At 61.9% G+C, this 47,277-nt stretch carries 45 protein-coding genes and 1 tRNA gene; 19 read left to right on the top strand and 27 right to left on the bottom strand.

Translation table 11 applies throughout. From position 1 onward, the window contains the following. Positions 1–171: 171 nt before the first annotated feature. The 3 genes from AKL02_RS20400 to leuB form a co-directional block, all read right to left on the bottom strand. Positions 172–248 (bottom strand) — tRNA-Pro (locus AKL02_RS20400). A gap of 52 nt (positions 249–300) precedes the next feature. Then, positions 301–1,278, bottom strand: a complete 978-nt coding sequence (locus tag AKL02_RS20395) for a DMT family transporter (RefSeq protein ID WP_078522643.1) — start codon at positions 1,276–1,278, stop codon at positions 301–303. Between the two features lie 116 nt (positions 1,279–1,394). Then, positions 1,395–2,498, bottom strand: a complete 1,104-nt coding sequence (gene leuB, locus AKL02_RS20390; RefSeq protein ID WP_078541515.1) for a 3-isopropylmalate dehydrogenase — start codon at positions 2,496–2,498, stop codon at positions 1,395–1,397. A gap of 216 nt (positions 2,499–2,714) precedes the next feature. On the opposite strand from leuB, the gene AKL02_RS20385 reads away from it, so the two are divergent. Beyond that, positions 2,715–3,635: a Rossmann-fold NAD(P)-binding domain-containing protein gene (locus tag AKL02_RS20385; RefSeq protein WP_078602405.1), complete on the top strand. Its 921-nt coding sequence runs from the start codon at positions 2,715–2,717 to the stop codon at positions 3,633–3,635. On the opposite strand, the gene AKL02_RS20380 is transcribed toward AKL02_RS20385, so the two are convergent. From AKL02_RS20380 to leuC, 5 genes are all read right to left on the bottom strand, one after another. Further along, positions 3,599–4,567, bottom strand: coding sequence for an endonuclease/exonuclease/phosphatase family protein (locus AKL02_RS20380; RefSeq protein ID WP_232621681.1), 969 nt, complete (start codon positions 4,565–4,567; stop codon positions 3,599–3,601). The genes AKL02_RS20385 and AKL02_RS20380 overlap by 37 nt on opposite strands. Before the next feature lie 65 nt (positions 4,568–4,632). Then, the gene (locus tag AKL02_RS20375; RefSeq protein WP_133052000.1) at positions 4,633–5,460 is read right to left on the bottom strand and encodes a hypothetical protein; all 828 of its coding nucleotides are present in this window, start codon (positions 5,458–5,460) and stop codon (positions 4,633–4,635) included. Between the two features lie 272 nt (positions 5,461–5,732). Continuing rightward, on the bottom strand, positions 5,733–6,245 hold the full coding sequence (locus AKL02_RS20370; protein WP_083079518.1) for an HdeD family acid-resistance protein: 513 nt from the start codon (positions 6,243–6,245) through the stop codon (positions 5,733–5,735). Between the two features lie 126 nt (positions 6,246–6,371). After that, positions 6,372–6,977: a 3-isopropylmalate dehydratase small subunit gene (leuD, locus tag AKL02_RS20365; RefSeq protein ID WP_083079516.1), complete on the bottom strand. Its 606-nt coding sequence runs from the start codon at positions 6,975–6,977 to the stop codon at positions 6,372–6,374. Between the two features lie 12 nt (positions 6,978–6,989). Further along, positions 6,990–8,411 (bottom strand): 3-isopropylmalate dehydratase large subunit, encoded by a 1,422-nt coding sequence (gene leuC, locus AKL02_RS20360; protein WP_078541511.1) that lies wholly within the window; start codon positions 8,409–8,411, stop codon positions 6,990–6,992. A gap of 266 nt (positions 8,412–8,677) precedes the next feature. Here leuC and AKL02_RS20355 point away from each other — a divergent pair, with 266 nt between their 5' ends. From AKL02_RS20355 to AKL02_RS20320, 8 genes are all read left to right on the top strand, one after another. Beyond that, positions 8,678–10,033 (top strand): mechanosensitive ion channel family protein, encoded by a 1,356-nt coding sequence (locus AKL02_RS20355; protein ID WP_083079514.1) that lies wholly within the window; start codon positions 8,678–8,680, stop codon positions 10,031–10,033. Positions 10,034–10,165: 132 nt separating this feature from the next. Further along, on the top strand, positions 10,166–10,528 hold the full coding sequence (gene rsfS, locus AKL02_RS20350) for a ribosome silencing factor (protein ID WP_075776745.1): 363 nt from the start codon (positions 10,166–10,168) through the stop codon (positions 10,526–10,528). A gap of 10 nt (positions 10,529–10,538) precedes the next feature. Beyond that, entirely contained in the window at positions 10,539–11,006 is a 468-nt protein-coding gene (gene rlmH, locus AKL02_RS20345) for a 23S rRNA (pseudouridine(1915)-N(3))-methyltransferase RlmH (protein WP_083079512.1), read from the top strand. Positions 11,007–11,117: 111 nt separating this feature from the next. After that, complete coding sequence (locus tag AKL02_RS20340) at positions 11,118–11,837, top strand: class I SAM-dependent methyltransferase (RefSeq protein ID WP_083079510.1); 720 nt, start codon at positions 11,118–11,120, stop codon at positions 11,835–11,837. 70 nt (positions 11,838–11,907) lie between these two features. Further along, positions 11,908–13,431 carry a 2,3-bisphosphoglycerate-independent phosphoglycerate mutase gene (gpmI, locus tag AKL02_RS20335; protein WP_083079508.1) on the top strand — a complete coding sequence of 508 codons (1,524 nt, stop codon included), beginning with the start codon at positions 11,908–11,910 and terminating at the stop codon, positions 13,429–13,431. Continuing rightward, on the top strand, positions 13,428–14,573 hold the full coding sequence (locus AKL02_RS20330; RefSeq protein WP_083079507.1) for a murein hydrolase activator EnvC family protein: 1,146 nt from the start codon (positions 13,428–13,430) through the stop codon (positions 14,571–14,573). Before gpmI ends, AKL02_RS20330 begins: the two co-directional genes overlap by 4 nt. Positions 14,574–14,575: 2 nt before the next feature. After that, positions 14,576–15,988, top strand: coding sequence for a S41 family peptidase (locus tag AKL02_RS20325; protein ID WP_083079505.1), 1,413 nt, complete (start codon positions 14,576–14,578; stop codon positions 15,986–15,988). Positions 15,989–16,017: 29 nt separating this feature from the next. Beyond that, positions 16,018–16,503 (top strand): RNA pyrophosphohydrolase, encoded by a 486-nt coding sequence (locus tag AKL02_RS20320; RefSeq protein ID WP_083079503.1) that lies wholly within the window; start codon positions 16,018–16,020, stop codon positions 16,501–16,503. A 4-nt stretch (positions 16,504–16,507) separates the two neighbouring features. Here the strand turns inward: AKL02_RS20320 and nadC are convergent, their stop codons facing one another. The 7 genes from nadC to AKL02_RS20285 all read right to left on the bottom strand — a co-directional run bounded on the left by nadC (position 16,508) and on the right by AKL02_RS20285 (position 22,812). Further along, positions 16,508–17,344, bottom strand: a complete 837-nt coding sequence (gene nadC, locus AKL02_RS20315; RefSeq protein WP_083079501.1) for a carboxylating nicotinate-nucleotide diphosphorylase — start codon at positions 17,342–17,344, stop codon at positions 16,508–16,510. A 1-nt stretch (position 17,345) separates the two neighbouring features. After that, positions 17,346–18,896, bottom strand: a complete 1,551-nt coding sequence (locus AKL02_RS20310; RefSeq protein WP_198453233.1) for an L-aspartate oxidase — start codon at positions 18,894–18,896, stop codon at positions 17,346–17,348. After that, positions 18,893–19,945: a quinolinate synthase NadA gene (gene nadA, locus AKL02_RS20305; protein ID WP_078570612.1), complete on the bottom strand. Its 1,053-nt coding sequence runs from the start codon at positions 19,943–19,945 to the stop codon at positions 18,893–18,895. Before nadA ends, AKL02_RS20310 begins: the two co-directional genes overlap by 4 nt. Before the next feature lie 102 nt (positions 19,946–20,047). Further along, positions 20,048–20,746, bottom strand: coding sequence for a DNA polymerase III subunit epsilon (dnaQ, locus tag AKL02_RS20300; RefSeq protein WP_078541749.1), 699 nt, complete (start codon positions 20,744–20,746; stop codon positions 20,048–20,050). After that, positions 20,739–21,338, bottom strand: a complete 600-nt coding sequence (gene coaE / locus AKL02_RS20295) for a dephospho-CoA kinase (protein ID WP_083079497.1) — start codon at positions 21,336–21,338, stop codon at positions 20,739–20,741. The genes dnaQ and coaE overlap by 8 nt, the downstream gene beginning before the upstream one ends. Next, positions 21,335–22,174 (bottom strand): shikimate dehydrogenase, encoded by an 840-nt coding sequence (locus AKL02_RS20290; RefSeq protein ID WP_083079496.1) that lies wholly within the window; start codon positions 22,172–22,174, stop codon positions 21,335–21,337. The genes coaE and AKL02_RS20290 overlap by 4 nt, the downstream gene beginning before the upstream one ends. Continuing rightward, positions 22,171–22,812 carry a Maf family protein gene (locus AKL02_RS20285; RefSeq protein ID WP_232621680.1) on the bottom strand — a complete coding sequence of 214 codons (642 nt, stop codon included), beginning with the start codon at positions 22,810–22,812 and terminating at the stop codon, positions 22,171–22,173. The genes AKL02_RS20290 and AKL02_RS20285 overlap by 4 nt, the downstream gene beginning before the upstream one ends. A 355-nt stretch (positions 22,813–23,167) precedes the next feature. Here AKL02_RS20285 and AKL02_RS20280 point away from each other — a divergent pair, with 355 nt between their 5' ends. The 7 genes from AKL02_RS20280 to AKL02_RS20250 all read left to right on the top strand — a co-directional run bounded on the left by AKL02_RS20280 (position 23,168) and on the right by AKL02_RS20250 (position 30,546). Beyond that, a complete protein-coding gene (locus tag AKL02_RS20280) occupies positions 23,168–23,632 on the top strand; it encodes a CopD family protein (protein WP_078541497.1) in 465 nt (154 codons plus the stop codon). Between the two features lie 134 nt (positions 23,633–23,766). Next, a complete protein-coding gene (gene rho, locus AKL02_RS20275; protein WP_078522665.1) occupies positions 23,767–25,038 on the top strand; it encodes a transcription termination factor Rho in 1,272 nt (423 codons plus the stop codon). Positions 25,039–25,072: 34 nt separating this feature from the next. Then, positions 25,073–26,356, top strand: a complete 1,284-nt coding sequence (gene mnmE / locus AKL02_RS20270; RefSeq protein WP_083079494.1) for a tRNA uridine-5-carboxymethylaminomethyl(34) synthesis GTPase MnmE — start codon at positions 25,073–25,075, stop codon at positions 26,354–26,356. A 12-nt stretch (positions 26,357–26,368) separates the two neighbouring features. Next, a complete protein-coding gene (mnmG, locus tag AKL02_RS20265; RefSeq protein WP_083079533.1) occupies positions 26,369–28,231 on the top strand; it encodes a tRNA uridine-5-carboxymethylaminomethyl(34) synthesis enzyme MnmG in 1,863 nt (620 codons plus the stop codon). Then, positions 28,228–28,857 carry a 16S rRNA (guanine(527)-N(7))-methyltransferase RsmG gene (gene rsmG, locus AKL02_RS20260; protein WP_083079492.1) on the top strand — a complete coding sequence of 210 codons (630 nt, stop codon included), beginning with the start codon at positions 28,228–28,230 and terminating at the stop codon, positions 28,855–28,857. Before mnmG ends, rsmG begins: the two co-directional genes overlap by 4 nt. Beyond that, positions 28,850–29,662 carry a ParA family protein gene (locus AKL02_RS20255; protein WP_078522668.1) on the top strand — a complete coding sequence of 271 codons (813 nt, stop codon included), beginning with the start codon at positions 28,850–28,852 and terminating at the stop codon, positions 29,660–29,662. The genes rsmG and AKL02_RS20255 overlap by 8 nt, the downstream gene beginning before the upstream one ends. Before the next feature lie 2 nt (positions 29,663–29,664). Next, positions 29,665–30,546 (top strand): ParB/RepB/Spo0J family partition protein, encoded by an 882-nt coding sequence (locus AKL02_RS20250; protein ID WP_083079490.1) that lies wholly within the window; start codon positions 29,665–29,667, stop codon positions 30,544–30,546. Here AKL02_RS20250 and AKL02_RS20245 read toward each other — a convergent pair whose 3' ends face one another. From AKL02_RS20245 to rph, 4 genes are read right to left on the bottom strand one after another with little or no spacing between them, the layout of a single operon-like run. Beyond that, positions 30,547–30,900, bottom strand: a complete 354-nt coding sequence (locus tag AKL02_RS20245; RefSeq protein ID WP_083079488.1) for a YbaN family protein — start codon at positions 30,898–30,900, stop codon at positions 30,547–30,549. Further along, on the bottom strand, positions 30,900–32,057 hold the full coding sequence (gene hemW / locus AKL02_RS20240) for a radical SAM family heme chaperone HemW (protein ID WP_083079486.1): 1,158 nt from the start codon (positions 32,055–32,057) through the stop codon (positions 30,900–30,902). Before hemW ends, AKL02_RS20245 begins: the two co-directional genes overlap by 1 nt. Continuing rightward, positions 32,054–32,665 carry an RdgB/HAM1 family non-canonical purine NTP pyrophosphatase gene (gene rdgB, locus AKL02_RS20235; protein ID WP_083079484.1) on the bottom strand — a complete coding sequence of 204 codons (612 nt, stop codon included), beginning with the start codon at positions 32,663–32,665 and terminating at the stop codon, positions 32,054–32,056. Before rdgB ends, hemW begins: the two co-directional genes overlap by 4 nt. Beyond that, positions 32,662–33,375 carry a ribonuclease PH gene (gene rph / locus AKL02_RS20230; RefSeq protein WP_083079482.1) on the bottom strand — a complete coding sequence of 238 codons (714 nt, stop codon included), beginning with the start codon at positions 33,373–33,375 and terminating at the stop codon, positions 32,662–32,664. The genes rdgB and rph overlap by 4 nt, the downstream gene beginning before the upstream one ends. Before the next feature lie 118 nt (positions 33,376–33,493). On the opposite strand from rph, the gene hrcA reads away from it, so the two are divergent. Then, on the top strand, positions 33,494–34,555 hold the full coding sequence (gene hrcA / locus AKL02_RS20225) for a heat-inducible transcriptional repressor HrcA (RefSeq protein ID WP_083079480.1): 1,062 nt from the start codon (positions 33,494–33,496) through the stop codon (positions 34,553–34,555). A gap of 5 nt (positions 34,556–34,560) precedes the next feature. Beyond that, on the top strand, positions 34,561–35,109 hold the full coding sequence (locus AKL02_RS20220; protein WP_083079478.1) for a nucleotide exchange factor GrpE: 549 nt from the start codon (positions 34,561–34,563) through the stop codon (positions 35,107–35,109). A 58-nt stretch (positions 35,110–35,167) separates the two neighbouring features. Here AKL02_RS20220 and mutS read toward each other — a convergent pair whose 3' ends face one another. Next, the gene (gene mutS, locus AKL02_RS20215; RefSeq protein ID WP_083079476.1) at positions 35,168–37,813 is read right to left on the bottom strand and encodes a DNA mismatch repair protein MutS; all 2,646 of its coding nucleotides are present in this window, start codon (positions 37,811–37,813) and stop codon (positions 35,168–35,170) included. A 117-nt stretch (positions 37,814–37,930) separates the two neighbouring features. On the opposite strand from mutS, the gene AKL02_RS20210 reads away from it, so the two are divergent. After that, the gene (locus AKL02_RS20210) at positions 37,931–40,198 is read left to right on the top strand and encodes an NADP-dependent malic enzyme (RefSeq protein ID WP_083079474.1); all 2,268 of its coding nucleotides are present in this window, start codon (positions 37,931–37,933) and stop codon (positions 40,196–40,198) included. A gap of 39 nt (positions 40,199–40,237) precedes the next feature. Here the strand turns inward: AKL02_RS20210 and phoB are convergent, their stop codons facing one another. The 7 genes from phoB to AKL02_RS20175 form a co-directional block, all read right to left on the bottom strand. Then, entirely contained in the window at positions 40,238–40,930 is a 693-nt protein-coding gene (phoB, locus tag AKL02_RS20205) for a phosphate regulon transcriptional regulator PhoB (protein WP_078522678.1), read from the bottom strand. 14 nt (positions 40,931–40,944) lie between these two features. Beyond that, positions 40,945–41,634 (bottom strand): phosphate signaling complex protein PhoU, encoded by a 690-nt coding sequence (phoU, locus tag AKL02_RS20200; RefSeq protein ID WP_152844554.1) that lies wholly within the window; start codon positions 41,632–41,634, stop codon positions 40,945–40,947. 14 nt (positions 41,635–41,648) lie between these two features. Then, entirely contained in the window at positions 41,649–42,446 is a 798-nt protein-coding gene (gene pstB / locus AKL02_RS20195) for a phosphate ABC transporter ATP-binding protein PstB (protein WP_078522679.1), read from the bottom strand. A 15-nt stretch (positions 42,447–42,461) separates the two neighbouring features. Then, a complete protein-coding gene (gene pstA / locus AKL02_RS20190) occupies positions 42,462–43,814 on the bottom strand; it encodes a phosphate ABC transporter permease PstA (RefSeq protein WP_083079472.1) in 1,353 nt (450 codons plus the stop codon). Continuing rightward, positions 43,811–45,292: a phosphate ABC transporter permease subunit PstC gene (pstC, locus tag AKL02_RS20185; protein ID WP_083079469.1), complete on the bottom strand. Its 1,482-nt coding sequence runs from the start codon at positions 45,290–45,292 to the stop codon at positions 43,811–43,813. The genes pstA and pstC overlap by 4 nt, the downstream gene beginning before the upstream one ends. Positions 45,293–45,373: 81 nt before the next feature. Next, a complete protein-coding gene (locus AKL02_RS20180; protein WP_083079467.1) occupies positions 45,374–46,414 on the bottom strand; it encodes a PstS family phosphate ABC transporter substrate-binding protein in 1,041 nt (346 codons plus the stop codon). A gap of 131 nt (positions 46,415–46,545) precedes the next feature. Beyond that, a complete protein-coding gene (locus AKL02_RS20175; RefSeq protein WP_083079466.1) occupies positions 46,546–47,229 on the bottom strand; it encodes a sirohydrochlorin chelatase in 684 nt (227 codons plus the stop codon). Between the last annotated feature and the right edge of the window lie 48 nt (positions 47,230–47,277).

Here is a 47,277-nt window from a genome sequence, read left to right as displayed (position 1 = left end):
TCCGCGGTGATCGCCGAATCGCTTCGGGGTGATCACGAGAACGCCGCTGAGTGGAGTTGGTTCGACCTGCATTCGCCCTGCCTTCATTGCTTCGGGAAAGTTGTGCCAAAGCACGGCCCGAAAGGCCAGCGACATCGCTGTAAGCCAAGAAATCAGGGGAAATCGGGAAAATGGTCGGAGCGAGAGGATTCGAACCTCCGACCCCCTGCTCCCGAAGCAGGTGCGCTACCAGGCTGCGCTACGCTCCGACCGTGGGCGGGGAATTAGCCGCTTGTGCAGGGTTTTGCAAGGGGGTCTGAGTCAGCTTCTTGAATTGCGTGCACGAAGGCCCAAAACGCGACCCAGAAGCGACGATCGCGGGGCGGTGACGGTTTCCGACCGGCCCCTTGTGCGCAGCACCGGCTGGTTCTCGGAGACACGCGTCTCGCGGATGACGATGTAGATGCCGGACAGGATCACCACGCCCGCGCCGACAAGCGTCGGGATGTCCACGCTCTCGTGGAAGATGATCCAGCCGTAGAAGACCGCCCAGAGGATCTGCGAATATTGCATCGGCGCGACGATGGCGGCCTCGCCCGCGCGATAGGCGAGGATTTGCAGGAAGGAGGCGGTCAGGCCGAAGATCGCGATCACCGCCATGAGGCCGAGATCGCCGATCTGCAGCGGCTGCCAGACGAAGGGCAGAAGGATCGCCATGACGATCACGTTGCCCAGAAGCGGCGAGAGCAGCAGCACAACGGAGCGCTCCTCCGAGCCGATCTTGCGCACGATCACCGAGGCCAGAGAACCGGTGACCGCCGCCGTCATCGCCGCGAAATGGCCGGGTGCGAGATCCGCCTGACCGGGGCGCACCACGATCACCACGCCGATCAGGCCTAGGATGACAGCGGCCCAGCGGTGAATACCGACCTTCTCGCCCAAGATCGGGATCGAGAAGACGGTAACCAAGAGCGGCATCGCGAAGAGGAGCGGATAGACCTGCGCGAGCGGCAGGGTCGAGAAGGCGTAGAATGCGCAGAGCCCGGTGACGACGGTAGTAAAGACCCGACCGACGACCCAGCCGGGATGAACCGGGCGCAAGCTTCCCCCGCGCTTGTCGTTCAGCAGGATCACCGAGAGCAGGGGGAAAGACAGGAGCGCCGCGAAGAACACGATCTGAACCGGCGAATAGGTCTGGCCCAGATGTTTGATGATGACGTCATGCGTGGCGAAAATCGCCATCGAGGTCAGGCCGAGGGACGCACCGCGTGCGTTTGATTTTCCGCCGAAATCGGGCATGGGAGGCTCCCGGTGTTATCGCTCACATCTTGAGCGGATGTTCGGGAGTTGCAAGGCCGCGGCATGAAAAAGGCGCGAGCTTGCGCCCGCGCTTTTCACAAAACTTGTCTCGTGGATCAGAGCGAGGCGTCGAGCGCTTCGATGATCTTGTCGCCCATCTCCGAGGTCGAGACCGGGGTGCCGCCTTCGGGGCCCATCAGGTCCGCGGTGCGCACGCCATCGGCCAGCACTTTCTCGATCGCGGTTTCCAGACGGGTCGCCTCGTCGCCCTGATCGAAGCTGTAGCGCAACGCCATTGCGAAGCTGAGGATACAGGCGATCGGGTTGGCCTTGCCCTGCCCCGCAATGTCGGGGGCCGAACCGTGGACGGGCTCGTACATCGCTTTCGGGCGACCGTTCGCCATCGGCGCGCCGAGGCTTGCCGAGGGCAGCATCCCGAGCGAACCGGTTAGCATCGCCGCGCAATCGGACAGGATGTCGCCGAACAGGTTGTCGGTGACGATCACGTCGAACTGCTTGGGCGCGCGCACGAGCTGCATCGCGCCGTTATCGGCATACATGTGGCTCAGTTCGACTTCGGGGTATTCCTCGCCGACGCGGGTCACGACCTCGCGCCAGAGGATGCCCGACTCCATCACGTTGGCTTTCTCCATCGAGCAGAGCTTCTTGTTGCGCTTCATCGCCAGCTCGAACGCAGCGCGGGCGGCGCGCTCGATTTCGGACTCTGTGTAGCGCTGGGTGTTGATGCCCACACGCTCGTTACCTTCCTCGAAGATGCCGCGCGGCTCGCCGAAATAGACGCCCGAGGTCAGTTCGCGCACGATCATGATGTCGAGGCCTGCAACCACGTCCTTCTTCAGCGAGGAGAAATCTGCCAGCGCATCGAAGCATTGCGCGGGGCGCAGGTTCGCAAACAGGTCCATCTCCTTGCGCAGGCGCAGCAGACCGCGCTCGGGCTTCACAGAGAAGTCGAGCACGTCGTATTTCGGACCGCCCACTGCGCCGAGCAGAACCGCGTCCACTTCCTGCGCCTTCGCCATCGTCTCATCGGCCAGCGGAACGCCGTGCTTGTCATAGGCCGCACCGCCGACGAGGTCTTCGCTGACATCGAAGGCGAGATCGCGCTTGGCACCGTACCAGTCGATGACTTTGCGAACCTCGGCCATGACTTCGGGGCCGATCCCGTCGCCGGGCAGGATGAGGATGGAGGGGTTGGACATGAGGATAATCTCCCAAGAAAACAGGGTCTCGAAGGGCGTATCCCCTGCCCGTCCCTTGGTCAAGCGGCACAGGTCGCGAAACCGTGTCTGGACGATCGGCAAGCGGTTGCCGAGGCTTCGGCGGGCTTTTGCGGATCGAGTGGTTGGCGAGTGGCCCCCGCACGCGTATGAGCGCATGCTAGAGTTTAGAGCAGGCAGACGACACATGAGGGCGAAATGAATCGCAGGGTACTGATCCTGGGAATGGGCGGTTTGTTCGGATCTGCTGCGGCACGGTCCTTCAGGGCCGCTGGCTGGGACGTCGATCGCTATCGCCGGGGCACCGACATGGCTATCGCAGCGCGCGGCGCGCGGTGGATCGTGAATGCGATGAACCCGCCGAATTACCACGACTGGGCGAACCAGATCCCCCAGATCACCAAGCAGGTTCTGGCCGCCTCGCGCGACAGCGGGGCATCGGTGATGGTGCCGGGCAATGTCTATGTCTACGGGCGCGAGCCGTCTCCGTGGAGCGCATCGACCCCGCATCACGCCTGCACCCGCAAGGGCAAGATCCGCGCCGAGATGGAGGCGCGCTACCGCGCCCATGCCGAAGAGGGCCGTTCGGTCGTGATCCTGCGCGGCGGAGATTTCCTGAATGCCGAGTCACCCGACACGCTGATGAACCGGGTGATGCTGAAGGATTTGCGCAAGGGTAAGATCACCGCGCTCGGCAAGCCCGATGCACAGCGCGTCTATGCCGATCTCGAGGATATGACCCGGATCGCCGTGCAACTGGCCGAGACCGAAGATCACACGCCCGGGCTGCTCGATCTCGGGTTCCCCGGCACCCGGTTCTCCGCACGTGAACTGGCCGAGGAATTCTCGAGTCAGATGGGGCGCGACATCTCGATCAAGAAATTCCCGTGGACGGCGCTGCTGCTTGCCTCGCCCGCATGGGAGCTGGCACGCGAGCTGCGCGAAATGCGCTACCTGTTCGACATGAGCCACGAGATCGACGGCACCGATTTCCACGCGCGCTTCCCGGAATTCACGCCGAAGACGCTGCAGCGGGTGGTGTTCGAACATCTCTATATCCGAGGCCTCAAGGTCGTACCCGATCAGGGCAATGCGATGTCGAGCCACACCATCTTGTGACGCGAGGCGGCTGCGGCCGCCTCCGCCAGGGGCGCGCCCGGCTTCGGCCAGACGACGCCCGCCGCCTCTACTTGCAAATCGGTCGACGGCAGAACGTAATCGAGCCGCAGATTGCCCGGTCCGTCGTAATCGGCGGTATCGAGGCCCGGATCGCCTTCATGCATGGGATCGGCGGCCAACCTCGCGCCATCGCTGCGCGGCTGCGGGTCTTGCAGATTCGGGCCGTTCAGCAGCAGATCGAGCGCATCACGCCGCCCCTCCCCGTCCTTCGGATCGAGATTGGCGTCGCCTAGCAGGATCACCGGCGCTTCGGGCGGCAGCGCGTCGAGTTCCCCATCCAGATACCGGAGCCAGAAGGCGATCTCGTCACGATTGCGGCGCCCGTTGCGATCCTCGGGTCCGTCGAAAACCGGTGGCGTCGCGGCGAAGGCCAAAAGATGCAGCGGCTCGCCCGAAGGCAGTTGGAGCGGCACATCCCAATGCGCGGTCGAGCTGAGACGCTGCACTGCCAGCGCTTCGGGTGAAAAATCCGCCCCTGCGCTTTGCCCGTCGGGTAGGTCCTTCCACAGCATCGCGGAGAATTCGCGCGCGCGGTCGACCTCAATCGGGTAGCGCGACAGTAGCGCCAGACCGCCCTGCCCCGGAAACCGTCCGTAACCTTGGGCATCGCGCGCTTCACCAAGCTTGCCGTTGCCATCGAGATCGGCCCCGCTCGGCCAGCCGCTATTGGGACGCGGCGCGAAGAGATGCGGATAGGGCTGCGCAAAAGTCTCATTCAGCGCGGCCAGCGCCTGCCCGTCATAGTCCCAGTCGATCCCGGTCAGCAAAAGCACATCCGGCGCGATCGCATCGACGATGCTGGACACAGCCGCGACCTGCGCTGTGTCGTTGCGGATATCTTTCAGCAAAAGCCCCGGACCCCGGCGAGACAACCCGGCATCCCATGTCGCCACGCGCAGGCTCTCTGCCGCGGCAGGCAGCGCCAGAAACGCCGCGATCAGGCCGGCAAGTAGTCGCTCGCCCCGGAAGCGAGACGCTTGTTTTCGATCATTTGCGCCACCCGCGCCAGCGCGATGCCGCGCATGAACAGGCTTGCGGGAAGGAAGGCCCATGCCGTCACCATCCAGATCATCGTATGGGGCACTTCGAGCGTCACGATCACGAAACTGACCGAGACGAGTTTGAGCACCGCCGGAATAAGGAAGGGCAAAAGGAAGCCCAGCGCAATGTTGAACCAGGAATCGCGGCGCAGACGCTCGACTACGTCGCCGCCTGCGGTCGGGTCGAAGGTGGGCAGATTGACCCAGACGTTGAATTTCGTATGCGCCTGCGGCCAGCCCATGATCCGCATGACGATGACGAAATAGCCAAGGGTCAGCAGCGAGATCAGGTAGGCCATCCCCGCAGCGGTGCGCACCAGCGCGACCTGATGCAGTGAGGCATCCGCCGGCAGCGCGAGTTGCAGCAGGCGAACGGGGCTGTAAGGCACGTCGATGGAGCTGGCGACGGTCGTGCCCAGAACCTCGATCAGCCGGGTCAGCGTCGAGGCATGATACTGCGACTGCACCGCCAGCGAGAGCAGCAGAACCGTCAGGAACAGCGACATGAAGCGGATGCGGTTGAAGGGCGGCGCATCGCGAAACTCGATCAAGCCGGGATAAACGGAAGCATATTCGAAAAGGGTCAGCGCGAAACCGAACAGCGCCATAAGCGCCACGATCTGTGCGGTGTCACTACTTGTATCAGGCAGAATGAGCGCGGGGGTGCAGATCACCACCGCGACGAGGATCGCGCGAACAAGCGCCCCTGAGAGACGTGAGAACACAGTTACCCTACCCTTCCCTGCGGTCGGATGCGGTACATTGCCGATCCTTTTACCCGCAAGACGCGCGCCGACTGTGACGCGCTGCCTCAAACTTGCCATGATTTTGCCCAAGTTCCCGATCCAAGCAAATAGTGTTTTCAGACTCTGTGCCGCATTAAGGCATTTTCTTGGAAGACCTGGTGCGACATTGCATCAACAAAGGTGCAAAAATGTGGCAACCTAGGAGGCGAAACCATATTTTGTGGATCAAGGGGTTAGCGCCTCAAAAACCCTCAGGAGTCGCGATTGGCAAAGCCAAGTGCGGCAAGCCCGACACCATCCGCCAGCAACTGGATTCCTAGCAATAGTCCAAGGATTTGCGTCGCTATCTGATCGAATGCGGAGAAGATCAGCACGCCGATCAGGATCGAAACCGCGCCCGACAGGACCAGCATCCACCGCAGGCGCGGCCCGGCAAGGCGCAGACCGAGGAGCAAGCGCAGCGCGCCCATCAGCAGGAAGAGAACACCGACCACCGCCGCGAGCGACACCGTGCCGGACATCGGATCGGCCATCAGCCAGACGCCGACGACGATGTTGAGAAGTGCGATCAGCGCATGCCACGCCCGATGCGCCCCGTCGCGGTCGTTGAAGGCGAGCCACGCCTGCACGACCCCGGCGATCAGGAACAGGATGCCGACGAAGGTGGTCAGGGCCAGCGAGGTCGCGAAGGGATTCGTGATGGCCGCAACGCCGAGAACGATCAGCACGAGGCCGGTCACCAGAAACAGGGTCGAAACGCGCATCGCATCATCCTCTCGATCTACGTCAAATGATGAACCCTACCACGAGCGCCGGGTTCCCGCGCCCCCCTCTCATGTAAAAAGCCGCCCCGGTCGGAGCGGCTTTTCATTTCGCTATGGCGTCGTGGGTTACACCCAGGGACGCGCTTGATGCATCTGCATCTCGAACGTGTCGATGGCCGCGGCCTTCTCCAGCGTCAGGCCGATATCGTCGAGACCTTCGAGCAGGCAGTGCTTCTTGAAGGCGTCGACGTCGAACTTGATCGTCTCGCCTTCCGAGGTCGTGATCTCCTGGTTCTCGAGATCGACGGTCATCCGCGCGTTCGAGCCCTTTTCGGCATCCTTCATCAGCATGTCGACCTGCTCCTGCGGAAGCACGATCGGCAGCATCCCGTTCTTGAACGAGTTGTTGTAGAAGATGTCGGCGAAGGAGGTCGAAACGATCACCTTGATGCCGAAGTCGGCGAGCGCCCACGGGGCGTGCTCACGCGAGGAGCCACAGCCGAAGTTATCGCCCGCGATCAGGATCTGCGCTTCGCGATATTGCGGCTTGTTGAGCACGAAGTCCGGGTTCTCGTTGCCCTGACGATCGTAGCGCATCTCGTCGAACGCATGCACGCCGAGCCCGGTGCGCTTGATCGTCTTCAGGAAGCCCTTGGGGATGATCATATCGGTGTCGATATTGACCAGCGGCATGGGGGCGGCGATCCCGGTAACTTTTTCGAACTTTTCCATTCTCGTCGCTCCTTACGCGTCTTCCAGTTCCATCAGCTTGCGCACATCGGTCAGATGACCGGTGACAGCAGCTGCGGCGGCCATGGCCGGGCTCATCAGATGGGTGCGGCCCTTGTAGCCCTGACGCCCTTCGAAGTTCCGGTTCGAGGTCGATGCGCAACGCTCGCCCTCGGCCAGCTGGTCGGGGTTCATCGCGAGACACATCGAGCAGCCCGCCATGCGCCATTCGAAACCGGCATCGAGGAAGATCTTGTCCAGACCTTCTTCCTCCGCCTGAGCCCGCACGAGACCCGAGCCCGGCACGACCATCGCGCGGACGCCATCGGCCAGCTTGCGGCCTTTGACGACTTCGGCGGCGGCGCGCAGATCCTCGATCCGGCCGTTGGTGCAGGACCCGATGAAGACCACGTCGATCTTGATGTCGGTCAGCTTGGTGCCAGCTTCGAGGCCCATGTAGTCGAGCGCACGCTTGGCCGCTTCGACCTTGCCGCCTTTGAAGTCTTCCGGCGCGGGGACAGAGCCCGAGATCGGCAGCACGTCCTCGGGCGAGGTGCCCCAGGTCACGACGGGTTCGATCTCTTCGGCCTTGATGGTGACGACCTTGTCGAAATGCGCGCCTTCATCGGTGTAGAGCTGCTTCCACCAATGCAGAGCCGCTTCCCATTGCGCGCCTTTCGGAGCATGGGCCCGGCCTTTGACATACTCGAACGTCTTCTCGTCCGGGGCGATCAGGCCTGCGCGCGCGCCGCCTTCGATCGCCATATTGCAGACGGTCATGCGGCCTTCCATCGACAGATCGCGGATCGCTTCGCCGCAATATTCGATGACATGGCCGGTGCCGCCGGCGGTGCCGGTCGCGCCGATGACCGACAGCGTGATGTCCTTGGCGGTGACGCCCGGACGCAGCTTGCCGGTGATCTCGACCTTCATGTTCTTCGACTTCGACTGGATCAGCGTCTGGGTGGCCAGAACGTGCTCCACTTCCGAAGTGCCGATGCCGTGGGCGAGCGCGCCGAACGCGCCATGGGTCGCGGTGTGGCTATCGCCGCAGACGACGGTCATGCCCGGCAGGGTCCAGCCCTGTTCGGGGCCGACGATGTGGACGATGCCCTGACGCACGTCGGAGACCGGGTAATAGTTCACCCCGAAATCCTTGGCGTTCTTGTCGAGCGCGTCGACCTGAATCCGGCTTTCCTCGTTCTCGATCCCCTTGGCGCGGTCGAGCGTGGTCGGCACGTTGTGATCCGGAACGGCGATGGTTTTCTCCGGCGCGCGCACCTTGCGGCCCGCGATGCGCAGCCCTTCGAAGGCTTGCGGCGAGGTCACTTCGTGGACGAGGTGACGGTCGATATAGAGCAGGCTGGTGCCGTCTTCGTCTTCGGACACGACATGCGCGTCCCAGATCTTGTCATAGAGGGTCTTCGGAGCAGACATGGCTCTCACTTTCTTTGGATGGCTGGCCTAAAAACGGCCGTTTGTCAGACATGGGACAGCAGGCGCAGATATGCGCCCGCAGGCGCGGAGCATCAAAGTCGTGCCAGCACCGAGCGGCTTTCGCCGTAGAAGCGCTCGCGAAGGCGGGCGCGGTCATCCATGTCGAAAACGAGTGTCATGGGGCGCTAAATACGGCGAATCCGTCTCTGAGGCAATCGAAGAGTCCGTGTTTGGACTGATCGCAAAACCGGGCTAACGTCATTTTCATGGATTTCGCGAATGGGGACATCGTCAAGATATTGGCTTCGATCTGGGCCCAGATCGAAATCTTCCTCAATTCGATCGTGCTGCCCTCGCGGCTTTGGCAGTTCGGGATCATCGCGGCATGTTTCGCGCTGGCCCATCTCGGGCGGATCTGGCTTGCCCCGAAAGTCGATGACTGGGGACGTCGGCGCGAGCTTTCGACCCGCCAGCTTCGGCTGCTGATCCTGTTCCGGCAACGTTTGCGCGGCTTCCTCTTCGTTCTTCTCGCCTGGGCGTCGGTCTTCGTGCTCGAGGCGACCAAAGGCTTTTATTCCTGGCGCTTCCTCGTGGTGCTGGTGGCAACGCTGGTCACGGCATGGCTGGTCGTGGGCCTCGTCGCGCGACTGATCCGCAACGCGCTTCTGCGCCGCATCGTGCGCTGGGGCGCGTGGATCTGGGTGACGCTTTATTACCTCGGGCTGTGGGACGAGACCGTGCGGCTTCTGAACGGGACGGCGGTCGAATTCGGGGATTTCCGGATTACGGCCTACGGCGTTCTCAAAGCGCTGGTGCTGACGACGATCCTGCTGTCGGTCGCGCGGATCATCTCGGGGCAGACCTCGGTGCGGCTGCGCACCAACGAGGATATCAGCCCCTCAATGTCGGAGCTGGTCATCAAGGTGATGCAGGTCGTGCTCTATGGCGCGGCGCTGTTCATCGGGATCAAAGCGGTGGGCTTCGACCTGACCGGGCTTGCCGTTCTGTCCGGTGCGATCGGCGTGGGCCTCGGCTTCGGTCTGCAGAAAGTCGTGTCGAACCTCGTCTCGGGCGTGATCATCCTGCTGGATAAGTCGATCAAGCCCGGCGACGTGATCAGCCTTGGCGAGACCTTCGGCTGGATCAATTCGCTGGGCGCGCGCTACGTCTCGGTCGTTACGCGCGACGGCAAGGAGTACTTGATCCCGAACGAGGACCTGATCACCGGGCAGGTCGTCAACTGGTCCCATTCCAATGAATTCGTGCGTATCGACCTGCCCTTCGGCACCTCCTATCACGACGACCCGCACGTGGTGCGCAAGCTGGCGGTAGAGGCCGCGCAATCGGTGACCCGCGTTTTGAAGAACCGACCGACCGTGTGTCACGTGACCGGGTTCGGGGACAGTTCGGTCGATTATCTTCTGCGGTTCTGGATCACGGACCCCGTCGAAGGGCTGACGAACGTGCGCGGGCAGGTCTTTCTCGCACTATGGGATACGTTCAAGGCGAACGGCATTTCGATCCCGTTCCCGCAGCGCGAAGTGCGTTTGCTCGAAGGTTCGCAACTGGACTTGCAACCCGGGCCGGAAACGCATAGCGAAAATTCGCCGCATGAAAATTGAAATTGAACCTTCGGGATGCTATTTTCGGAGGACGTCCAGCGCCGGGGCCATTTCGGTGCGTAACATCTGGAGGACCATGTCCTGTCTCATCTTTCCATCGTGCCGAGTGATGCCGGCACAAAGGCAGCGGCCATGAATACACGGGCCGTCAATGCCGAAGCGACGAGCGAAGAAATCCTCGCGCGCGTCATTTCTTCCCTCGAAGACGACAAGGCCGAAGATATCGTGACCATCGACCTGCGCGGTCGGTCCTCGATCGGTGACTATATGGTTGTCTGTTCCGGGCGCAGTACGCGTCAGGTCAGCGCCATCGCCGAGAACCTGACCGAGCGGCTGAAGCACGAATTCGACCGGGCTTGCAAAGTTGAGGGCAAGGATCAGGGCGACTGGGTGCTGATCGACAGCTCCGACGTCATCGTTCACGTCTTCCGCCCGGAAGTGCGCGAGTTTTATCAGCTGGAAAAGATGTGGATGCCTGCGGGCGCCCCCGTCTGAGTTCGGCTGCATGAAGATCACGATCTGCGCGGTGGGCCGCTTGCGCAAGGGGCCCGAACGCGAGTTGATCGACGCCTACCTGAAACGCTTCGAGAAATCCGGGCGCGCCTTCGGGCTCGGCCCGGCTTCCGTCGTTGAAGTCGAAGACAAGAAGGGCCTGGGGCAGGGCGCGGAGGCAGACCTGCTGAGCCGCGCCATTCCCGACGGATCGGTGATCGTCACGCTCGACGAGCGCGGCAGCCTGATCTCATCGCCCGAATTTGCCACGAAGCTGCAAGGCTGGCGCGATCAGGCGCGCGATGTAGCTTTCGTGATCGGCGGCGCAGATGGGATCGATCCGTCCCTGCGCAGCCGCGCCGAGTTCTCGATCTCCTTCGGCAAGATGGTCTGGCCGCATATGCTGGCCCGCGTCATGCTGACCGAACAGATCTACCGCGCCGGCCAGATCATCGCCGGCACCCCCTATCACCGCGTCTGATCAGCACATCTTAACCTGTGCCATTTTAACCTGGGCTCTCATCAACGGCTTGCGCCGTTTCGCGGCAACGTTACGCTGCGTCAGAAAATGATGTCCAGCGGGTCAGGCTCCATGAATACACTTCGCGACATGAATATTTCCGGCGCGTCCATTTCCCGCGAGGCGATGATGCTGATGGGCTTCCAGCGCACGCGCCAGATTTCCGGCACCGCGCGCAAAGCCTGGGAAGCTGGCGACAGGGGGCCCGCGCTGGAAGAAGTCGAGGCCCGCAACGAGGAGATTTTCCGCGGGGCGCTCGCCGAGGTCTTCACCGAGTATCTCCCGCTGCGCAAGGCGCTCGAGGAAACCGGTCGCCGACCGACCCATGTGATCGACATCGGCTGCGGTCAGGGTCTCAACGACGCGCTGCTGATCAAAGATTACGATTGCGCCGTGACCTTGATCGATATCGAGGAAACCCCGGAGCAATACCATTTCTGGAGCGATACCGGAGCGGGCTATGCTTCGCTCGACGCGGCGGCGGCGTTTCTGCGCGACAATGGCGCCCATGCGGTCGAGACGCTCAACCCCGTCAAGCAGCCTGATGCTCTGGAGGGGGTCACGGGCGATCTGGTCACCAGCCTGATTTCCTGCGGTTTCCATTACCCGATCGGCGACTATCTCGACCTTATGATGCGGGTGATCCGGGATGGCGGCGCGGTCGTGCTGGACCTGCGTCGGCGCTACATACAAAAGCCCGATGAGGCGCTTTCGTCGCTGATCGCGGCTACGCGACAGACCGAAATCCTCAGCTACGAGAAGAAAGCCCGGCGGATTATGTTCCAGGCCTGAGCCGCCAACGCCCCCGGTTGCCGCGACGGCTTGCGAGGCGTATGAGGGGGCAACAGATTAGGAGGCCGCCATGACCCGCCCGAAACCCGTCGTCCTGTGCATTCTCGATGGCTTTGGCGAGCGAAAGGAGCGCGAAGGCAACGCGCCCCTGCTGGCCGATACCCCGAACCTCGACCGCGTCCTGTGGAACAACCCGGCGAAATCGACGCTGGTGACCTTCGGCCCCGATGTCGGGCTGCCGAGCGGTCAGATGGGCAATTCCGAGGTCGGCCACACCAATATCGGCGCAGGCCGGGTGGTGGCTATGGATCTGGGCCAGATCGATCTGGCGATCGAGGACGGGTCTTTCTTCAAGAACGAGGCGATCCTCTCCTTCATCGACACGATGAAAGAGAGCGGCGGGCGGGCTCATCTGATGGGCGTCATCTCGGATGGTGGCGTGCATGGCCATATCGAACATACGCTCGCCGCGGCGAAGATGGTCTCGGAGGCGGGCGTTCCCGTGCTGATCCACGCGATCACCGACGGGCGTGATGTGGCACCCGATAGCGCCAAAAAGTTCGTCTCCGATCTTTGCGACCGGCTGCCCGAAGGCTGCACGGTCGTCACCGTCGATGGCCGCTACTACGCGATGGACCGCGACAACCGCTGGGAGCGCGTGGGCCTTGCCTATGACGCGATGATCAACGGCAAAGGGCAGGGGGCCGACACTCCCGTCGCTGCGGTCGAGGCCAGCTACGACAAGAAAGAAATGGACGAGTTCATCAAGCCCACCGTGATCGGCGATTACGACGGCGCAAAGGATGGCGACGGGTTCTTCTGTCTCAATTTCCGCGCCGACCGCGCTCGTGAAATCCTGCGGGCGATCGGCGAGCCGGATTTCTCGGAATTCGAGACCGGCCCGCGTCCGAAATGGGCGGCGATGCTGGGGATGGTCGAGTATTCCGACAAGCATAACGCCTATATGAAGACCGCCTATCCGAAGCGCGAGATCGTCAATACGCTCGGCGAATGGATTTCGAAACAAGGGCTTAGCCAGTTTCACCTGGCCGAGACCGAGAAATACCCGCATGTGACTTTCTTCCTCAACGGCGGCAAGGAAGAGCCGTGGGAAGGCGAAGATCGCTACATGCCGAAATCGCCCAAGGTCGCCACCTATGACCTGCAGCCCGAGATGAGCGCACCGGAAGTCACCGACAAATTCGTCGAGGCGATCGAAACCGGGTACGACCTGATCATCGTGAACTACGCCAATCCCGACATGGTCGGCCATACCGGCTCGCTGGAGGCGGCGATCGCGGCGGTGGAAGAGATCGACCACGATATCGGCCGCGTCGTCGAGGCGCTGGAGGCGGCGGGTGGCGCGATGATCATCACCGCCGATCACGGCAACTGCGAAACCATGATCGATCCGGAAACCGGCGGACCGCATACCGCGCATACGACGAACCTCGTTCCGGTCTCGCTGGTCGGCGGACCGGAAGGCGCCAAGCTGCGCGAAGGTCGGCTTGCGGATCTCGCGCCGACGCTGCTGGAGCTGATGCAGATCGAGCAGCCCGAGGAAATGACCGGAAAGAGCCTGATCGTATCGTGATCCGTGCCGCACTCGCAGCCCTTCTAATCTCGGCCGGGCCGCTTTGGGCGGACGGATCGGGCGACGCCGCACTCAAGGCCTCGGCCGATCTGCGCAAAGCGATCACCGCGCTGGACGCGGCGCAGTCGAAATCCGACCGCATCGCGGCGCTGACGAAAACGATCCACGCCTATGAGCAAGGGCTGAGCGCGCTGCGCGACGGGTTGCGCCGGGCCGCGATCCGCGAGCGCGAGATCAAGCAAGGGTTCGACGCGAAACGCGAGGAGCTTGGCGGATTGCTGGCCGTGATGTCGACGATGCAGCAGTCCGACGGGCCGCTTTTGCTGCTGCATCCGTCTGGCCCCGAAGGCTCCGCTCGTTCGGGAATGGTGCTGTCTTCGGTCGCGCCTGCCTTGCAGGAAGAGGCGCAGAAGCTGAGCGTCCACCTCGAGGAGATCGCGACGCTCCGCAAGCTGCAGGAAAACGCGCGCGAGACGCTGGAAGCGGGGATGGTTTCGGTGACCAAGGCCCGCACCGCGCTGTCCGAGGCGATCTCCGAACGCCGCGAGAAGCTGCCGCAGCGCTATCTCGAAGAGCCCGAGGAGCTGACCGCGCTGGTGCAAAGCGCCGATACGCTCGAAGGTTTCGCGACGGGCCTGAGCGACATGGAAAACGATATCGGCCCGCCGCGCGGCGATTTCGCGGGCGCGAAAGGCACGCTGAATCTGCCGGTGATCGGCTCGGTTCTGCGGAGCTTCAACGAGCCCGATGCGGCAGGGATCAAACGTCCCGGCCTCGTGATCGCAAGTGAGCCGGGCTCGCTGGTCACAACGCCCTGGGCTGCGACAATTCGCTACCGTGGTCCGTTGCTCGACTACGGAAATGTGATGGTTCTCGAACCCGCAGATGGATATCTTCTGGTTCTTGCGGGCCTCGGAACCGTCTATGGTGAGGTCGGAGACGTGCTGCCAAAGGGCACGCCCATTGGTTTGATGGGCGGAATTCAGCCGGGAGCGAAGGAATTCGGCAAGGAATTCGTGCAGGCGGCGACAGATGGCGCTGGTGCAGATCGCAGCGAGACGCTTTATTTGGAACTGAGAGAGGGCGGTAAGCCCGTGAACCCGACGCCGTGGTTCATCCAGACAAAAGACGACAAGGGTTGAGTATGAAAAAGTTCATGATGGCAGCGGTTGGCGGCACGCTCGCGGGGGCGCTTTTGTCCACGCAAGTCGCGGCGCCGCTGATGGCCGAAGAAACGAAACGCAACGAGACCGTCTACCAGCAGCTGGACCTGTTCGGCGACATTTTCGAGAAAATTCGCCAGGACTATGTTGAGCCGGTGGATAGCAAGAAGCTGATCGAAGCCGCAATCAACGGCATGCTCAGCTCGCTCGATCCGCATTCCAGCTACCTGCCGCCCTCCGACTACAGCGACATGCGCGTGCAGACGCGCGGCTCCTTCGGCGGTCTCGGCATCGAGGTCACGCAGGAAGACGGCTTCGTGAAGGTGGTTTCGCCGATGGACGGCACGCCTGCGGCCGAGGCTGGCATCAAGTCCGGCGATTTCATCACCGCGGTCGATGGCGAGTCCCTGATGGGGATCCCGCTCGATCAGGCGGTGGACAAGATGCGCGGGCCGGTCGGCTCGGACATCACCGTCACCATTGTCCGCGAAGGCGAGCAGGATCCGTTCGACGTCACGCTGACCCGCGACACGATCAAGCTGACCGCCGTGAAGGGGCGCCATGACGGCGATACCGTCATCCTGCGCATCACCACGTTCAACGATCAGACCTTCCCGAACCTCGAATCCTCGATCAAGGAGCAGGTCAAGGAAGTCGGCGGCATGGATAAGGTCGATGGCTTCATCGTCGATCTGCGCAACAACCCCGGCGGTCTGCTGACGCAGGCGATCAAGACGGCGGATGCGTTCCTCGACAAGGGCGAGATCGTCTCCACCCGCGGTCGGAACCCGCAGGATAGCGAGCGTTTCAACGCGACCGCAGGCGATATGGCCGACGGGAAGCCGATCGTCGTGCTGATCAACGGTGGCTCGGCCTCGGCGTCGGAAATCGTGACCGGTGCGCTGCAGGATCATCACCGCGCGATCGTCGTCGGCACCAAGAGCTTCGGTAAAGGCTCGGTCCAGACGGTCATGCCGATCCAGGGCGAAGGCGCGATGCGTCTGACCACCGCGCGCTACTACACGCCGTCGGGTCGCTCGATCCAGTCGCTGGGCATCGCCCCCGACGTGGTCGTGCCGCAGCCCGATCAGCCGAAATCCGAGGATAAGGCGGCCGAAGGCGATAACGCCCGCAAGATGACCTCCGAGGCCGATCTGAAGGGTGCGATCACCAACGACTCGATGACCGAGGACGAGAAGCAGCAGGCCGAGGACGAGCGCGCGAAAGCCGAAGAGGCCGCGAAGCGCCGGATGGAAGACTTCCAGATGTCCTACGCGATCGACCTGATCAAAGGTCTCTCGGCCATCGCCCCCGAGACGCAGGCGGACACCGCCTCGACGCAGAAGGCCGAAGCGCCGAGCGCCGATGGCAAATCCGACACGCAGCAGAATTGAGGGAAGGGGCCTTCGGGCCCCTTTTTCATATGACCCCCGAAGAGATCGTTAAACTTCCTTACCGCCGCAATGTCGGCGTCGTGCTGATGAACCCCGCTGGCCTCGTGTTCGCGGGCCAGCGCATCGACAATCCCGGCCCGGCCTGGCAGATGCCGCAAGGCGGGATCGACAAAGGCGAGAAGCCGAAAGAAGCAGCCCTACGCGAGCTGGAAGAAGAGACCGGGGTGAACCCCGATCTCGTCGAAATCGTCGCGAAAACCTCCGATTGGGTGCGCTACGACCTGCCGCATGATCTTGTGCCGAAGATCTGGAACGGCCGCTGGCGCGGGCAGGAGCAGAAATGGTTTCTGATGCGCTTCCTCGGCTCCGACGATCAGGTGCAGATCGGGACCGACCATCCCGAATTCTCGGTCTGGCAGTGGATGTCCTTCGACGAGCTGGTTGAGAATATCGTGCCCTTCAAACGCTCGGTCTATGAGGCCGTTCGCGCCGAATTCAGAGACTATCTCGGCTGAAACCTCAGAAATCGAGGCCCAGATCGAGCGTCCGGGCCGAATGGGTGAGTGCACCGGAGGAGATGTAATCCACACCGGTCGCCGCCACTTCGGCAATCCGCTCGAGCGTCATGTTTCCCGAGGCTTCCAGCACCACGCGACCCGCATTCAGCGCCACGGCTGCACGCAGTTCCGCGCTGTCCATATTGTCGAGCAGGATGACATCGGCCCCGCCGATTTTCAGCGCTTCTTCCATCTGGCGCAGCGTGTCGACTTCCAGCTCGATCCGCATCATGTGGCTGCGCGCCGCTTTCGCCGCTTCCAGCACCGCGCGCACGCCACCGGCCGCTGCGATATGGTTATCCTTGATCAGGATCGCGTCGGACAGGCCGTAACGATGGTTAAAACCGCCGCCATGGGTCACTGCGGCCTTCTCCAGAACGCGCAGCCCCGGCGTCGTCTTCCGGGTGCAGGTGATACGGGCCTTGGCGCCTTCGGTTTTCGCGACAAAGCCTGCGGTTTTCGTGGCGATCCCGCTCAGACGGCCCGCGAAATTCAGCGCCACACGCTCCGCCATCAGGATTGACGCCGCCGATCCGTCGACCGTCAGCAAAGTCTCACCAGCCTGGCACGGATTGCCATCGGCGATCAGGATCGACACCCGCAGCGTGGGATCGACCAGCCGAAACGCCATCGCCGCGACCTGCACCCCCGAAACCACGCCCTCTTCCCGCGCTTTCAGTCGCGCGGAATAGGTTTTGCCCGCCGGGATCACCGCATTGGTCGTCGCGTCGCCCATCGGCGAGAGGTCTTCGACCAGCGCGGCGCGGACAATCGGTTCGATCAGCAAATCGGGCAGCATGTCAGTCCTCCAAGGCTGCGGCGCGGATTTTCAGCGCCTCCTCCAGCGTGATTTTCGTTCTCTCCGCCAGTTTCGGGTTCATCTCCGGAAAATCCGAGCGGAAATGCCCCCCGCGGCTTTCCTCGCGCGCAAGGGCCGCCGCAGCAATCAACGTGGCCGTCGCGGTCATGTTCCGCATCGTTTCCGTGCGAGCCTCCGCCTCGATCTGCGAAATGACCCGAAGCGCGGCTTTCAAACCCTCCGCATCGCGCACGACACCGACGCCTTCGGTCATGGCTTTTCGCAGCACCTGAACGGCTGGCTCATTCACCGGGACATCGCCTTCCGGGAAATCTGGGTTAACCGTTTCGACGTCGGGCATCTCCCCAAGCTCCGCGGCGATCCCGACAGCGCAAATTCGCGCGAAGACCAAGGCCTCCAGCAATCCGTTCGACGCCAGACGGTTCGCCCCGTGAAGCCCGGTCGACGACGCCTCGCCACAGACCCAAAGCCGATCGAGCGAACTGCGTCCCTCGGTATCGGTATCGATCCCGCCCATGTGATAATGCGCGGCGGGCGCGACGGGGATCACGCCGGAAACAGGGTCTATTCCAGCCCTTTCACAAGCTTCGGCCACAGCCGGAAAGCGCGTCAGAACCTCGGCTCCAAGGGCTTCGCGCGTATCCAGAGCGGGCTCGCGCCCGGCTTTGCGTTCCAGATACACAGCCCGGGCCACGATATCGCGCGGCGCAAGCTCGGCATCGGGATGAACCGAAAGCATGAAGCGTTCGCCAGCCGCGTTAACGAGTGTTGCGCCTTCACCGCGCAGCGCCTCGGTCGCAAGCGGGGCAGGGTCTTCGCCACTGGCGATCGCAGTCGGATGGAACTGCACGAATTCCGGATCGGCGATCCGCGCCCCGGCGCGCGCCGCCATCCCGATCACCTGCCCACGAATGCGCGGCGGGTTCGTCGTGACGGCAAACAGCCCACCCGACCCGCCGCCCGCCAGCAAGACCGCCGGGCTTTTTATCAACACCGGCCCCGAGGGCTCGAACGCGCGCTCGATCCACACGCCGGTGACGCGCCCGTCTTCCGTCTCCAGATGCGTCGCCAAAACGCCCTCGAGAACCTGAACCGATGGGGTCTGCCGAACCGCGGCCACGAGCGTCTGCATGATCTCGCGCCCGGCCTGATCGCCCTTCACCCGAACGACGCGCGCGTGGCTATGCGCCGCCTCGCGCGACATCACGTAATCGCCCTCCGGATCACGATCGAACGGCGTGCCGAGTTCGGTTAATGCAAGGATGTGCTGACGCGCTTCTTCGGTCACCAAATGCGCGATTTGTGGTGAAACAGTGCCTGCTCCGGCGATCATCGTGTCGCGCGCATGAGAAGCCGGCGTGTCGCCAACCGACATTGCGGCGGCGACACCGCCCTGGGCCCAAGCCGAGGATGCACCTTCGCCCAAAGTTTCCGGCGAGATGATGAGAACGGGGCGGGGTGCGAGGCTGAGCGCCGCATAAAGCGCCCCCAGACCGGCGCCGACGATGATGATCCGTCGCGTTTCGATCACTTCGCGAGCGTCCGGGACAGCTCGATCATCCGCTCAACCGCGACGCGCGCCTTTTCGGCGACCTGCGGATCGACGATCACTTCCTCGGTCCCGGTATGCAGCGACCACAGGATTTTTTCGAGCGTGATCTTCTTCATGTAGGGGCACATATTGCACGGACCCACAAAATCTACTTCCGGCAACGCATCGGCGATATTCGACGCCATCGAGCATTCCGTGACCAACATTGCCTCTTTCGGCTTGTTGGTTTCGACGTAGTTGATGATGCCCGAGGTCGAGCCCGAGAAATCCGACGCCGCGACGACGTCGGGCGGGCATTCGGGGTGCGCGATGATCCGTGTATTCGGATGCATCGATCGGAAGTCATTGATATCCTTGGCAGTATACTGCTCGTGAACAATACACGAGCCCTCCCACCAGACGACATTCTTCTCGGGGACCTCGTTTGCCACGTTCTGCGCAAGATACTGGTCCGGCGTCATGATGACCGTGTCGCTCTCCATCGCACGCACGATCTGCGCAGCGTTGGACGAGGTGCAGCAGATGTCGGACGCCGCTTTCACTTCGGCGGTCGTGTTAACGTAGCTTACCACGGGCGCACCGGGATATTTGGCGCGCATCTCCGCGATACCGTCGGCGGTGATCGACTCCGCCAGCGAACAACCGGCTTTCATATCGGGGATCAGGACAGTCTTGGCGGGGTTCAGGATCTTCGACGTCTCGGCCATGAAATGCACGCCGCATTGGACGATCGTCCCGGCCTGAACCTTCGTGGCCTCGATGGCGAGCTGCAGACTGTCACCCACAACATCTGCTACGCCGTGATAGATTTCCGGCGTCATGTAGTTGTGCGCGAGAATGACCGCGTTTTTCTCTTTTTTCAGACGATTGATCGCGCGGATATAGGGCGCGTAGCGCGCGAAATCTGGCAAGGGAATAACGCGATCCATCTTTGCGTGGATGTCCCGCATTTCCTCTGCCAACTCAATGGATGGCGCAAGATCGTACGTCTCGGCCAGCGTGGCACGCATTTCGGTCAGGTCCAGCATGGACGGTCCTCCCGCTCTCTCCCTAAGAAGCCCCCGATTTAAGGGAGGTTGACGCTCGGTTAAATGGAAAACTTGCGTATTATGTCAGAAAACCCGACGTTTTCAGTCGTAGCGGTTCCAGATCGCGGCTTCGCCGAGCTGGGCTACGAAGGCAGCATGCGCCTCGGCCTCCTCGGCAGTCAAGCGCGGGGGCAGGGGCTCGGGGCGAGGCTTGGGACGCCAGTCTTGATTGGCTCCGGCCTGACGTTTCTGTCCCGTTTCAACGGGTTGCAGCCCGAAGCCCGGCTGCCGACCACCGATCAGCTCGAGATAAACCTCGGCCAGAATTTCACTATCGAGCAACGCGCCATGCAGCGTCCGCGATGAGTTGTCGATGCTGAAGCGGCGGCACAGCGCATCGAGCGTCGCGGGCGAGCCCGGAAATCTCCGCCGGGCCATTGCCAGCGTATCGAGTGCGCGATCATCCGGGATCAGTGGCATTCCGGCCCAGCCAAGCTCGGCATTCAGGAATTTCATGTCGAACTTGGCATTGTGGATCACGAGGACCGAGTCCGTGCCGATGAAATTCAGAAAATCGAGGCCAATCTGGGCGAATTTGGGTTTATCCGACAGGAATTCGTCGCCCAGCCCGTGCACCTGAAAAGCTTCCTGGGGCATCGACCGCTCGGGGTTAATGTACTGGTGATAGGTGTTACCGGTCGGCATGTGGTTGAAGAGCTCAACCGCACCGATCTCGACGATCCGGTCACCTTCTCCCGGCTCGAAACCCGTGGTTTCGGTATCGAGAACGATTTCACGCATCTTGCTCACCCCTGATCTTCGCAATCAGGTTTCGCACATCTTGGCGGGTCTGCTCAAGATCGAGGGTTTCGATCACGAAGGTTGCGCGACGTCGTTTTTCCGCATCCGGCATCTGGCGCGACAGAATGAAATCAAGCTGCGCCTCGGTCATGTCAGGCCGCTCGAGAACACGCGCGCGCTGAACCTCTGCCGGGGCGGTGACCACGAGCGTTGCATCGCAAGCAGCGTCAGCCCCGGTCTCAAACAAAAGCGGAATGTCGAGAAGGATCAGATCCGCCTCCGGATGCGCGGCGATGAAGTCGCTCCGCGAGGCCGTGGTGAGCGGATGAACGATCGATTCAAGGCGGGTTAGAGTCTTTTCGTCGCTGGCGAGCAGCTTTTTCAGCTCGGCCCGGTCCACCGCTCCATCCTTGACCGCAGACGGGAAGGCCGCGGCAATCGGCGCGACGGCCGCACCACCCTTCGCGTAAAGATCATGCACTGTTCGATCGGCATCCCACACGGGAATTCCCGCCTCGGCGAACATCGCAGCCGTCGTGGATTTTCCCATCCCGATGGAGCCGGTGAGCCCGAGCAGGAAAGGATTGCTCATGCCCCGAGCACCGCGTTGCGGACAGTTTCGGTCACTTCCGGGCGCTGGCCGAACCAGCGCTCGAACCCGGGGACAGCTTGATGCAGAAGCATGCCGAGGCCATCGACCACGGTACATCCCACATCTTCAGCCTCGGCGAGGAATTTCGTCTTAAGAGGTGTGTAGACGAGATCGCAGCAGGTCGCGCTGGGACGCAACGCATCGAGCGGAACGCGGAATTCCGATTTGCCGACCATGCCGAGCGAGGTCGTGTTCACGACAGTCGTGGCATCTTCGAGCATATTGCCCGCCTGAACCCAATCGTAAACGACAAGACGCGCGCCGAACTCCTGACGCAGCGCGTCTGCACGCGCCCGGGTGCGGTTCGAGATACGGATTTCCGGCGCGCCACTTTCAAGAAGCGAGGCGACGATGGCGCGCGCAGCGCCGCCAGCGCCCAGAACTGCGGCCGGGCCAGACTTGGGATCCCAGTTAGGCGCATTCTGCCGCAGATTAGCGATAAAACCGTAACCATCTGTATTATCAGCGTAAATCTTTCCGTCTGGACGGAATACCAAAGTGTTCGCGGCCCCGATCAGTGCCGCGCGATCGGAAATGACATCGGCGATCTCAAGCGCGCGGATCTTGTGTGGGATCGTCACATTGGTCCCGACGAACCCCGCCTTCGGCAATGTCCGCAGCACGGTTTCCAGATCATCTCGCGCCACATCCATCGGAATGTAGAACCCGTCGATCCCGTATTCGGCGAACCACGTCCGAAACAGGAGCGGCGAGCGCGAATGCGCGACCGGCGATCCAATGACGCCAGCGAGGGGAATGCGCGGATGATCCGTCATGTCGTGAAGTCTCCTCGGGCGTGAAGCCAGTTCAGGAATTCGATCAGGGGAAGGCCCAGGACGGCAAAATAGTCGCCTTGGACGCGGGAGAAAAGACGGACGCCTTCTTCCTCGAGTTTGTAGCTGCCGACCGACCAGCGAATGCTGTCCCAGTTGCGGGCGACGTAATCGTCAATGAACGGCTCCGACAGCGTGTGCATCGTGAGGCGCACTTCGCCGACATGCCGCCAAAGTGGCTCGCCATCCCGGATCGCGACCATCGCGGAGAGAAGCTTGTGGGTCTGGCCGGAGAGGGCGCGTAGCTGCGATTTCGCGTCTTCTGGCGTCTCGGGTTTCGACAACACCGCGCCTTTGAGCTCGAGAACCTGATCCGCGCCGATCACCAACTCCCCGGGGTGGCGCGCCGAAAGCTTCGCCGCCTTCATCTCGGCAAGCAGGTCCCCCACATCGCGCGGCTTCGCCTCTTCGGCCTCCAAGCTCCGGCGGATCATGTCTTCATCGATACGCGCAGGCGCCACGGTCACGGACAGGCCAGCGTTGCGGAGAAGCTGCGCGCGGATTTCTGAGGCGGAGGCGAGGAGGATGTTCATGAACTTGTGGATAAGCGGGCGCAGAAGTCTCGGGGTCAAATTGGGCATAACGCGGATCGGCGGATTACTCCACCGGATCGACATGTTTCATGGCAGATTTACGAAACTTGTCCACCTGTGGAATTCGGATTCGAGGCGCTGGGGACATGCCGGGGGTTTCACAATTTTCTCCCAAGAGTTATCCACAGGGTGACGTTGTGACTCTCTGAAAAAGAATCACGAGATATCAATATTTTACGAAACGTGTGTCGAGTAAAAGATTAGTGCTCGCCTGATGTTTTCCGCCTGTGGAGAAAGTCTTGATAAAGTGTTAATCCACATCATCAACAGGCCCTACATCATCATCATCTTTTCTTTAAAGATTCTTTTTTGAAGATGATGGCAGCTGTCAGCCGGAGGCGAGATGACCGATTTCCTGAGCACTTGGTATTTGTGGATCAAAGCACTGCATGTGATGGCGATCATCACTTGGATGGCGGCCCTGTTCTATTTGCCGCGACTTTACGTTTACCACGTCGAGGGGCTGAACAAGGCGGGCATGGAGCGCGATAGCGATCAGGAGCTTCTGTTCCGGCATCAGGAACGGCTTCTTCTCAAGGCCATCATGAATCCGGGGATGATCGCGAGCTGGCTCTTTGGCCTGATGCTGGTCTTCACGCCGGGGATCGTCGATTGGTCGAGCATCTGGCCGTGGACCAAAGCCGCAGCCGTTCTCGGCATGACCTGGTTTCACATGTGGTGCGCGAAGGAACGCAAGGCGCTCGCAGAGGGTAGGGCGAACCGCAGCGGGCGCTACTACCGGATGATGAACGAGATCCCGACGATCTTCATGATCGTTATCGTCGCCTCGGTGATCGTGAAATTCTGACTTTCGTTGACTCAGCGACGCTTTGCGCTTATCTGCGGGATCAAGCCACGGCCGTCCTGGTCGACCGGTTTTTCTGTTACATGACGAATTTTTGCGTCCATCGTTGAGATGAGGCGCCAGCTGCAGGTGATCCGATGAGCGATGAACGCCTCAATCTCTCCGATTTGAAAGCCAAGAGCCCGAAGGAACTTCTGGCGCTGGCCGAAGAATGGGAGATCGAAAACGCCTCGACCATGCGCAAGGGCGAGATGATGTTCTCGATCCTGAAGGAACATGCCGAGGATGACTGGGTTATCGGCGGCGATGGTGTGCTGGAAGTACTGCAGGACGGCTTCGGCTTCCTGCGTTCGACCGAGGCGAACTATCTGCCGGGTCCCGACGATATCTACGTCTCGCCCGACATGATCCGCCAGCACAGCCTGCGCACCGGCGATACCGTCGAAGGCGTGATCCGCGCCCCCGGCGAGAACGAGCGCTATTTCGCGTTAACGAAGGTTGAGCGGATCAACTTCGAGGAGCCGGAGAAAGCGCGCCACAAGGTCGCCTTCGACAACCTCACGCCGCTCTATCCCGACGAGCGTCTGAAAATGGAAATCGAGGATCCGACGATCAAGGATCGCTCGGCCCGGATCATCGACCTCGTCGCGCCGATCGGTAAGGGTCAGCGTTCGCTGATCGTGGCGCCGCCGCGGACCGGTAAGACGGTGCTGCTGCAGAATATTGCGACCTCGATCGAGCAGAACCATCCGGAATGTTACCTGATCGTGCTGCTGATCGACGAACGCCCGGAAGAAGTGACTGACATGCAGCGCTCGGTGAAGGGTGAGGTTGTGTCCTCGACTTTCGACGAACCGGCAACGCGTCACGTCGCGGTCTCCGATATGGTCATCGAAAAGGCCAAGCGTCTGGTCGAGCACAAGCGCGATGTCGTTATTTTGCTGGACTCGATCACCCGACTGGGCCGCGCCTTCAACACCGTCGTTCCGAGCTCGGGCAAGGTGCTGACCGGTGGTGTCGACGCGAACGCGCTGCAGCGTCCGAAGCGTTTCTTCGGTGCGGCACGGAACATCGAAGAGGGCGGCTCGCTGACCATCATCGCGACTGCGCTGATCGATACCGGCTCGCGGATGGACGAGGTCATCTTCGAAGAATTCAAAGGCACCGGTAACTCGGAAATCGTGCTGGACCGCAAGGTCGCGGACAAGCGCGTCTTCCCGGCGATGGACATCCTCAAATCCGGTACCCGGAAAGAGGAACTGCTCGTCGATCAGAAGGATCTGCAGAAAACCTACCTTCTGCGCCGCATCCTGAACCCGATGGGCACGACCGATGCGATCGAGTTCCTGATTTCGAAGCTCAAGCAGACCAAGACGAACTCGGAATTCTTCGACTCGATGAACGGCTGAGGCCGTCCTATCTTCCGCAGGGAAGAGGATTGCTATGGACACGATCTATGCACTGGCCACGGCCCGCGGAAAAGCGGGCGTGGCCGTCATTCGTATTTCAGGACCGCTGGCGTGGCAGGCGGCGCGGGACTTGGCGGGAACCCTGCCGGAACCGCGCGTAGCGGGGCTGCGGCGGTTGCTGCTCGCGGGTGAGGAACTCGACGAGGCAGTGGTGCTGTGTTTCGAGCGCGGCGCCAGCTTCACCGGCGAAGAGGTCGCGGAGCTGCATATCCACGGCGCAATTGCGACGGTTTCTGCCGTGCTGCGCGGGCTTGGACAGATCGACGGGTTGCGGCTTGCAGAACCTGGTGAATTCACCCGGCGGGCGTTGGAGAACGAACGGCTCGATCTGGCGCAGGTCGAAGGGCTCTCCGATCTGATCGAGGCGGAAACCGAGGCGCAGCGTAAGCAGGCATTGAAGGTTTTGTCAGGCGCAGTTGGCGCTCTGGTCGAGGATTGGCGCGCAAAGCTGATCCGCGCAGGTGCGCTGATCGAAGCCACGATCGACTTCGCGGATGAGGAAGTTCCGGTCGATGTTTCGCCCGAGGTACTGGAGCTGATCGACGCGGTCAGCGCCGGAATTCGCGATGAATTGCGCCGTCTTGGCGCGGCGGAGCGTATTCGCGAAGGGTTCGAGGTCGCGATTGTCGGGCGGCCGAATGCCGGGAAATCAACCTTGCTTAACGCGCTGGCGGGGCGCGAAGCGGCGATCACCTCCGAATTCGCAGGCACGACACGCGACGTCATCGAGGTGCGGATGGAGATTGGCGGGCAGGCGGTGACCTTGCTCGACACCGCCGGCCTGCGCGAAACCGACGATGTCGTGGAGGCGATCGGGGTGGAACGAGCGCTCGACCGCGCGCGTCAATCCGATCTGCGCGTTTTCCTGCTCGACGGCGAGGAAGTCCCGCTGATCGCACCGGAGCCGGGCGATCTTGTGGTGCATGGCAAAGCCGATATCGCTGCGCATGATGGGCTGAACGTCTCCGGTAAAACAGGTGAGGGGCTTGGCGAATTACTCGCTGCGATCGAAGAACGTCTGTCCGGGCTTGGCGAAGGCGCCGGCGTAATGACGCGCGAACGGCACAGGGTTGCGATGCGGCGCGCATTCGGGGCTTTGGAATCGGCGCGAGATGAGGTATTGCGCGGGTCCGACCGAAGCGAGCTGGCAGCGGAATCACTGCGCCAGGCGGCTTGGGCGCTGGAAGCGTTGCTCGGTCGGGTGGATGTCGAGAACCTGTTGGACGAAATTTTCTCGAGTTTCTGCATCGGAAAGTAAGGAGTGTTTCACGTGAAACATTACGACGTCATCGTGATCGGAGGCGGGCACGCCGGAACCGAGGCAGCCCACGCGGCGGCCCGGATGGGTGCGCAGGTAGCTTTGGTGACGCTTCGCGCGGATGCGATCGGGGTGATGTCGTGCAATCCGGCGATCGGTGGGCTTGGTAAAGGCCATCTGGTCCGTGAGATCGACGCGCTGGACGGTGTGATGGGCCGTCTTGCCGACGCGGCCGGTATCCAGTTCCGCCTTCTTAACCGACGTAAAGGCCCCGCCGTGCAAGGCCCGCGCGCTCAAGCGGATCGTAAAATCTACCGCGAGGCTGCCCAGCGTATGACCGCGGCGCAGCCCAACCTCGAGGTAATCGAGGGGGAGGTGACCGATCTGCGCGTTGAAGGCGGTCGGGTCACCGGCGTAGTGCTGGCCGACGGTGTGACGCTGAGCTGTCAGTCTGCGATCCTGACGTCTGGGACATTCCTGAACGGCGTGATCCATATCGGCGACCAGCAGCGTCCGGGTGGCCGTATCGGGGATCGGCCTTCGCGCGCCTTGGCCGAGCGGCTTTACGCGATGGATCTGCCGATGGGGCGCCTGAAAACGGGCACGCCGCCGCGGCTGGATGGGAAGACGATTGCCTGGGACAAACTGGAGAGTCAGCCCGGCGATGACGACCCGGTGATGTTTTCTTTCCTTAACCGGACCCCCGAGGTCCGGCAGATTTCCTGCGGGATCACCCATACGAACGCGCGGACGCATGACATCATCCGGGGCAACCTTGACCGCTCCGCGATGTATGGCGGCCATATTTCCGGGGTGGGGCCTCGTTATTGCCCCTCGATCGAAGACAAGGTCGTGCGCTTCGCGGATAAGGACTCGCATCAGATTTTCCTCGAGCCGGAAGGTCTGGACGACGACACGGTCTATCCGAACGGTATTTCCACCTCGCTGCCGGTGGATGTTCAGGAAGATTACGTCCATTCGATTTTCGGTCTGGAAGAGGCGAAGATCCTGCAGCCCGGTTACGCGATCGAATATGACTATGTCGATCCGCGCGCGCTGGACGCGACGCTGCAGTTGCGTGCTGTGCTTGGCCTATATTTTGCGGGTCAGATCAACGGGACCACAGGATATGAGGAGGCCGCAGCTCAGGGTCTCGTCGCTGGCTTGAATGCAGCATCCTCTGCGAAGTCGGGCGCACCGGTGCATTTCAGCCGAACGTCGAGCTATATCGGTGTGATGATCGACGATCTGACGTCGCGCGGGGTAACAGAACCTTACCGCATGTTTACCTCGCGGGCCGAGTTCCGCCTGTCGCTGCGGGCCGACAATGCCGACCAGCGCCTGACGGGAATGGGAATCGAAATTGGCTGTGTTGGCGAGGCGCGCCGGGTTCTGTTTGAAAAGAAATCCGCCGACCTGACGGCAGGTCGGGAGTTGCTGCAGTCGATCTCGCTGACGCCAAAGGAAGCCAAGGCGAAGGGCTTTAAAGTGAATGAGGACGGGACGCGGCGGACCGCTTTCGATCTTCTATCTTTCCCCGATATCACGATGCCCGCGCTGCAAGAGGCGCTGCCGGAATTGCAGGATCTCTCCGAAGATACGGCGCGGCAGCTGTCGATCGATGCGCTCTATGCGAATTACGTTGCGCGACAGGAGGTCGACGCGGCTTCCCTTAAGCGCGATGAGGGTTGGGAAATTCCCGAAGATTTCGATTTTGATTCCCTGCAGGGGCTCTCGAATGAGCTGAAGGGTAAACTTAAGCGCGCGATGCCAAAAACTTTGGGGCAGGCGGGGCGCGTTGATGGCGTGACGCCGGCGGCACTTACGTTGATCTTGGCGCGTCTGCGGCAAACAAAGCGGGCACGCTTGGCATGACGACGCCTGAGGCTGAGGATTTCGCCGCGCGATTCGATGTTTCACGTGAAACATTGGATAAGCTGTTTGCCTATGAGGCGCTGCTTAAGAAGTGGAATCCTGCGATTAACCTCGTCGCGAAATCGACGTTGGAGGATATGTGGTCCCGCCACTTTCTCGATTCGGCACAGATATTCGCGATGGCACCGGAAAATGCGCGGATTTGGGCGGATTTCGGGGCAGGGGGCGGCTTTCCGGGTTTGGTGATCGCGATTCTGTCGGCCGAAAAAGCGCCAGAACGCCAAGTCATTTTGGTCGAATCGGATCTGCGAAAATCGGCCTTTCTCTCGACGGTGACACGGGAGCTGTCGCTCAATATCCGCGTTCTTGCGCAACGAATCGAAGAGATCGCCCCGCTGAAGGCCGATGTCGTCTCGGCCCGAGCGCTTGCGAACCTGCCGAAACTACTGGAATTCACCGCGCGGCATCTGAAGCCCTCCAGCATCGCTATCTTCCCGAAGGGCGCGCGCTGGCAGGAAGAACTTGCGCAGGCGCAGGAAAGCTGGTCCTTTGACTACGAGGCGATCGAAAGCCTCAGCGATCCAAACAGTGTTGTCCTGAAAATCCACGGAGCCGAGCGTGTCTGATCCAATTCGCGCAAATGAACCGAAAATCATTGCGATTGCGAACCAGAAAGGCGGCGTGGGGAAGACGACGACGGCGATCAACCTTGCTGCAGGGCTGGTGGAGGCCGGGCGTAAGGTTCTTTTGATCGATCTCGATCCGCAGGGGAATGCGTCGACGGGCCTAGGAATTGAGCCCGATGATCGCGAGCTGACGACCTACGACCTGTTGATCGAAGACGCGCCGGTTTCCTCGGTTTTGCACAAGACCGAAATCGACGGTCTGTACCTCTGCCCGGCGACGACGGACCTGTCTTCGGCAGATATGGAGCTTGTCTCGACCGAAAAGCGCAGCTTCCTTCTGCATGACGCACTACGACATCCAGATGTTGATAGCTATGGCTTCGACTATATCTTGATCGATTGCCCGCCTTCGCTGAGTTTGCTGACAATCAACGCCATGGTTGCGTCGCATTCGGTTCTGGTGCCGCTGCAGGCGGAATTCTTCGCGCTCGAAGGGCTTTCGCAGCTGATGCTGACGATCCGGGAGATCCGACTGAGCGCGAATCGTAACCTGCGAATCGAGGGCGTCGTTCTCACGATGTATGACGTGCGGAACAATCTCTCGCAGCAGGTGGAGGCGGATGCGCGCGCAACTTTGGGCGAGCTGGTGTTCCGGACGATGATCCCCCGGAACGTGCGGGTGTCCGAGGCGCCATCTTACGCGATGCCGGTGCTCAGCTATGACAGCAGCTCGCGCGGGGCGTTGGCCTATCGGAATCTCGCCAGTGAATTGATGTCGCGGCATGAACTGGCAAAGGCGGTGTGAGAATGGCTAAGGAACGCGAAAAGCGTGGATTGGGGCGTGGTTTGTCGGCTTTGATGGCGGATGTTGATTTGAATCCGGCCGAGACGACGACGTCTCCGCGTCGCCCGGAGCAATATGTCCCGGTCGAGAAGATCGAGCCGAACCCCGATCAGCCGCGTCGCGATTTCGAGCCGGCCGCTTTGGAAGAACTGGCGTCTTCAATCCGCGAAAAGGGCGTGATTCAGCCGCTTATCGTGCGCAAACACCCGACGAAGCCCGATCATTACGAGATTGTGGCCGGTGAACGCCGGTGGCGCGCGTCGCAGATGGCCAAGCTGCACCAGCTTCCGGTCATCATTCGCGAATTCAACGATACGGAAGTGCTGGAAGTCGCGATCATCGAAAATATTCAGCGCGCCGATCTCAATGCGCTCGAAGAGGCGCTTGCGTATAAGCAGTTGATGAGCCGCTTCGGGCATACGCAGGAAAAACTGGCCGAGGCGCTGTCGAAAAGCCGTAGTCACATCGCGAATCTGATGCGTCTGCTGCAGCTGCCCGAAGAAGTGCAGGTCTATCTGCGCGAGGGGAAGCTGTCTGCCGGTCATGCGCGGGCGATGATCACCGCCGAAGATCCGGTCAGCCTGGCGAAACAGGCCGTTGCGAAGACGCTTTCGGTGCGTGATGTCGAGAAACTTGCGAAGAAGCCGCAGGGCGGGGAAGAGCGTAAAGCGCGCCCGAAACCGCAGAAAGACGCTGACACGCGGGCGCTCGAGGGCGATTTGTCCGCGACGATCGGGATGAAGGTTGCGATCGATCATACCAGCAGCGGCAGCGGCAAGATTACGATTGCTTACGACGATCTGGAGGAGCTCGACAAGCTTTGCCAGATGCTCAGCAACGGCTGATCAGCTATTCGGGCGCGTCCAGATGAAAATCAGGACGCCGAGCAGGGTGATCCCCTGAATAGCCAGGATTTCAACCGGTAGCCGGAAGGCTAAAGACAGGCCGAAAGCCGCGAAAACAGACACTGTTGCCGCGATTTTTGCGCGTTTCGCGATAGCGCGGCGTTCTTGCCAGTCAATGATCTGCGGTCCGAAGCGCGGGTGGGTGATGATCCAGTTGTGCAGGCGATCAGAGGATCGCGCGAAGCAGAACGTCGCCAGAAGCATCAACGGAACGGTAGGGACGAGCGGCAAAAACAGCCCGATGATCCCGATCCCGGCCGAGATGATGCCAAGCGTGAGCCAGAGGATGCGCATCAGGGGATGAGATCGCGAATGATGGCGTTCAAAACCGGGCGGCCTTGATCCGTCGCGCGCAGAAATCCGTTCTCTCTCTCAACCATGCCGATATCCTCAAGATGGCGCATTGTCGCCTCATCGAGCGGTGAACGCGAGATCGTGTTGAACCGTTCCATCTCGAGCCCTTCGGACAGGCGCAGCGCGAAGAGAAGATACTCGATTGCCTGCTCTTCGCGGGGCAGGGCGGCGCGCTCGTTCTCTCCGGCACCGGTTTTTTCCACCTGCGCAAGCCAGGCGCCGGGCTGTTTGAGCGTATCGGTGGCGTGGCGGACACCACTTTCGGTCAGGCGTCCATGTGCGCCAGGACCGATGCCGATGTAGTCGCCATAACGCCAGTAGATCAGGTTATGCCGGCTCTCGGCGCCCGGGCGCGCGTGGTTCGAGATCTCATAGGCGGGCAGGCCGTGCTTTTCGCAGATTTCCTGCGTCGCGAAATACATCTCGGCGGAGATATCGTCCTCCGGAATACCGCGCAGCTTGCCCGCATCGTGCCGCGCGCCGAAAACCGTGCCGGGTTCGATGGTCAGCTGATAGAGCGAGAGGTGGTCGACCGCCATTTTCAGCGCCTCATCCAGCTCTGCTTTCCAATCTTCGATCGTCTGGTGCTGGCGCGCGTAGATCAGATCGAAGCTCACGCGATCGAACTGCTTGCGCGCAATGTCGAAAGCTTTCTGGCCTTCTGCGACCGAATGCATCCGTCCCAAACGACGGAGATCTTCGTCATTCAGCGCCTGCATCCCCATCGAGACGCGGTTCACGCCGGCCTCGGAAAAGGCTCTAAACCGCCCGGATTCGACACTTGTGGGGTTCGCTTCGAGGGTAATCTCGAAATCGTTGCTGGTTTGCCAGTTTCTGCGGATGCGCTCGATGATCGCGGCGACGATCACGGGATCCATCAGCGAGGGTGTGCCGCCGCCGAAGAAAACCGTGTTCAGAATCCGACCTTCGGTCTCTGCGGCATAGCGGTCGAGTTCGCTGAGATAGGCAGAGAGCCATCGTTTCTGATCGATGGCGGTCGCGACATGGGAATTGAAGTCGCAATAGGGGCATTTGGCGGCACAGAACGGCCAGTGAAGGTAGAGGCCGAACCCTCCGTGCCGCCAATCCTCGGTCATTTCGCGTCGAAAATCGTCACGAACTTGCGGAAAGCATCCGCACGGTGCGAAATCTCGTTCTTTTGAGCGGCATCCATCTCCGCGAAGGTCTGGTCATAGCCATCGGGCTGGAACATCGGGTCATAACCATGCCCTAGAGCGCCGCGCATCGGCCAAACCAGCTGACCTTCGACACGGCCGTCGAACACCTCGTCATGCCCGTCGGGCCAGGCGAGAACCAGGGTAGAGCGGAAACGCGCAGTCCGCGGCAGCTCCGCTTCGATCTCGTCGCAGGCTTTCCAGGTCTTTTCCATCGCCATGGTGAAGTCGCGCCCGTTGGGGGTGGTTGCCCAATCGGCCGTGTAAACGCCCGGCGCACCGTCGAGACAGTCGACTTCGATGCCGGAATCGTCCGCCAAGGCGGGCAGGCCGGTCGCATTCGCCGCGGCATGGGCCTTGATCCGCGCATTGCCGACGAAGGTGCTCTCGGTCTCTTCCGGCTCGGGGAGGTTCATCTCCTTCGCGCCGACGACCTCGACGCCGAAAGGCGCGAGGATCGCTTTGATCTCCTCGAGCTTTCCGGCGTTATGGGTCGCAACCAGCAGCTTCTTTTCGGTGAAGCTCCTCATCCGATGGCCGCTTTCTGCATTTCGACGAGCTTCGCCGCGCCTTCCTCGGCCAGATCGAGAAGCCGATCCATCTGTTCGCGCGAGAAGGTCGCGCCTTCCGCCGACATCTGCACTTCGATCAGCTTGCCAGCGCCAGTCATGATGAAATTCCCGTCGGTGCCCGCTTCGCTATCCTCGGCATAGTCGAGGTCGGCGACCGGCTGGCCCGCGTAAATCCCGCAGGACAGGGCTGCGACATGATCGAGCAGCGGATCGGAGGTGCAGGCGCCCGATTTCATCAGCTTGTTCGCGGCCAGACGCAGCGCGACCCAACCGCCGGTGATCGAGGCGCAGCGCGTGCCGCCATCGGCCTGGATCACATCGCAATCGACGACGATTTGACGTTCGCCAAGTGCCGAACGATCGACGCCAGCCCGCAGTGCGCGACCGATAAGACGTTGAATTTCAACGGTTCTTCCGCCTTGCTTGCCCGCAGCGGCCTCGCGACGGTTACGCGTGTTGGTCGCACGCGGCAGCATGCCGTATTCTGCCGTCACCCAGCCAAGGCCAGAGCCTTTGAGGAAAGACGGCGCGCGGTCTTCGATCGTGGCGGTGCACAGCACATGGGTGTCGCCCATTTTGATCAGGCAAGACCCTTCTGCGTGTTTCGTAACCCCGGTCTCGATTGAAATCGGGCGAAGTTCACTTAACTCTCTGCCGGATGGGCGCATCGTGGGGTCCTTTCTAATGAATTCACCCCATTTGATCGCCCATGCGCAGCGATGCAACCCCCGTGCCGTGATTGACCTTCGGCTTCGCGCGGCTTTAAGTCAGCAGGGATGAAGCGCGATGAGTGAACAGAACGATATTCTTTCCGAACTGAACGACCGCTCCCGCGAAGTGTTTCGCCGGGTGGTCGAAGGCTATCTCACGACCGGCGGTCCCGTGGGCTCGCGGAGCCTGACCCGAGAGATGAACGAGAAGCTGTCCGCGGCGACGATCCGCAACGTGATGCAGGACCTCGAATATCTCGGGCTTCTGGACAGCCCCCATGTCTCTGCAGGGCGTGTTCCGACCCAGACGGGTCTGCGGCTGTTCGTCGACGGGGTGATGGAGGTGAACCATCTCGGCGAAGAGGACCGGGCCGCGCTGGATGCCACGATGGGGGCGAATTCAGGCGATGTAGGGTCTTTGTTGGATCGGGTTTCGAATGCGCTTTCGGGGATGACGCAGGGCGCGAGCCTCGTTCTGACGCCGAAACACGAAGCCCCAATCCGGCATATCGAATTCGTCTCGCTCTCGCCCGACCGGGCGCTGGTGGTGCTCGTCTTCGCTGACGGTCAGGTGGAAAACCGCGTCTTCACGCCGCCGCTGGGTCAGACGCCGTCCTCGATGCGGGAAGCCGCGAATTTCCTCAACGCGATGGCGGAGGGGAAAACCCTGTCGGAGCTGCGCGGTCACATCGCCCGCGAAATCGCAAATCACCGCACCGAAATCGATTCGCTCGCGACCGAACTGATCGACAGCGGTCTGGCAGCCTGGGAGAACAAAGGCGAGCGCTACGAGCGGCTGATCGTGCGCGGTCGTGCCAATCTTTTGGGCTCCGAAGACGACCTCGACCGGATCCGCTCGCTCTTCGATGATCTCGAACGGAAACGTGACATCGCCGAATTCCTCGATCTGGCCGAGGATGGCGAAGGCGTGCGTATTTTTATTGGCTCAGAGAACAAACTTTTCTCTCTTTCGGGTTCCTCTTTGGTCGTCTCTCCATATATGAACGCTGACCGAAAGATCATTGGTGCGGTGGGCGTGATTGGGCCGACCCGGCTCAACTACGGGCGCATCGTGCCGATCGTGGACTACACAGCGCAACTGGTCGGGCGGATGATCTCCGGCCAGGGCAAAGGATGAATGGCATGAGCGAGAAAAAAGACGAGATTGCCGAGGATCAGGCGCATATCGACGAGAGTTTCGAAGATGTGATGGCCGAAGAGGCCGACGAGCTCGAGGCATTGCGTGCGGAGCGCGACGATTATCGCGACCGATTCATGCGCGCGCTGGCAGATGCCGAGAATGCGCGCAAACGTGCCGACAAAGAGCGTCAGGAAGCCTCGAATTACGGTGGGACGCGTCTAGCGCGCGACATGCTGCCCGTGTTCGACGCGCTCTCGCGTGCGCTCGAAGCCGCGAACGAGGACGTTCGTTCGCAGGCCGGGCCGTTCCTCGAAGGGGTCGAACTGACCCAGCGCGAATTGCTCAACGTGTTCGCCCGTCACGGCATCACCACGGTGGCGCCCGAGGTCGGCGAGAAATTCGACCCCCAGATGCACGAGGCGATGTTCGAAGCGCCCGCGCCCGGCACCAAGGCCGGGGACATCATTCAGGTCATGGAGAACGGCTTCATGATCCACGACCGGCTTCTGCGGCCGGCGAAAGTGGGCGTCAGCTCCACTCCGAAATCCTGATCGGACAGGCTGGGGGCGCTGCCCCCAGACCCCCGGGATATTTTCTCCAAAACGAAGATCACTCCGTGAGAAGCGCGCGAAGCTCGTAAAGGGCGTCGAGCGCATCTTTCGGTGTCATGTCGTCCGGAATGAGGGCTTTCAGCCGCTCTTCCAGCTCCGACGGTCCGGTCGGCGCGGCGGCGGGTTGCGGTGTGTTAGACACCGAAAACAGCGGCAGATCGTCAATCACCGCCTGTTTCTTGCCGCCACCTTCGCGTTCGCCTTTCTCCAGCGCATCGAGCACGATCCGGGCGCGTTCCACGACGGAATGCGGAAGCCCGGCGAGGCGCGCGACCTGAACGCCGTAGGAGCGGTCGGCGGCGCCTTTGCGAACTTCATGCAGGAAGATCACTTCGCCTTCCCATTCCTTGACCGCGACGGTCGCATTCTCGACGCCGTCCAGCTTGGCCGAAAGCGCGGTCATCTCGTGGTAATGGGTCGCAAACAGGGCGCGGCAGCGGTTGGACGCGTGCAGGTGCTCCATAACCGCCCAAGCGATCGAGAGCCCGTCATAGGTCGCGGTGCCGCGGCCGATTTCGTCGAGGATGACCAGAGCGCGGTCGTCGGCCTGATTGAGGATCGCGGCGGTTTCGACCATCTCGACCATGAAGGTCGACCGGCCCCGCGCCAGATCGTCCGCCGCACCGACACGGCTGAAGAGCTGAGACACAAGGCCGATATGGGCGGATTTCGCCGGAACGAAGCTGCCCGCTTGGGCTAGAAGCGCGATCAGGGCGTTCTGGCGCAGGAAGGTCGATTTACCGGCCATGTTCGGACCGGTGAGCAGCCAGATCGCAGGAGTCGCGCCCTCGGTGAGTTCGCAGTCATTCGCGATGAAGGGCTCGCCGGATTTTTTAAGCGAGGCTTCGACGACCGGATGGCGCCCGCCTTCGATCTCGAATGCGTGGCTGTCGTCGACGGTGGGCTCCGCCCAGTCTTCGTTGCGTGCAAGCGTCGCGAAAGCGCTGGCCAGATCGATTTCGGCCAGTGCGCGCGAGGCCTCGTTGATCGGGCCCGCGCGGTCGAGAATGGCCTTTCTTAGGCTGGAATAGAGCCTTTTTTCGATCTCGAGCGCATGATTTCCGGCATTGAGAATCCGGGTTTCGATCTCGCTCAGTTCGACGGTCGTGAACCGCACCTGGTTCGCGGTGGTCTGACGGTGGATGAAGCGTTCCGACAGCGGCGGGGCGAGCATCTTTTCGGCATGGGTGGCCGTGGTTTCGATGAAATAACCCAGCACGTTGTTGTGCTTGATCTTCAGCGAATTGATCCCGGTGGCCTCGATATACTCCGCTTGCATCTTGGCGATCACGCCGCGGCCTTCGTCGCGCAGCTGGCGCGTCTGATCGAGATCTTCGTCGTAACCCGTCGCGATGAAACCGCCATCGCGCGCGAGAAGCGGCGGTTCCGCGATAAGCGCCGCATCCAGCAGCGCGGTGAGGTCGTCATGGCCCGTGAGGGCTTTCGCAGCCTCGGCGAGCAGCGGCGGGGCCCCGACGGCGGCCACGGCTTCGGCGATCCGCTCGGCTTGCTCCAACCCGTTGCGGATCGCGGCCATGTCGCGCGGGCCGCCGCGGTCGAGGGAGAGGCGCGACAGCGCGCGATCCATATCGGGGCAACGCTTCAGATCGGTGCGGATATCTTCAGCAAATCGACCCTGTTCCAGCAGAAAACGTACGGAATCGTGTCGCGCATGGATCTCGCTCAGGTTCCGGGACGGGGCGGAGATCCGGCGTTCGAGAAGCCGTGCCCCCCCAGCCGTCACGGTGCGGTCGATCGCGTTGAGGAGCGAGCCTTCGCGTCCGCCGGACAGAGCCTGCGTCAGCTCCAGATTGCGCCGCGTGGCGGCGTCGATCTGCATCGCTGCGCCGCTGTCTTCATGCACGGGACGGCGCAGCAGGGGCAGCTTCCCTTTCTGCGTGATCTCGAGGTAATCGACGATCGCGCCCATCGCGGCCATCTCGGCGCGGGTGAAGCTGCCGAACGCATCCAGCGACCCGATCGAATAGAGCGACAGAAGCCGCGTCTCGGCGGCCTGACTATCGAAGCTCGCACGGGACAAGGGCGTCATCGCGGCCCGCATATCAGAGACTATTTCGGCGCAATCGGCCTCTTTGGCCTCGCTGACCAGAACTTCACGAGGCGCAAGCCGGGCCAGTTCCGGCCCCAGCCGTGACAGCGGACAGGGCGTCACGCGAAACTCGCCAGTGGAGATATCGACCCAGGCAATCGCGGCCTCGTCGCGCACTTCCGCCCAAGCGGCGAGGAAGTTGTGGCGACGCGCCTCCAGCAGGCTTTCCTCGGTCAGCGTGCCGGGGGTGACCAGCCGCACCACATCGCGCTTCACGACGGATTTCGAGCCGCGCTTCTTCGCCTCGGCCGGGTCCTCCATCTGCTCGGCGATCGCCACGCGGAAGCCTTTTCGGATCAGCGTCAGCAGGTAGCCCTCGGCCGCGTGCACGGGAACGCCGCACATCGCGATGTCCTCGCCCATGTGCTGACCGCGCTTGGTCAGCGCAATGTCGAGCGCGGAGGCGGCATCGACCGCGTCCTGAAAGAACATCTCGTAGAAATCACCCATCCGATAGAACAGGAGTGCGCCCGGATTGGCCTCCTTGATCCCCAGATACTGTTCCATCATCGGTGTGACGGTCGGCTTGGCCATGTGCCCCCCATTTGCTGGTCGCGCGACCCTACAAAACCCCGGATTCGGGCGCAATTCCGTTGAGTGACGGATCACGGGACGTTAAACGGGTTCGGACCTGCAGGAGGAGCCGGCCCAATGCCCAGCAAGAACCGTATCACGCCCGAGGAGGCCTTGGCCTATCACCTCGACCCGCATCCGGGGAAATACGACATCACCGCGTCGAAGCCCATGACATCGCAGCGCGATCTGTCGCTGGCCTATAGCCCCGGCGTCGCGGTTCCGGTGGAGGCGATCGCCGAGAACCCCGAACTGGCCTACGATTACACCGTGAAGGGGAACATGGTCGCCGTGATCTCGAACGGCTCGGCCATTCTAGGGCTTGGCAATCTCGGGGCGCTGGCCTCGAAACCGGTGATGGAGGGCAAGGCGGTTCTCTTCAAGCGGTTCGCCGATGTGAACGCGATCGATATCGAGCTCGATACCGAGGATGCCGACGAGATCATCAACGCGGTGAAGCTGATGGGGCCGACTTTCGGGGGGATCAACCTCGAGGATATCAAGGCGCCGGAATGTTTCATCATCGAGCAGCGTCTCAAGGAGTTGATGGACATCCCGGTGTTCCACGACGATCAGCACGGCACGGCGGTGATCTGTGCGGCGGGGTTGATCAACGCGCTGGAGCTGTCGGGCAAGAAGATCGAGGACTGCAAGATCGTGCTGAATGGCGCGGGCGCTGCGGGCATCGCGTGCCTTGAGCTTGTGAAGGCGATGGGCGCGAAGCACGACAATTGCATCATGTGCGACACCAAGGGCGTGATCTATCAGGGCCGCACCGAGGGCATGAACCAGTGGAAATCGGCCCATGCGGCGGTGACCGAGGCGCGCTCGCTCGAAGAAGCGATGGAAGGCGCGGATGTGTTCCTCGGCGTGTCGGCCAAGGGCGCGGTGACGCCCGAGATGGTGCAGTCGATGGCCGACAATCCGGTGATCTTCGCGATGGCGAACCCGGATCCGGAGATCACGCCGGAAGAGGCGCAATCGGTGCGCCCGGATGCGATCGTGGCGACGGGGCGGTCGGACTATCCGAACCAGGTGAACAACGTCCTCGGGTTTCCCTACCTGTTCCGCGGCGCGCTCGACATCCACGCCCGCGCGATCAATGACGAGATGAAGATCGCCTGCGCCAACGCCTTGGCGGAACTGGCGCGCGAGGATGTGCCCGACGAGGTCGCGATGGCCTATGGGCGCAAGCTCAGCTTCGGGCGCGATTACATCATCCCGACGCCTTTCGATCCGCGGCTGATCCACGTGATCCCGCCGGCGGTCGCGAAAGCCGGGATGGATACCGGTGTCGCGCGGCGTCCGATCATCGACATGGAAGGCTACGCCCAAAGCCTGAAAGCCCGGATGGACCCGACCGCGTCGATCCTGCAGGGCATCCAGAGCCGTGCGCGTCAGGCGCAGGCGAAGATGATCTTTGCCGAGGGCGATGACGAGCGGGTGCTGCGCGCCGCCGTGGCCTATCAGCGCTCCGGCATGGGCGAGGCGCTTGTCGTCGGCCGCGAGCAGGATGTGAAGGAAAAGCTCGAAGCCGCTGGCTTGGGCGATGCCTATCGCGAGCTGCGCGTGGTGAATGCGGCCAACTCCAAGCATACCGTGACCTACAAGGACTTCCTGTATAAGCGCCTTCAACGGCAGGGCGTGGACCGCGAGGATGCGCATAAGCTGGCGACGCGCGACCGGCATGTCTTCGCGGCGCTGATGCTGGTGCATGGGCATGGCGACGCGATGGTCACGGGCGCGACCCGGAAATCGGCGCATGTGCTGGAACTGATCAACAAGGTGATCGACGCGAAGCCCTCGGACGGGGCGGTCGGGATCACCGCCCTGCTAAACAAGGGTCGCGTCGTGTTGATCGGCGATACGCTGGTGCATGAATGGCCCGACGAGAACGATCTGGCCGATATCGCGACGGCGGGCGCGCATGTGGCGCGGGGTCTGGGCCTCGAGCCGCGCGTGGCCTTCTGCTCCTTCTCGACCTTCGGCTATCCGGTCTCGGAACGGGCCACGAAGATGCATGTCGCGCCGAAGGTGCTCGACGCGCGCGGGGCGGATTTCGAGTATGATGGCGAGATGACCGTCGATGTGGCGCTCAACATGGATCAGATGAAGAACTATCCGTTCTGCCGTCTGACCGGCCCTGCCAACATTCTCGTCGTGCCGGCACGCCATTCGGCTTCGATCTCCGTGAAACTGATGCAGGAGATGGCGGGTGCGACCGTGATCGGCCCGATCCTGACCGGGACGAGCCACGCGGTGCAGCTGTGCTCGACCACGTCGACGGTGAACGACATCCTCAACATGGCGGCGCTTGCTTCGTGCAAGCTGTGCCTGAAGGACTGAATTGAAAAGGCGCGCGGTGATCCGCGCGCCTGTTTCGCTTTATCCCAGCGCGTAGCCCGTGCCGCGCACCGTGCGCACCGGATCATCCCCGCCATTGGCCATCAGCGCCTTGCGCAGCCGCCCGACATGGACGTCGATGGTGCGGGTGTCGACATAGATGTCGCGCCCCCATACCCGGTCGAGCAGTTGATCGCGGGTCCAGACGCGGCCCGGTTTTTCCATCATCGTCGAGAGCAGCCGGAACTCGGTCGGCCCGAGTTTCAGCGGCTGGCCGTTGCGGAAGACGCGATGTTCCTCGGCATCGAGGATGATGTCCTCGAAGCTCAGCCGCTCGCCCATCGTCGCGGGCCGCGTGCGGCGCAGCTGGGTGCGCACGCGGGCCATCAGCTCGACGACCGAATAGGGTTTCACGACGTAGTCATCCGCGCCGGTTTCCAGCCCCCGCACCCGGTCCACCTCTTCGGAGCGGGCGGAGAGCATGATGACCGGAATATTGCGGGTCTCGGAATTGGCCTTCACGCGGCGACAGATCTCGATGCCGGAGACATTGGGCAGCATCCAGTCCAGCACGATCAGATCGGGCTTCTCCTCCTTCAGGAACAAGAGGCCTTCGTCTCCGTTCTCCGCCATCACGACGCGAAACCCTTCGGCTTCGAGGTTGTAGCTGAGCACTTCGCGCTGGGCGTTTTCGTCTTCAACCACAAGGACACAGGGTTGTTGGGCTGGCGACATTTCTCAGGTCTCCGTCACATTACGCTCGAGCTTTTCGGGCGCGCGTCTTCCGGCATTTCGCCGGTCACGAGGTAGATCACCTGCTCGGCGATCGTTGTCGCATGATCGCCCATCCGCTCGATGTTCTTCGCGATGAAATGCAGGTGCATGCAGGGCGTGATGTTGCGCGGATCTTCCATCATGTAGGTCAGGAACTCGCGGAACAGCGCGTTATACATCTGGTCAACTTCAAGATCGCGCTCGCGCACATCGGCGGCCAGTTTCGGGTCGCGCTGGATATAGGCGTCGAGCGCGTCTTTCAGCATCGCTTCTGTCGTGCCCGCCATGCGGCGGATCGCGGTCGCGGTGCCGCTGATCTGCGGCCCGTCGGACAGAACCTGCGTGCGCTTGGCGATGTTCTTCGCGTAATCGCCGACTCGTTCGAGGCTGGCAGAAATCTTGATGACAGAAAGCGCCATGCGCAGGTCGCGTGCGGCGGGGGCCCGCAGGGCGATCAGGCGCGCGGCCTCTTCGTTGATCTTCTCTTCCAGCTCGTCGACGGCACGGTCGCGGGCCCGGATCTGCTCGGCCAGTTCGAGATCGCGCACTTCGAGGGCGCGGGCGCTTTCAAGGATCTGCTCCTCGACGAGGCCGCCCATTTTGACGACCAATGCCTGCACCGCCTCAAGGTCGCGGTCGAAGGCGGAAAGAATGTGCTCGCTCATGATTATTTGCCTCCTCAGCCGATCCGGCCGGTAATGTAGCTTTCCGTCCGGCTGTCGGACGGGTTGGTGAAAATCTTGTCCGTGTCGTCGTATTCGACGAGGTTCCCGAGGTGGAAGAACGCGGTCTTCTGACTAACGCGCGCTGCCTGCTGCATCGAGTGCGTCACGATCACCACCGAGAAATTCGCGCGAAGCTCGTCGATCAGTTCCTCGACCTGCGCGGTCGCGATCGGGTCGAGCGCCGAGCAGGGCTCGTCCATCAGCAGCACTTCCGGCGAGGTCGCCACGGCGCGCGCGATGCACAGGCGCTGCTGCTGACCGCCCGAAAGCCCGGTGCCGGGCGCGTGCAGGCGATCTTTCACCTCGTTCCACAGCGCGGCCTTGCGCAGCGAGTCCTCGACCACCTGATCCAGCTCGGCCTTGTTCTTCGTGAGACCGTGGATTTTCGGGCCGTAGGCCACGTTGTCGTAGATCGACTTCGGGAAGGGGTTCGGTTTCTGGAACACCATGCCGACCTTGGCGCGCAGCTGCACCGGGTCGACGCGCTTGTCGTAGATGTCTTCGCCGTCGAGTTTGATGTCGCCCTCGACGCGGCAGATATCGATCGTGTCGTTCATCCGGTTCAGGCAGCGCAGGAAGGTCGACTTCCCGCAGCCCGAGGGGCCGATGAACGCGGTGACGGTCTTGTCGAGAATATCGACATCGACGTCCTTGATCGCGTGGGTGTCGCCGTAATGGACCTGCACGTTGCGTGCGGTGATCTTGATGTCGTCAGTGGTCACGGCTCTCTCCGTCAGGCTCATGTCTTCCATGTTTCTCGCGCTCCCTTACCAGCGACGCTCGAATTTGCGTCGCAGGATGATGGCGATGATGTTCATGCCCAGAAGGAAGATCAGCAGAATGATGATACCTCCCCAGGCGCGTTCGTAAAATGCCGGGTCGGCGCGCTTGGCCCATTCGTAGATCTGCGCGGGCATGGCCGAGTTGGGCGAGACGAAGCCGTCGAGGAACCCGTCCGGCGAATTGGTCGCGATATAGCCCACCATCCCGATCAGCAGGAGCGGCGCGGTCTCGCCCAAGGCCTGCGCCAGACCGATGATCGTGCCGGTCAGGATGCCGGGCATCGCCAGCGGCAGAACGTGGTGGAAGACCGATTGCATCTTCGATGCGCCAACGCCGAGGGCTGCGTCGCGGATCGAAGGCGGCACGGCTTTCAGCGCGGCGCGGGTCGAGATGATGATCGTCGGCAGGGTCATCAGCGTCAGCACGAGGCCACCGACCAGCGGAGCCGATTGCGGCAGATGCGCGAATTGGATGAACACCGCGAGGCCGAGGATACCGAAGACGATCGAGGGCACGGCTGCGAGGTTCGAGATATTCACCTCGATCAGGTCGGTGATGCGGTTCTTCGGTGCGAATTCTTCCAGATAGATCGAGGCGGCGACCCCGATCGGAAGGGCCAGCACCAGCACCACCAGCATCATGTAGAAAGAGCCCAGCATCGAGATCCCGATCCCGGCCTGTTCGGCGCGGCTGTCGGACGCGTCGGCGCCGAAGATGAAGGCCCAGTTGAAACCTTTGTGGATGATGCCCGCATCGCGCAGCTGATCGACGAGGTCGAGCTGCGCCACGGTGATGTTCTTGTCCTTGGCGATTTCGTCGCGATGCACCCGGCCCTTGAGGTAGCTATCCACCCGCGACGAGGCGAGGATCTTGAAATCTACCGTCGTGCCGATCAGCGACGGGTCGGCGAGGACCGCGTCGCGCACCTGGCTCGCAGCCGAGGCCGAGATCAGGTTCTTCATGTCCTTCGCCTTGGCGAGATCGGTCGTCGCGCCGGATTTCTCCACCGCGTCGAGCAGGCCTTTCTCGATCAAAGGCTTATAGGTGAAGGTGGTGGCCTTCTTCAGATCCTCCGGATCGCGGTTGCCCTTCTTGTCGAGCTTCGCGGCGTCCAGATAGACCGGAACTTCCACAAACGTCTGCTGAAACGCGGTGGCGCCGTTGGAGACGATCGTCACCAGCAGGATCACGAGGAAAGCGAGGCCGATCCCGATCGCGCCGATGCCGAGCGCCTTGAAGCGCTTCTCGGAGGCGTTGCGGCGTTTCGTGCGCGCATCGACATGATGCAGCGAACGCGTCGCGGGCTGGCTTGCGCCGTGTTGGGTCGCATCACTCATTCGTATTGCTCCCGGTATTTGCGCACGATGTAGAGCGCGAAGATGTTGAGCCCGAGCGTCAGGACGAACAGCGTCATGCCGAGCGCGAAGGCGACCAGCGCCTCGGGGGAGGCGAAATCGGCGTCACCGGTCAGCTGCGAAACGATCTTGGCGGTGACGGTGGTCATCGCGTCGAACGGGTTCATGCTGAGCCGCGCGGCGGCGCCGGCGCCCAAAACCACGATCATCGTCTCGCCAATGGCGCGCGAGGTCGCCAGAAGCACGGCGCCGACGATGCCGGGCAGGGCGGCAGGCAGGATCACCTGCTTGATCGTTTCGGATTTCGTCGCGCCGAGACCATAGGAGCCGTCGCGCAAGCTTTGCGGCACCGCGTTGATGATGTCGTCGGACAGCGAGGAGACGAAGGGGATCAGCATGATGCCCATCACCAGACCCGCGGTCATCACCGCCGTGCCCGCATGCATCCAGCCGCCATCGGCCATCGCAGCGGTCGGGCCATTCGCGCCGAAGATCGACAGCAGGAACGGGCCCACGGTCAGCAGGGCGAAAAGGCCGTAAACGATGGTCGGGATACCGGCGAGCACTTCGAGCAGCGGTTTCACGACGCCGCGCACCGATTTGGTCGCGTATTCCGACAGGTAGACGGCGGCGAAGAGCCCGATCGGCACCGCGACCAGAAGGGCCACCAGCGAGATGTAGAGCGTGCCCCAGAGAAGCGGCAGGATACCCAACTCCGATCCGCCCCCGAAACTCGGCGACCAGGTCGTGCCGAAGAAGAAATCGGAGATCGGATAGAGGCGGAAGAACTCGATCGTGTTGAAAACCAGCGACAGTACGATGCCGATCGTGGTCAGGATCGCGATGGAGGCCGCGGCGATCAGCAGAACGCGCACGCCTTTTTCGACCGTGTTGCGCGCGCGGAAATCCTTGTTCGTGCGCAGGTAAGCGAAGGTAAAGCCCGCGATGGCTGCCAGCAGGACCAGTACCGTCATCGCCAGATCGCCCGTCGAGGTCATGCCGCGATAGGTCTGTGCCGCGTTCAGCGTCGCCGGATCGACACTGGAGCCGAGCGCGACCCCGACCGAGCCGAGTATTTCGCGCAGGTCCGTGGTTTGTAGATCGATATTCGCTGCTTGCCGTGCGCTCAGCGCGCCTTGGGCAATTGCGGTGTCGAGACCATCCGCGACGCGCCGGACATCGGACATCACGAGGCTCATGTTCGAGCCATCCAGCAGCGCATCGGGGATTTCGGCGGAGACCCGAGTATTCACGATCAGCGGCTGCGCCACCATCCAGACCAGCAGCAGGAGAAGAGCCGGCACGGCGGTGAACATCGCGACGTTGAAGCCGTAGTAATTCGGCAGGCTGTGCAGAGACCGTCGGTCTTCGCCTGCCGAATGCAGCGCACGCATTCGGCCCATCACGAAGCCGACGACTGCCAGCACGACCACGATCACAACGATCCACAAAACAGGCATTTCAGCCCCACCAGTTGAAAATAACCAAAAAGGAAAAAGGGGGCAGCGAAATAAGCCGCCCCCTGAAGATAGCGGTCTCGATTACGAGCCCGAACCCATGGTCACTTCGTTCGCCACGGCATCCTGGGTCTTGGCCAGTTCCGGGTCAGCAACGAGGCCGTACTGAGCGAGCGGGCCGTCGGGGCCAGCGATCTCGTCGGAGACGAAGAACTCAGCGTATTCCTTCAGGCCGGGGATCACGCCGATATGCGCTTTCTTGACGTAGAAGTAGAGCGGACGCGACACCGGGTACTCGCCCGAAGCGATGGTCTCGGTCGAGGGCTCGACGCCCGACATGGTCGCGACTTTCAGCTTGTCGGTGTTGTTCTCGTAGAACGCCAGACCGAAGACGCCGATGCCGTTCGGGTTGGAACCGATACGGGCGAGGGTCTCGGTGTAGTCGCCGTCGATGTCGACAGCCTTGCCGTCGGTGCGGACTTCCATGCAGGCCTTGCCGGCTGCTTTTTCGTCCATGCCCGAAGCGATGAAGGCTTCTTTCGCGCCGGTCGCTTCACAGCCAGCTTCCAGAACCTTCTCTTCGAAGACTTCACGGGTGCCGTGCTTGGTGCCCGGGATGAAGGCGATGATGTCGGCATCCGGCAGGTCGGAGTTGAACTCGTTCCACTTGGCGTAGCCGTTGTCGACGATTTCGCCGTCCTTCAGGACCTTCGCGCCGAGCGCGTTGAAGATGTCCGAGGGGGTGAAAGCGTTGAAGGCCGGGCCGTCTTTTTGCGACGCGAAGACGATGCCGTCATAGCCGATGCGGACTTCCATGATGTCGGTGACGCCGTTGTCGGCGCAGGTCGCGACTTCTTTGTCCTTGATCTTGCGCGAAGCGTTCGCGACGTCGATCGTGTTTTCGCCAACGCCTTCGCAGAAGCGCTTCAGGCCAGCCGAGGAGCCGCCCGATTCCACGACCGGGGTCGGGTAATCGAAGTTTTCACCGAAAGCTTCGGCGACGATGGAGGCGTAGGGCAGCACGGTCGAGGAACCGGCGACCTGGATGTTGTCACGCGCGAAAGCGGCGGTGCCCGAAGCGGCAACGATCGCGATCGCGGAGGCGGCGAGGTTGAACGATTTCATAGATCACTCCCAGTGTTCTGAAATTTGGGCCGTCGAGTGGCCTCAGCGCGGTCCTAGGGGTCTTCGGTGACGCTTATGCAAACATTATGTAACAGCTATGTGACAATCTACGAGTCCGTGAAGGTTCGTGATCAGCCCCGCGAAATCGCCTGTGCAATCAGGACGGGAACCTCACGATGGGCCCCAATCTCGGGCAAAAGGCGCCCCCGATAGCTAGCTGCTTGCAAGGCCTCAGGAATATCGCCTGTCACATGTCCTGCCCGCAGCGCGAAGAAGGGCAGACACACGCCTTCCGGGTGCGCGCGGGCCACGTCTTCGAGGAACGGGGGCTCTTCGATCAAGGCCACATGAATCTCCGGCATGGCGGAATTGCGGCCCAAGGTTTCGGCCATGTCGTAAACCGAATTGCGCGATTTTCGCGATATTTTCGACCCGTGCGCCACGAGAATCAGGGGCGCCTCGGCGGGGATGTCCTCCGAGGCGCGCGCCTCGAAGATCACTCTGGTCAGCAGATCGGGCAGCGCAGGATCGACGCCGAACGGCTCCAACTGGCGCGCTTGCGAGCCTGCAGCTTCCAGCCGGCGCGGAAGTTCGGTCTTGGTGAACCAGCCCTGCGCCATGAAATACGGGTAGATCACCGGATTATCGTGCCGCGCCAAGGCGGCCTCCAACGATCCCGGCTTTGCAAGGGTCGCGGCGTCTATCTTGCGTCCCGGCATCTCCTCCGAGACCTTATTGGCCAAGGAAATCAGAGCCTTCTCCTGAGTTTCAGGCTCGGACGGGGATCCATGGGCGACGAGAATGACCGGCTGCATACCCCTAGATTAGCGCAGCAGCGCCCTATGGCAATCACGCGTTTGCGG

It is taken from the genome of Thioclava electrotropha, from assembly GCF_002085925.2.
Taxonomy (GTDB): domain Bacteria; phylum Pseudomonadota; class Alphaproteobacteria; order Rhodobacterales; family Rhodobacteraceae; genus Thioclava; species Thioclava electrotropha.
Note: the sequence above shows the minus strand (reverse complement) of the source record. Positions and strands in the feature narration are given on the sequence as shown.

What these genes read in the sequence shown, in the direction of transcription:
- AKL02_RS20395 (WP_078522643.1), bottom strand. Translation starts at nt 1,278, where the DNA reads ATGCCCGATTTCGGCGGAAAATCAAACGCACGCGGTGCGTCCCTCGGC.
- leuB (WP_078541515.1), bottom strand. Translation starts at nt 2,498, where the DNA reads ATGTCCAACCCCTCCATCCTCATCCTGCCCGGCGACGGGATCGGCCCC.
- AKL02_RS20385 (WP_078602405.1), top strand. Translation starts at nt 2,715, where the DNA reads ATGAATCGCAGGGTACTGATCCTGGGAATGGGCGGTTTGTTCGGATCT.
- AKL02_RS20370 (WP_083079518.1), bottom strand. Translation starts at nt 6,245, where the DNA reads ATGCGCGTTTCGACCCTGTTTCTGGTGACCGGCCTCGTGCTGATCGTT.
- leuD (WP_083079516.1), bottom strand. Translation starts at nt 6,977, where the DNA reads ATGGAAAAGTTCGAAAAAGTTACCGGGATCGCCGCCCCCATGCCGCTG.
- leuC (WP_078541511.1), bottom strand. Translation starts at nt 8,411, where the DNA reads ATGTCTGCTCCGAAGACCCTCTATGACAAGATCTGGGACGCGCATGTC.
- AKL02_RS20355 (WP_083079514.1), top strand. Translation starts at nt 8,678, where the DNA reads ATGGATTTCGCGAATGGGGACATCGTCAAGATATTGGCTTCGATCTGG.
- rsfS (WP_075776745.1), top strand. Translation starts at nt 10,166, where the DNA reads ATGAATACACGGGCCGTCAATGCCGAAGCGACGAGCGAAGAAATCCTC.
- rlmH (WP_083079512.1), top strand. Translation starts at nt 10,539, where the DNA reads ATGAAGATCACGATCTGCGCGGTGGGCCGCTTGCGCAAGGGGCCCGAA.
- AKL02_RS20340 (WP_083079510.1), top strand. Translation starts at nt 11,118, where the DNA reads ATGAATACACTTCGCGACATGAATATTTCCGGCGCGTCCATTTCCCGC.
- gpmI (WP_083079508.1), top strand. Translation starts at nt 11,908, where the DNA reads ATGACCCGCCCGAAACCCGTCGTCCTGTGCATTCTCGATGGCTTTGGC.
- AKL02_RS20325 (WP_083079505.1), top strand. Translation starts at nt 14,576, where the DNA reads ATGAAAAAGTTCATGATGGCAGCGGTTGGCGGCACGCTCGCGGGGGCG.
- AKL02_RS20320 (WP_083079503.1), top strand. Translation starts at nt 16,018, where the DNA reads ATGACCCCCGAAGAGATCGTTAAACTTCCTTACCGCCGCAATGTCGGC.
- nadC (WP_083079501.1), bottom strand. Translation starts at nt 17,344, where the DNA reads ATGCTGCCCGATTTGCTGATCGAACCGATTGTCCGCGCCGCGCTGGTC.
- nadA (WP_078570612.1), bottom strand. Translation starts at nt 19,945, where the DNA reads ATGCTGGACCTGACCGAAATGCGTGCCACGCTGGCCGAGACGTACGAT.
- dnaQ (WP_078541749.1), bottom strand. Translation starts at nt 20,746, where the DNA reads ATGCGTGAAATCGTTCTCGATACCGAAACCACGGGTTTCGAGCCGGGA.
- coaE (WP_083079497.1), bottom strand. Translation starts at nt 21,338, where the DNA reads ATGAGCAATCCTTTCCTGCTCGGGCTCACCGGCTCCATCGGGATGGGA.
- AKL02_RS20290 (WP_083079496.1), bottom strand. Translation starts at nt 22,174, where the DNA reads ATGACGGATCATCCGCGCATTCCCCTCGCTGGCGTCATTGGATCGCCG.
- AKL02_RS20285 (WP_232621680.1), bottom strand. Translation starts at nt 22,812, where the DNA reads ATGCCCAATTTGACCCCGAGACTTCTGCGCCCGCTTATCCACAAGTTC.
- AKL02_RS20280 (WP_078541497.1), top strand. Translation starts at nt 23,168, where the DNA reads ATGACCGATTTCCTGAGCACTTGGTATTTGTGGATCAAAGCACTGCAT.
- rho (WP_078522665.1), top strand. Translation starts at nt 23,767, where the DNA reads ATGAGCGATGAACGCCTCAATCTCTCCGATTTGAAAGCCAAGAGCCCG.
- mnmE (WP_083079494.1), top strand. Translation starts at nt 25,073, where the DNA reads ATGGACACGATCTATGCACTGGCCACGGCCCGCGGAAAAGCGGGCGTG.
- rsmG (WP_083079492.1), top strand. Translation starts at nt 28,228, where the DNA reads ATGACGACGCCTGAGGCTGAGGATTTCGCCGCGCGATTCGATGTTTCA.
- AKL02_RS20250 (WP_083079490.1), top strand. Translation starts at nt 29,665, where the DNA reads ATGGCTAAGGAACGCGAAAAGCGTGGATTGGGGCGTGGTTTGTCGGCT.
- AKL02_RS20245 (WP_083079488.1), bottom strand. Translation starts at nt 30,900, where the DNA reads ATGCGCATCCTCTGGCTCACGCTTGGCATCATCTCGGCCGGGATCGGG.
- hemW (WP_083079486.1), bottom strand. Translation starts at nt 32,057, where the DNA reads ATGACCGAGGATTGGCGGCACGGAGGGTTCGGCCTCTACCTTCACTGG.
- rdgB (WP_083079484.1), bottom strand. Translation starts at nt 32,665, where the DNA reads ATGAGGAGCTTCACCGAAAAGAAGCTGCTGGTTGCGACCCATAACGCC.
- rph (WP_083079482.1), bottom strand. Translation starts at nt 33,375, where the DNA reads ATGCGCCCATCCGGCAGAGAGTTAAGTGAACTTCGCCCGATTTCAATC.
- hrcA (WP_083079480.1), top strand. Translation starts at nt 33,494, where the DNA reads ATGAGTGAACAGAACGATATTCTTTCCGAACTGAACGACCGCTCCCGC.
- AKL02_RS20220 (WP_083079478.1), top strand. Translation starts at nt 34,561, where the DNA reads ATGAGCGAGAAAAAAGACGAGATTGCCGAGGATCAGGCGCATATCGAC.
- mutS (WP_083079476.1), bottom strand. Translation starts at nt 37,813, where the DNA reads ATGGCCAAGCCGACCGTCACACCGATGATGGAACAGTATCTGGGGATC.
- AKL02_RS20210 (WP_083079474.1), top strand. Translation starts at nt 37,931, where the DNA reads ATGCCCAGCAAGAACCGTATCACGCCCGAGGAGGCCTTGGCCTATCAC.
- phoB (WP_078522678.1), bottom strand. Translation starts at nt 40,930, where the DNA reads ATGTCGCCAGCCCAACAACCCTGTGTCCTTGTGGTTGAAGACGAAAAC.
- phoU (WP_152844554.1), bottom strand. Translation starts at nt 41,634, where the DNA reads ATGAGCGAGCACATTCTTTCCGCCTTCGACCGCGACCTTGAGGCGGTG.
- pstB (WP_078522679.1), bottom strand. Translation starts at nt 42,446, where the DNA reads ATGGAAGACATGAGCCTGACGGAGAGAGCCGTGACCACTGACGACATC.
- pstA (WP_083079472.1), bottom strand. Translation starts at nt 43,814, where the DNA reads ATGAGTGATGCGACCCAACACGGCGCAAGCCAGCCCGCGACGCGTTCG.
- pstC (WP_083079469.1), bottom strand. Translation starts at nt 45,292, where the DNA reads ATGCCTGTTTTGTGGATCGTTGTGATCGTGGTCGTGCTGGCAGTCGTC.
- AKL02_RS20180 (WP_083079467.1), bottom strand. Translation starts at nt 46,414, where the DNA reads ATGAAATCGTTCAACCTCGCCGCCTCCGCGATCGCGATCGTTGCCGCT.
- AKL02_RS20175 (WP_083079466.1), bottom strand. Translation starts at nt 47,229, where the DNA reads ATGCAGCCGGTCATTCTCGTCGCCCATGGATCCCCGTCCGAGCCTGAA.